Below are 57,671 nucleotides of genomic sequence, written 5' to 3'. Positions count from 1 at the left end.
GTCTTTCGTTTCATACAAATTCCCAACATCATCGACACTGCGGTGTAAGAAGTCAAATTGACCGCCTTGATTGGACCACACGAGGTTACTGAATTCATCGTAACCATAGGTAACTTTTACACCTGTTAACTCGTTGACCATGCTTCGTAATCGATGATTGACGTCCCAATTATAGACGCGTCTTCGTGTATCGCGGTTTTGACTACTTACTCGATGGTGTGTTGGCCTACCGGTCACATCATATTGCCATTTGCTGATGACATCTCCTGGTAAGATTCTCTCAATCTCTTGCCCAAGTTCATTGTATTGCATCGCTGCTGTCCACTGTTCTTGCTCTGAACGAGAAGCTGTGATTTGCGATACATTTCCCATCACATTACGAGCGACATCGATTTTTGCACCTAAGCTACTCGTAATCTGTGAACGATTGCCTAATTCATCATAGCTACTCGCAATCCAATGGTCATTCTGCCATTCCTTGATGACTTGTCCAGCTGGATCTCGCTCCAGCTTTACGGTTACATGTTCATTGGCAGTCTCTATTAACGAACCATTTTTGTCATAGCCAAACGTTTCCCAGGTATCGTCATAATAATCTGAGCGAATGACATTTCCTAAACCATCATGCTGATACGCTGTCCAACGATTATCTGGACGAACAATCCTCTACACTAATCCTGCCTGACTTCGTTCATATGCGAGCCATAAACGCCCTAAAATAAAGGCTTCTAGCAGTTTCGGCTACCCTTGTAAAAAATTGTTTCAGATGAAGATAGAATATAAGTATATAAAAATAATTCCATCTCTTACACAAAAAAACATATGTAAAGTAAGAATTTATAACCTCTTCTTTACATATGTTTTGGTATCATAATATGTCCTTGCTTTTGTTTAATTTGAAAGACGGATTTAACTCTGCCGCTAATTCGTTGACTTTCGCTTTAATATATCCATGTTATAAAGACCAAGCAAAACTTGTTTTGATGGGTTATTGGTATCTACATTACTAGCTAAAGTAATCACTCTCACACCCTGTGTACTCGTCATACAAAAAAGGTGATAAAGTAGTTCCACATTTCGTGTACCAAAAAATCAAAGCCAACAAATACTATGCCTATTCAAGATGCCATTAAACCGCTCTTTTCGCAGGTAATTGTTCGAAATTCGTTTGACTTGAATATTTAACGATACTATTTAGTCGTTCGTGTAAATGTATTTTTCATTTCTTCACATTAAGAATATTGCCAATAGCCTTTTATGGGGTTCTCAATCGAACTTTCTAAAATCTGTGCATATAAATATAGAGCACCGAACGCAAAGGGATAACTTTTTCTTGGCTTTATTAGTGTATCTGGATATCCTTCCTCATCGACCTGGAATATAAAACTATAACCATCATCATGCAACTCCTTATAATAATACTCTTCTTCTTGAATATGCTTTGGTGTTCCCCCAAATTTGATAAGAAAACTTTCTTTAAATGATTTTTTATCACTTACAATATTAGCTTCCGAAATAAAGTGCTTTACTAAATCAGGATTGGTAAAAGTTTCAAATTTGCTCTCTTCTGTTTTAGGATGTTTAAATGTTAATAACGAACAATTTGGATACCTATTTTTAGAAATACGTTCTTCAAAATTTTCAGGAGCGAAAATGGAAATCATTTCATTTTCATCAAAAGGGTTAACTATAGACAAATAAAAATTCAACTTAGTTTCTTTATTTACCATGCCTTCCAATTCATCAAAATATACTGGTGCATTCCCTCCGATCCATCCACTACGGCTATCATTTTCACTCGCTTGAAAAATCATACACTCTTTTCGTTCTTTAAGAATTTTAAAATCTCTCATTGTAATCCCCCTTCTATTTTACATTACATGGTATAAGCCCATGTTTTTGCCCATGCTCGATAGCTGCAGTCCTAAGTTCTTTTACCTTTTCTGTCGCAAATATTTTTGCACTTGCTTTATCCATCCCTCTATTGTTTACCAGTTCATCTATAATGCCACGTCTAGTTAGCGCAGCATTCCTATTAATGTTCTGCAGTGCAGTTTGATTTTGTAATACATTTTTGCTATGCATTCCATATCTATTTTGCAAAGCACTTATTCTTTGATGAAGAGGAACTTCAGTAAGTGCAATAGCTGGATTATGCCTTGACATTGGACCTTTAAGACGTTCTACACCTTTATTATGTTTTAACCAAGCATTCTGCAATAATTCATGTGCTGTAAATCCATCATTCATGTGAAGCTTACTACCATAACGAGCAATCCCAAATTCGTTCAATAACCCTAATGGATCCGTTATTATAAGTGGATTACTTACATACCCATACAAAGTAGGGTTACTACCAGCAAGCCCAATCGGATCCTGTTGTGTATAAATCCCCTCACTTGGTGAATAATACCGAAATCTGTTATAGTAGAGCCCCGTTTCCCCATCCTCATACTGCCCTTGATATCGGAATGGTATGAAATCCTTCTCACCAGTCAATTCTTTTACATGACCATAAATATCTAGTTCACTTGACCAAATCTGCTTACCTTCCGTATCATAAGCTCCAACAGGTGTACCCAAATAATCGCTTATAATACTGTAATTACCTTCACTTGTAATTTTAGCAGAAGGAACAAATGAATCTTCATCAAATACCCAAGTTATAAGACTTCTGTCAATGTTTGCAGCGCCATGTGATGTAGTGTTAGAAGATGCATTCGAAGCACCATCTTCACAAGTATAGCTACCTTCAACCCACTCATGTAGAATTGTATTCCCTTCCCACACAAAATTAGTAGCCCTACCTTCACAACTCTTCTCTATTCGTCTACCTAGTGAGTCATACTTGAAAGTAACTTCTGTCTTGTCTGGTTTGATGACCTTTGACATCGTCCCATTGCCATAATACTCGTAATTCCATGTACCACCATTCTTCTCAATCTTCTGAACAAGATTACCTTCATCATCATAAGAGAATGTTGCCTCTTTCGTTTCAAGCAATCTGCTGCCGGCACCATAGACACGATCTGTCTTTTCTTTCGTTTCATACAAATTCCCGACATCATCAACACTGCGATATAAGAAATCAAATTGACGACTGTCTTGATTGGCCCAGACGAGGTTACTGAATTCATCGTAACCATAGGTAACTCGAACACCTGTTAACTCGTTGACCGTGCTTCGTAATCGATGATTGACATCCCAATTATAGACGCGTCTTCGTGTATCACGCTTTTGACTACTTACTCGATGATTTGTCGGTCTACCGGTCACGTCATATTGCCATTTGCTGATGACATCTCCTGGTAGGATTCTCTCAATCTCTTGACCAAGTTCATTGTATTGCATCGCTGCTGTCCACTGTTCTTGCTCTGAACGAGAAGCTGTGATTTGCGATACATTTCCCATCACATTACGAGCGACATCGATTTTTGCACCTAAGCTACTCGTAATCTGTGAACGATTGCCTAATTCATCATAGCTACTCGCAATCCAATGGTCATTCTGCCATTCCTTGATCACTTGTCCAGATGGATCTCGCTCCAGCTTTACGGTTACATGCTCATTGGCAGTCTCTATTAACGAACCATTTTTGTCATAGCCAAACGTCTCCCAGGTATCGTCAAAATAATCTGAGCGAATGACATTCCCTAGATTGTCATGCTGATACGCTGTCCAACGATTATCTGGACGAACAATCCTCTGCACTAATCCTGCCTGACTTCGCTCATACGTTTTGGTTAGCTCATCAAAGCTGATTTCCTTGATGATATTGCCTTTCGTATCACGTTCAAACTGATACGTTTCGCCTTTTTCATTGATGACAGCGGTTAACTGCTCCTCTGTATCATAGTTGAATTTGACGTTCTTGCCACCTTGTTCTCGAGCCTTCAAACTGCCAAGAATAGTGTAATCAAAGGCTACTTGCGTATGGTTATCTTTCGCAAAAACAATATCGTCATAGGCATTGTACTTTAATTGTACGTCGTTACCGTCTGAAAGATTGGCCCGAACAAGGCGATTCAAGTTATCATAACGGAATTTCTCTGTGGCCCCTAACGGATTGGTCGTTGTTGTGCAATTACCACGATAGTCATACGCCCATGTCGAACTTGTCCCGTCTGGCAATGTCACTTGACATAAGTTTAGATCAGTATCATAAGCTAAGCTTACCACATGACCTTGCGCATTCGTTACCGTTTCAATTAAATGATGCTCATTATAGGAGAATTCCGTTTTCGTGCCATCATCTAAAATATTTGCCTGTAATGTCCCATCTTCATTATAAATCCACTGATTACTTCCACCCTCTGCGCTAACAGCTTGAATCAGCCTATCCTTGTCATCATACTGTGAGGATAAGGTACTGCCATCTGCACGCGTAATCGTCACTGGATTTGCCCACTCATCATAGCTAAATGTCGTCACATGACCATCTTCATCTACTGCTTGGAGTAATTCAAAGTCCTCATTATATTCATAACTGACTTCACTACCATCTGGATGAACGATTTTCGTACAGAGGTTATCTTCGTTAAAATAGTAAGTACTCTTATGGCCTAAGCTATTCGTAATTTCGTTATAGCCTTCATGATACGAAAGCTCACCTGCAAGGACATTGCCATCTCCCCATGTTTTGATTACTCGTGCACCTGTAGTGGACCCATCATAGCGCCAGAAGAAGGTATTTTTATTTCGATCCGTTTTTTGCATCATTAAGTGATTGTTATATTTTATATGCGTACTTTGCCCTAATGCATCTTGGATTTCAACTAAATCTTGTCCATCATTGTAAATATATCGGACCAAAACTTCACGACTCATCTGATTACGTAAGGCGACTTCTGTCATTCTGCCTGCCTCATTGGTCGTAACCTCGAGCACTCTACCAACACTGTCGGTTACTTGGGATAAGAAGCCTTTAAGGTTATACGCAAATTGAATATGATGGTCTTGCTCATTTCTTACTTCTTTTAATCGGTATTTCGTCTCTGTTGTTTGTTCAAATACATAAATCAATCGTGTATCATGCTCAAACAAATGATACTCCTCACCTGTATTTGTCAGGGTCATTCTATCTTTTTTATTAAAATATGACAAATTTATTGGTAAAATCGGAAAGCCAACTGCGCGACCATCTGTCACCACAATCCCAATCAGGTCTTCTTCTTCAAATATCTCTAAGGCTAGATCGTATGTAAAGTGCATACCATGACCTGACAAGCCCACCCGACTACTATCACTGTACCAAGCACGTTCCCATGATAGGGGGATCGGTCCAGGTAGTTCGAAGTCGACACCTTCATATATCATACGCCCTGTGATTAAATCAACGGGTTCAAAACCTTTTTTACAGAATTTATCACTTAACCCTTTTGTACAATTAAATTTCTTTAATACCCCATGATTAAATTTCGTTAGCTCCGTTTTCGCCATAGCTTTCATTCCGTCTACTGCCTTCGAAACAGCTAGCACTTCATCCATCGAGGAGATGACTTTATCTGCTGCAGTCTTCACGCTCTTAGATCCTTTGTTGGCTAGCCCCGTTACTGTATCTAGCGTTTTAGAAACTTTCGTATAAGCTGCTTTCATCCCTTTTACTGCTTTTGATGCATCCACTACCTTATCCGCAGCTTTTGCGGTTGTAATGGCTGCATCTCCGACTTTTGCCGCTTTACTGGCCTTATAGGCTGTTTTTGCTGCATCACCAACTACTGGGACTGCACCTACTATGTTCATAGCTGCCCCCATGTAATCTCCTCTTGCCAAGCTAATTCCTGCATTCGCAATATCTGCAAATGTACCGATGACAGGAATAAACCCAGCGACATCCAGTGCTAAACTTACGCCATCTACTAAACTACTAAACCAGCCTTTCTTCTCTTTCTTCTCTTCTGCCTTTTGCGGGAAAATTAAGTCGACTTTCGACGTAGCTTCGATTGCTTCTTCATTTAACTTCGGTGGTTGACTTTGCTTCTCCGTACCTTCTTGCTCAATGAGCGTACTAATTAACTGTGTGTCAGCTGCAAGAATCACATGACTTTGCTCCTGCGCTGATACAGCAATCCATTCTTCCGCCTCCACAGATAGCTCTTTCATTCCACTAATTTCGAGTGTTTCATCTGCCGCTAGCATGATGGTACTGTTGCTAAGAAATGTTATGCCTTCTCCATCATCCATTTTTAAATCCAATACCCCATCTACTGCACTAAAGGTAATATCTCCAACACCTAATGTCATGTCTTTCCCAGCATTGGTTGCCAATGACTTAACGGTAGAATCCGCCATTTTCTTCGTTGCCTTTTGCCCACCCTCTGGTGTGACTGGATCAACACGCACCGAGCTGATGACGATGGCCTCTTCTTCAACTGCACTCGGAAAATGCAATTGAGCACGTGCACCTATTTGGGGCATTAAATACATAACGCCATTGGCATCTGCTGAATAAGCAAACCAATGTGCTTTTTCTTTACCCTGGTTTTTATCTATATCTAAATGAATTTTGACTGTGTTCTGCGTGACATCAATGATCTTTCCTGTAAATGCTGCACCAATGAGATCTAAATTGCGTACCAATCGCTGACGAATACTTTTCTCTGGTTGGGCAGTATATTGAAACTTCAACACACCCCCATCAAGATGGGTTTCCCTAGCCGTTACGACATAGGATCTTCCCTTGAATTGCACCAACGTGCCCAATTCATGAGCTTCCGTACTTTCAAACTCACAAAAAGTATAATCGGCTTCGCTCACATCCGTACCATCGTTTTCAGTAATCAACCGGTACGCATCGACATCCATACGTAATACAGAAGGTAGATGGTCGATGGTTACGCTTTTCCTACTTTGAGGTGTACCAAGCCAGAATCGAGCACCCTTTCCTTTTAAATCAGGAAAAACAACCGCGTGCAAACGGGAGGCCATTCTTTTAATAAATGCCCAATCTGTTTCTAAGTATTGAATCGAAATACTATCCATGGCTTGACCGTTAGAAGCCTGGTCGATGTAATCCCCATTAGGATAGGCTCTCACGATGTTATTGATTAACTGCACATACGTCATATTGATATCTTGAAAAGAACGTGAGCGCTTTTCAATATCCATATTTGCCGTAAACGATACAGCCTCAACTGAGACATAATGCACGCCTTGTGATGCCTGTAACTCCGCATTTTCAATTCTTCCTGAGAATAATATGTCTTTCGCTCGCCCAAATCTCACTACAACTTCATCTGTATGACTGACCCGCTGAATATATTTTTGCGCTTGCTCTTCAGCAATCATTCCTGTAAAGTACAATTTCGCATGGTCATTGCCCTTATGTTTGATTGTTAGTTTATCTAAATGGATAAGTGGATAAGGCCATTCGAGCACAAGATCTTCATACGTACTAATCATATGTACTTTATTTTCTTCTAGCGATTTCATTACTTGCCTCCTTTCTATGAACCACTTCTTTTTAAAAACCTTGTATCGGTATTTCTAATTCCTCTTGCCCGTCATGAACAATATCGATTTTGCCTCCACCTGCTGAGCATTGAGTATGACAGCGGTTTAATAACGCTTGCTTGCCTTCGACATTGACATTTTCCATCCCTTCCAACCAATCAATGGAACATACTGGCGTACACGGTTTTTTCAACTGTAAGCACACGCCAAAGGTTGGGATATTTTCAGGGTTTCGATCCCCTACATTCATCACGGCCTTCCCTTTGATATATACGCCATGATCTTGCGGTAAGTTTAAATAATTAAGATGGCTACCATGCTCACAGGAAATAATTGCCCCATGTACCACATAACTAAATTGCTCCTGTTCCGTACTTTCTGTCTCCAAATTTTCCACAACTTGAGCCATTAGACATACTTCCTTTCGTATTCGTTTGTGGTTAAATATCGCTTCAACACTGTCCAAAACTACCTGCAACAGTGTTTTGGAATGATTTATTAGAATTATTTATCGTCTTTCTAGTCTTACTCGCTGCAACTGGATCCCGAGAAAGGGTCTTCGCAACATACTTTCTGCCACATCTAAATTGACTATGGTGAAAGATTCCTTTTTGCTATCGACTTGAAAAATACAATCCAGTTCCACTTTCTTAGGGTCGATCACGAGCTCCTTCATTTGTCCGTCTGGATAATAAGTCGTCTCATGGGAAATACAGTTCTTCTTCACAATGTCCATAAGCCAATATACGCGCTGTGTCCCTTTCTTCACATCCGTAAACACTATGGCAGTAAAATCTAAGTTATCCTCGTATTTCGCTAACAACGCTTTCAAATCATCCGACACAATTCTTCGAGGCTTGTCCAAATAATCCAGATATAGCGCATTCTCTTTCTCTACCACTTCCCCGAATACAGATGAACAGACAAAGTTATCATCGAGGTCTGTCTTCAAAGGAATGATTGGATTTGTAATACTTTGATCTTGTCGAACAATAAAATACTCCATCTTTTCCTCCTGTAACCATCATTGCTGTATCTCATAACTTTTGCACATAAGATCAAAGTTAATGAATCCAATGAATGTCTTCTATCTGGTCTGGGCTAAATAGACATTTCTCTTGATCGCGTTTAAAAAAGGTGGCCCCTTTTAAATTGGCACCTGTAAAATTGGCACCTGCGATCTGCGCAAACTCAAACCTTGCATTTTCCAAATTCGCATTACTGAAATCAGTACCTAGGTAACACGCAACTTCATCATCGGAAAGCATCAGCGTTTTTCCCTGTGCATGGGTAAAATCAGCGCCTGCTAAATTGGCATTTCGAAAATCAGCATCTTGAATGACTGCATAAGAAAAATCAACATGCACTAACCTACAATCTACAAAACTAGTACCCATGCAAACACTTCGTTTCAATGAAGCACCTTCTAAATCACTGCCATTGAAATTGGCATAGGAAAAGTCTATTTGATTGAAATGTTTCTGCTGTAATTGAAGGTTTGAGAAATTTTCAAACGTATACGATTTGTCCGTCTCTTCTTTCTCTAACCATGCGAGAAGATTTTTTTCCACCCGTTCCCGTTCATCAATGACCGCAACATCTTCACTAAACCCTTTATATTCACCGACACGAAATCGTAAGCACACTGTTCGTTGAAAATCTATTTCGGGCACGCATTCTTGTTGATAGCGAAAAAGGTAGCGTACCAATTGAATGATATACTGATGAAACAGGGTCACTGTCTGTTGAATGATCCCTCGAATATCAGCTGCTTGGATGGAGAGATATGGCTTTCTTTCTTTTTCAAGCGTTTTTTGTAAATCTATAATCGCCTCACTAAGCCATTCTGCTTCATACTGTGCCGTGCATTCTACCCAATCGTAGTACCATGTTTCTCCATATGCTTCTAGCAAATATGTACACTTGTTTTCTAGTAATGATGTTCGCAATAATGAAAAGTGTATAAAGCCAACTGGCGCTATCTTTTCCTGTTCTTGCTGATCTCTAATATTCGCAAACAGCTGTTCAAGTGCGTCAATGATTGGTTGTAGCAATTTTTCCTTCTCTTGGCGAAACTGTCGATCAACCTTCTCCTGCAACCGGCTGACATGAACTGACACGCATTCATCCATAAAATGCTGTAATGCTTCTTCTCGTTTCATGCATCCACATCCTCACTAATTTGCTCGTACTTCTGTTCCTTTAATCTCCATTTTGTCTTCCATCTTGATTGAATTGTCTTTACAAGTCATCTCAATTTTCTCAGTCGCATTAATCATTATTTGTTTTGCATTGATGACGACTTTCTCTGCTGCTTGTAAGTTAATATTTTTATCACTTATTATTGAAATTCCATTATCATCCATCAGTGAAATCATTAACCCTCCACCAGATATGACAATCCGATCAGGTGCAAGTAGAATTTGTTTACCATGCTTGGTTCTGAGTGTTTTTACATCTGGATCGGCCATCCGCGCTGGATCTTGGCGACCATCCTCCGATGGTGCAGCACTTGATTGACCGCCGGCACCTTGACTGGCTGGATTACTTTTTGCTAACATCGCACCAGATTGTGGAGGCGCTTTTGATACAGAACTAATCGCAATCCCTGCATCCTCACGATTGCTTGGGAAGTAGATTCTAACATTATCAGATAACTCTGGCATAAAATACCATCCCGTATTATCTTCTGATGCATAGATCGTTGAATATGGAAACCAATAGGCCGTATCCTTTTCTTGACCCTCATCGAAATCGACATGAATGCGAATTTTGTCACCTGCAACATCAATTACTTTTCCTTGAATGGAAGCACCAATAATGGCTTGATTATAAGTAGTGTGGACACTGAAACCGTTCTGAGGTGTTAATGTATAGATATGCTTGAATAAACCATCTTTTAGCGTCGAGAAGATTTTATAGACATACAATTTTTTTGATTGGAAAGTAACTTCATTGCCTATTTTGAATAGTTGAATCGATTCTACTTCATAGTACATGTAGTCACTATCGGTAATACTGTCGAGGTGATTTTTACTGGAGACAAGGAAGTTGCCAATCGCTTTTTTGACTCGATAATTAATGGCATCCATTTTCTGCTTGTTCCCAGCTTGAAATGGTACACCGAAGTAAAACTTTGCAGCCGAGTGAACAGTGTCTGGCACCAAGCCTGTATGAAATCGTGATGCCATTCGTTTAAGAAACTCCCAATCTGTCTCTAAATATTGCATCGTGAAGCTACCAAGACTAGCGCCATTTGTGACATAATCCATGAAATCTGCACCTTTTTGATCGGCAATACATACATCTATTAATTCACTATAGGGCATACTCGCATTTTGATAGGTTTGGTTTTTCTTCTTAACATCTAACACATACGTATGCGAAACGGCTTTAACCTCCAAATAATATGTGCCCATAACTAATTTCACTTGCACATCTAACGCTAGCCCATTAAAAATAGGAATAGTTTGTCCATCACTGCCGATTTGCGATACTTCAATAGCCGTTTCTGCATCTGTCATATAAACATAAGAATCTTCGAGCTCATCTGGAATCACACCCGTTAAATGCAATGTAGCATGCTCATTCATTTGTTGAGTAATTTCGATTTGATTGACGCGAATATTATAGGGCATCACAATCATATCTTTATACGTTAAGGCTGTTTCCTTTTTCATCCGATCCATCAAACAACACCTTCTCCATCTAATAATTTGTTTTCAACCGAGATAGATTCCATCATGCCGTAAGCAATGGGTTTCCAAATATTCATCTCTTTCTGCAAACAATTAATCGAGCTCATCGTCACATTCTCGCCTACCCTAAACAAAAACATTAAATTATAAATCTTGTTATCTAGTGCGGGCATGATGAAATCAAAGTAACCAATTTGTACACCGTTAACTTCATTCATGTCGATATCCAACATTTTTGCAGTTGGTTGCGTTTTTTGAAGGATATTCATCATGGTCTGTGTGAAATCTTCCAATTCTTCTGCTTTTATCTGTTGTTCCATGATTTTCATCGTGACGTTGATTGACGTACTTTCACTTGTATAGATATAATCAGGTCTACGACTTGATGGATATTTAATATCCATTAATTCAGGTTCCATCACGTCAAATGTTGCAGGAATGCACATCCGGATTTGATCCTCATAAAAACTAATATCTGTAAACTCAATCGTTTCATCTTCGATCATTAGCTGACCATCTTTAATCGCTTTACCAATATCAGTATGTAATAATTGTTTTTCGATGTTCTCCATTCGTTTCTTTTGCCTTGCATGTTTCGTCATTTCGATAACTTCTTCATCCATGAAATCCATTTGTTCACGCTCCTTTATTTCGATTCATTTCTATCTATTCGCTCTATCTCACAACCTAGTATTTTCTTGCTTCCCTAGCTTTGTCATCGCTCACTCGTCAGCAATTAATTGATGCTTTTTGTCATTATTTTATTTTTGTAATAATATCCCAAATCTGATTACATATATGGTAATCACATCATTAATTGGTTATTTTTATCTGTAAATATGCTAATAAACCATAGATAAAAAGTCAACATCAATCTTTAATATTAATCAGAATAGACAAAAAGTATCCCTGAAGGTCGGAGAAATAAGAATTTTAGTAGTTAGATATACAGTGCGGTAGAAGGATAAAGTGAAACTTTTTCAGTGGGGGGTATATTAATTTTACGGTCAAGTTAATGCAGGATAAGGTGAAACTTTGATCAGTTCCTTGCTTCGTTGAATTTTGGGTAGGAGTCTTACTGCCCATTAATATGGAATAATGTAGAACTTTAGTCAATTAGGGTTTTCTTCATTCCCACTGATTATTAGTCTTCACCAATCGGTCAGTTAATGCGGGATAAAATCAGAGGACGGTAAATAACTAAGCCAATTACAAAAGAAAATGGCACGGAAGATATTTCCGTACCATCAAAAAACCAAAGCAACCGCTTCTTTAAGCTAATATTAAATTCAATAACCATTACAGCTCAAATTATAAGGCCTTCAATACTTTCAGCCTTTTAAACTTAGCTTTGCTACACACTCCACATGTGCAGAGTGTATTTGACAACATATGTGGTGTTGGTGGGTTTAATAATTATACAGGCTCGGTTCCCGCTCAAATGGCATCGAGCCTGTATTTTTTGGACTTCATTCGCACGAAGGAGTAATTTCATGAATATAAAGGCACCATACCTTATACATTAGAATCTTAGTAGTATGTTTTTGTATTAGGAACATGATGGTCTGAGACAACACTCCGCAAAATAATTCTGTTCTTCAGAGTCCATCGAATCCTTCTATTCTGTAATTAAACTGTAGGCAGAAATTTTCTTGATTTTTAAGGATACGAACATTGAGACAATGTAGGCTAAAATAAGAATGCCTACACATAGCATTAGAATAATCGGTAAATGAACGATAAAATCTAAACGTTTCACCCCTGCACTTGAAAGTAATACAGAAAGCATAGGGTTTGTATAAAAATATCCTAGTACACCACCAATGGCCACTCCAGTAATAATCATGGGTATAAAGCTGATGGAAATTTGATGCATCAATTGAATTGTTGAGTAGCCTATTGCTTTCATTACGCCAAACTCTTTCTTACGCTTAATAATCATCGTTTTGATGACCAGATACAGAATCATTACAACAACTAGAACGGTAATTGTCAGAACCATTGTCATAACTGCAAACACTGCAGCTGTATACATACCTGTTTGGCTCTCTATATTTTCAGCTATGTCTAACGTTTCTACTATATAATCTCCGTACTGTTCGTGGACGTTTTCGATAAAGTTTTGGTTTGATATACCATCTAGATATACATAAAGGGTCGTGCCTTTATAATCTGATTGTAATTGCTGAATTCCATCCATCGTTAATGCGGCTATTTGTCCTAAATTACCGATGGATTGGCTGAGGCCAGTTACTAGAAAACGAACTGTTTCAGTCCCATATTCTACTTCAACCGTATCGCCAATGCCTTTATTAATTTGATTTGATACAACCCAGGAGATGGATATTTCATTATCATATTTTGGCTGACGACCTTCGTAGACAACATTATTTTCGAACTGATTATAATTCTCCGTAACATTCGTAAATACAGTTTTATTATCAATTTTTGTTGAAATAAAATCGAAAATATTTACCTTACTTACTTGGTCCATTTGTTTAATGTGACTCAAAAGTTCTGTTGTATCTGCACCTGGTTTAACAGATATCATCACATTTGCTGGTTCTATGCCAAATAAGTTAACGAATGCGGTTTTGTCTGAAGCAATGTTGTAATAAAGTACCACTGAAAAAACAGATGCGAATGTTAATGCGATAATAATTAAAAGTATCATGATGTTTTGTTTTACATTTGACAGCATCGATTTAATAGCAAGTAAAAAATGAAGTCCACCTCCCGTATTCTCCAATGGAAAATAATTTTTTCTAAAACTGTGCGTTTGAATACCTCCACGCAGTGCCGTAATTGGGAGTATTTTCCGAACGCGGAAGGCGGAAATTAATGTAACAAATACAACACTAAAAGCAACAATGAAAATATTGGCTAAATTAATAATCATATCGAATTTCTGATACCATATTAATCCAGATAAAGATGAAATAATACTACCTATGAAAGGCATAAGACAATATGACAAGGCAACCCCTACCACACCTGCACTAAAAGCAATTAAAACAAACTGTAAAATAATTGACGATAGAATTTGCCTACTTGTATAGCCAATTGCTTTAAGTACTCCTATATTCGTCATCCCGTCTTCAATGCTATTTGATACACGATACTTAATGACAATTAGTGAAACAAGCACGATAATGGCTGCAAAAGCTACTAATATCATAGCTATGATGTTAATGGTCAACGTGCTCACATTTTTCACCATTTCAATATCTAACGTCCAAACATCACCTACTGTTGACTGTGGGAACTCCTTAATAAAATCATTTAGTAACTTTGTAGATTGTGTTTCGTCTTCCATCACTGCAGATATGATCAATCCTTCTGTTAGTTTGCCTAGTTCATCTGCTAACGTTTGATAAGAAATTTCTGGTAGCATGAATTTCATGATTCCAATGTTGGTCGTACCCATCATTGTTGTTTCAAAGAATCCAGCAATTCGAAAATCAAAGTCCTTGTTTTGATATGTGATGGTAAAATCTTCACCTAACTCATAACCACCATTTGTTTTAAAAATATAAGGAAGAAAAATATCATTAGCACTTGAAGTGTTTAGTTTTTCAACCAACTTCAACGCACCGATATTACGATGATCATCTGCATTAAAAATAGCGGTACTATTAGCAAATTCACTATCACCAAAATTATATTTGGCAATGTCCATTTTGATAATCTCTTCTGTTTCTGACTCTGTCACCCCAGGATATTTCGTTATAAATTCTCCATAACTTGAATTATAACTTGCATAATCCATCATAATTATTGCGTGAGGATCTTTTAATTGTTCAGCTTTACTATCAAAAAATGTATTGATTTGAGTAATGACCATTAAACCTATATTCAGAAGTAGCGCAGCAACTAAAATAAATGTAAATAAAGAAGCTGTTGCAGATTTACTTCTTCTAATATTAGCTAGGGCTAGATTCATGATTTTCACATTACCACCGCATTTCTGCAAGGAAAGCCCCGAGCTTTTCATGACGGTCAAAGTTTTCTTTCTCACTGTACGCGCCTAATTGCAGGTCACCGCAAATTACCCCATCTCGCAAATATAAAATTCGATTTCCGCGTAATGCTGTTTTCATATCATGAGTGACCATGACGATACTTTGCCCGTTTCGATTTTCACTTGTTAAAATATCTAACACACTCTCACTAGATGCAGAGTTTAATGCTCCGGTTGGTTCATCTGCAAAAAGTATTCTCGGACTGTTAATCAATGCACGAACAATCCCAACTCGTTGTGCCTCACCACCAGATAGTTGTGTTGGAAATTTAGACCATGCGCTTTCATTGATCCCTACTTGTGTTAATAATTCTTTCGCTTTTTGTACGAGTTCACGCTTATTTTTATTTACCAAAAGACCACTTGCCAGTACATTATCGAGTACACTCATATTGTCTAGTAAATATATTTGTTGAAAGACAAAACCACAATTGTTTCTTCTAAATATCGCTAGTTGGTCATTGTTTAATTTAGCTAAATTTTTACCAGCAAAATCGATTTCACCTAACGTTGGTTTATCCATGCCACTCATTGCGTAAAGTAAAGTGGATTTCCCAGATCCTGAACTACCCATTATAATTGTAAAATTCCTTTCAATTAAACTGATATCTAGATTTTTTAAAACATGTTGCTGAATTCCACCGCTAGAAAAAGTCTTACACAACTTTTCCGTTTTAATAATGATCTTTGTCATAATTAAATTTGCCACGCTCCCCTTTATTAATTTTTTTCAACCTAAAGAAAAAAGACCGTAATGAAGATTACAGTCTTAGCATACAAAATGAATTCTTATTAAGTCTTTGTGCATTTATTAACTAATTCTTAATTATCATGCAAGTTTGATTTTCAAGACTACTGTAAAACCATCTTCTCGGATAAAACAGCTAATTTGGCCATGCATATTTTCCATGAAGTACTTGGATATATATAGACCAAGGCCTGAGCCATTCTTGCCATCGACATTTTTCCCTCGATAATATTTATTGAACAGTAGAGGTAATTCTTCTTCACTAATGCCGGATCCGAAGTCTATAATGTGGAGTTCAAGATAATCTTGATTAATTTGAGACTTAATTGTGACCTTTGTTCCTGCATATTTATAAGAATTACTAATAATATTGTCTATTACCTGCTGCATACGTACGGGATCAGTTAAAATAATACATTGTGGAATTGAATCATAGACGATTTGATGGTCATAATTGACATTTTCAATCATATCAACAAGTACTTCGCTCGATTTTTCGGTTACCGTTAACTTTAACTGTTGCAGTTCTTCTAAAGTTGCGTGAAACATATCTGTAACAAGTAAATCAATTTGCTCTGCTTTCGAATAAATTGTATTTACTTGCTTAATGACCTTTTCATCCTTTGCTTGCACAAGCACCAATTCACTAACCGCTTTGATAGAAGCGACAGGCGTTTTAATATCATGACTTAATGTGGCCACAAGCTCTTTCTTACTACGGTTGGATTCATACTCTCTTTGACGTGCAGCATCAAGTTCTTCACGTAATAAATCAAAACTTTCCGTGAACGCACCAAAGTAATTGTTCTTGTCCATATTTAAAGGTATATCTAGATTGCCTCTAGCCACATTTGCTGCAAAAATCCGAAGCTGCTGAAACGGTTTCAATAACGTTCTATAAATATAGGTGATATATAGAATACTAATAATCATTAATAGACCAAAAATCAAACTTATGGATGTGACCAGTTCATTTTTCATTTGTTCCACTATTTCTTGTTCGTTATTGGAAATAATTACTTTCCCTACAATTTCGTTATTTTGTTTCAGATCTATGAATGTATCTCTATTTTTTATGGCATCGTATATATTGTTAAAGTGATTGCCTGGTGTTTGGTAAATCACGTTTCCCAATTGATCTATAATAGAAAATTGTTGTTTTATATCGCTACTGTGAAAAATTTCTTCACTAACTTGTCCCCAATTTTTTTCGACAATTTTAACCACATCATTTATGGCTACAAGATCCACTTCTGAAATATTTTTATTGTTAATAATGGTTATTGAGAAAGTAATTCCTACAGCAAAAACAACCAAAATCACAACAATTATCAGGTTTATTCTCATTGGTTGGTATCCTCTAACACATATCCTGTTCCCCATATCGTTTTTATAAATTGCGGGTCCTTTGGATTCTCTTCAATTTTCTCGCGTAAATGCCGAATATGTACATTTAGGGTCCCATCCCCTACAAAGGAATCTCCCCATACATTTTGAAATAATTCATCTTTTGTGATGATACGATTTTTATTTTTTGCCAAATACGAGAGAAGTTTATATTCCATCGTTTTTAGTTGAATATCCTTACCTTTTACTCGAACACGATGAAGTTTCATATCAATTTGGATCTGTCCAAACTCTAAAAATTCTTGCTGGTTGCTAGAACTACTGCCATACCTTTTGAGTACTGCTTTTACTTTTGCTAGTAACACACTTAATGTATATGGCTTTTGTATGTAATCGTCACCTCCTATGTTAAGCGCAATTAGCACGTCGTCATCACTAGAACGAGCACTTATAAATAGAATCGGAACCTGCGTTGTTTTACGCAATTTTTTACATAAATCAAACCCCGATTCATTACCAAGGTTGATGTCTAGAAGAATCAATAATGGTTCATGTTCTTCCAAAAAACGCTTACACTCCTCTGCACTCACCACAAATGCCGTTTTAACTTCGAACATATTAAAATACTCACAAGTTGTTTCAGCTAAAGCAATCTCATCATCAACAATTAAACAATCAAATTTCATCGTATATCTCCTAGAAAAATACTTTCCTACTTGTTTACAGGATAATTAAAGTATACATTAAATTCGAAAACGAAGTGTAAATTACTGGATTTATATAAAGAAGCAGATTTACAAAATTTTGTCCATTGAATATTGCACATCCACCTAAATTTGATATTCTTACCCATACCAGAAACTGCATTCACCAGAAAAAAAACAAAATATCCATAACTCTAAAACACACCAAAAATTTCACTTATATTTCAATTCACAACTTAAAAACAACCCTTGAAATTGCCTTCAATAAGTCATTTTCAAGGGTTTGATTATTATATAAGCTCTAACTTTTTTTGCGGTTACATTATTCTACCGTCCATCGTCAATCAACATTGTTTGGTACAAAGTCATCAAGCAATGCACGCACTTCATCTGTTGATTTTGTGTTCATCAATTGATTTCTTAATTCACCAGCTCCACGGTATCCTTTAACATAAATTTTGAAAAAGCGATGAAGCCCTGTGATTGAACGTGGTAGTGCTTCCGCATATTGATCTTGAAGATCAAGCTGCAGTCTTAAAAGATCAAGATACTCTTTACTGCTATGCTCTTTTGGCTCTTTTTCAAAAGCAAAAGGATTTTTAAAAATTCCTCGCCCGATCATAACGCCATCAATACCATATTGTTCAGCAAGCTGCAGCCCAGTTTGACGGTCAGGAATGTCTCCATTGATTGTTAGTAGCGTATTTGGTGCTATTTCATCACGTAATTTTTTAATGTCCGGGATTAGCTCCCAATGCGCATCTACCTGACTCATTTCCTTTCTTGTACGTAAATGAATAGTAAGGTTCGCAATATCCTGTTTTAAAATATGTGTTAGCCACTCTTTCCACTCGTCGACGTCCTTATAGCCAAGTCGAGTTTTTACACTGACAGGTAGCCCTCCCGCTTTAGCTGCTTGAATAAGCTCTGCCGCAACGTCTGGACGCAGAATAAGGCCACTACCCTTCCCTCTTGATGCCACATTCGGTACAGGGCAGCCCATATTAATATCGATGCCTTTAAATCCCATATCCGCCATACCAATACTCATTTGACGGAAAAATTCGGGATTATCCCCCCAAATATGTGCCACCATTGGCTGTTCATCTTCTGTAAAAATCAAACGGCCACGCACACTTTTCATGCCCTCTGGATGACAATAGCTATCCGAGTTTGTAAACTCTGTGAAAAATACATCCGGTCGACCGGCTTCACTTACTACGTGACGAAAAACTACATCTGTCACATCTTCCATTGGTGCAAGTACAAAAAATGGTCGTGGTAAATCACGCCAAAAATTATCTATCATTTCAAACTCAAATCCTCTCACTATGGATACAACTTCAAACTTTCGGTCAAAAGACATAAAGCCAAATGTTCCACTTCTTTTACACTTATATCATGCTTAATAACTTATTATCAAACACAAATACATTTGGACATTTATGAAAAAACTATTGTGAAAATCGGTACTGTTTATTTTAACGAAAATCGGTCCTGAATGGTATTTTTATAAACAAAAAAGCAGATGGTATAGATTTTTTCTATATCAACTGCTTTTCTATTAGTCCAACTCCAACCATGCGACAGCTTCACAATGTGCGGAGTGTATGTGGCAACACATGGGTGTTGGTGAAAGAACGAATTCCTTTAATAAGAATTCGTTCTTGATAAATGATTATATTAACTCCACACGTTTATTAGCAAACAGAGCCAGGCACTGTTCAGCATTAGTGATAGATAGGAAAATATGTCAGTCCGCTGTCATTCTTAATGACCTTTGGGCTAACGTCTAAATACGCATTAATGCGCCATTAGGCTTTGCTAAATCTTGAACTGTTATCTGGTTCATTTTACAAAAATGTTTAAAAAATTGTTGTGCCAGCTCTCGTTCCTCTGGGTTACTTCTCAACGAAACTATATCAAGTAAAATTTGAGCCATCCATAAATTATTAAAATAACGGTATTTACCTGTATTCCATGTCATTTTGTCGGGGGATTTTTCATTTACATAATATTGCCATAAAAGTAGCTGATCCGATTCCTGTTCTGTAAGTTGGAGTCTGTATTTTGAATGAGCAGGGATAATTCCATCTTCACAAAGCTTACCGATAAAATCTTCATTCACCATATAGACACCTAAGATACGTCTGTCTTTTTCAGGCATGCCGGAATCTATTGCTGTTAACAGGACAGCGCTATTTTGGTGCAAGCGGGTTGGTTTGTTTGGCCTCCCCTTGTTATTACCACTTTTTATTGTGCCTGAAAAAACCTTCCACTCTGAAAAAGAACTATTCTGTTCTTCTGTATCACACCTAAAAACCATTTGTGATTCTGGATGAAGTTTATGATGTTTCATAAGTTTTTCGTGTTCTAAGCGAAGTTCCTGGTTTTTTCGTTGTAGTTTTTTTTCCTCTTCCTTCTTCCATTCTTCCTCCTTTCGTTTTATTTCTTTTTTTTGTATTATTTTTTCAAGTGAATTAGCATCACTTTTATCATGTAGTGTTAGGTGCTTTCCAAATACATCAGGGAAAACAAACATTTTATTTTCCGATGCGAAATGTATTTCAATACTAGAATCATTATGTTTAACTATACTACCCATGCCAAAACGCTTGTGTGTAACTTTCTTATTGATTAGATTCATTATTCTAGTCCTCCTTATGGAATAAAAACTTGGTTACTATTAGATAGTAAATTAATAATTTTATTCAACTAACTTCCTTTAAAGCTCACATAACTGTTTTAATTTTTTTCTTCGGCTTAAATAAAAAAACGTACCCAAATTCTATCTGCAAAAAAGGACAGCGGAATTCGAAATACGATTTCAAAAAAACAATTGTAAGACTATTATAACATTTTTTAAATAAATTCACAAATTTATTATTGACAACTTATTTTATCATGAGGTAAAATGAAGATTTATTCTCTGGCACCCCTTGAAATAGCTATGAAATAAAGGCCTCCAAAAAGTCACGAAACTTCTGGAAAGCCCCTATAAATAACCACTTGATTACCGGTGATAAGCATAGGAGGGCTTCATGATATAAAATCAATACAAGCAATTCCTTTTCTAGAAAAGAAACGGATGGATTAATCCGTGTACTAATCATATATGCTGAACATGAGACATTTTCCAATTAAGTTCCATATAAAAGACCCCAATTTCGCAAAGGTTATTTGCAAGAAAATCAGGGGCGGGATTGAAATTGTCTATTTTTTCAAGTTATAGTATAGCTTTTAAATTCTCGGAATCGTTTGCGAATTACGTGTGTACTAGGTACATTATGAAAACTCCAAACACGCAACTACTTCACAATGTGTTGAGTACTGAGGATGGTGTATATGAAATAAAGCTGTAATAGACTCACCTTATATAAAATAAATCTATGCTAGTTTTATCTATTAAAGTTTACTCATTTGATAATGCAAATTTTATATGAGCTAAGTGATGCTCTTCGTGCCAAGCTAATTTTGCAACTTTTGTTGAAACTGTTATTTTACCGTTTGTTTGGTGAGTAAAAGCTCGATCTAATTGCTCTTCAGTTAAACTTTGTCCTAAAGATACGATACGCTCATTTATGCCTTCTAACATTTTAATAGAACTTTCTACAGGAAGCTCTGTATCCGGTTGAACAGCCCATTTTTCTTCTTCAAAAGCTGGAACTGTTGGATTGTCATCTGTTAAAGCCAGCTTCAAACGTTGATACATATTCAACTGAGAATCTGCAATGTGATGTACAAGTTGACAAACTGTCCATGCACCTTCACGATAAGTTTTGCTTAATTCCTCATCACTTAAAGAATCAACAGTTTCTCTTAGTCGAATTGTGTATGTTTCGATTTGCTTTAACCATTCTTGAACATTTTCAAATGCTACTTTTTCAGGAACTTGTAATTTTCCAATTGGGTATCTTACATCCATTTTCAAACCCCTTTTCCCTATGCTTTATTTACCATTTTTAGGTATTAACACTTAATATAGCAATCGGCTCAGTTGTTGTAAACATTCAACATAAAAACTACAAATGTTGAATTAGTTTTTACTGGTTTTGTAATATTTCCTCCAAATTTATTCACAAATAAAAACAGGATTTTTGTTGGGGACCCTTCCTTTAAAGAAATTCAAACTTGTAATTCTTTATAAATTTCAACCAAAAAGAGCGAATCCCTTTATTTGGAATTCACTCCTGTTTATTTCTACACTAAAGCCAACCAAGCAACCGCTTCACAATGCGTCGAATGCGGGAACATATCAACGGGTTGAACTTCCTGTGTTTTATAGCCCCCATCTTCTAAAATACGGAGGTCACGTGCTAATGTAGCTGGGTTACAGGACACATAAACAACACGCTGCGGACGTTGTTCTAAAATCGTCTTAAGTAGGGCCTCATCACAACCTTTACGTGGTGGGTCAACAACTAGTACATCGGCTTCTTTACCTTCCTTATACCAGCGAGGGATAACTTCCTCTGCTGGCCCAGCCTCGAAATACGTATTGGTAAAGCCATTTAATGCTGCGTTGCGTTTTGCATCTTCAATAGCTTGCGGTACAATTTCAACACCCATAACGGCTTTTGCTTTTTGTGCAAGGAATAAGGAGATGGTGCCTATTCCACAGTAAGCATCAATTACTCGTTCATCACCCTGTAAGTCAGCGTAGTCTAATGCTTGTTTGTATAGAACTTCAGTTTGCTCAGGGTTTACTTGATAAAATGAACGCGCTGAAATTTCAAAGCGAACACCGCCAATTGTATCAATAATAACGTCCTTGCCCCATAGGTTTACGGTTTCATCACCGAAAATGACGTTCGTTTTGTCACTGTTAATGTTTTGCATAATCGATGTGACATTCGGAACAAGCTTCTTTATTGCCGCAACTGCAGTTTCTTTTTGCGGGAATTTTTTCTTTTTAGTAACGAGAACAACCATGACTTCATCAGTTGCTCGTGCTTTACGAATGACTACATGGCGCAGCATTCCTTCATGTGTTAGCTCATTGTATGGTCGAATATCGACTGCAGCTAATTCCTGTTTCAAGCCTGCAAGTATAGCATCCGCTTCGCCTGTCTGAATCAAGCAACGCTCCATATCCACTATGCTATGTGTTTTCGTTTTGTAGAAACCTGCTATGGCTTGTCCTGCTTCATTTATCGAAAAAGGAATTTGCGCCTTGTTGCGATAATGCCAAGGTTCTTCCATACCCTTTACAGGTAGGACTGGTACATCAATTTTGCCAATGCGCTGCATGACATTTCGCACCATGTTTTCTTTCCACTTTAACTGCCCCTCATAGGACAGGTGCTGTAATTGGCAGCCGCCACATTGGACGAAATAATCACAAGGTGCCTCTACACGCTCTGATGAAGGCTTTATGATATCTATGACTTTGGCAAAGCCGTAGTTTTTTAATGTTTTTAGCACATGCACCTCTGTTGTTTCGTGAGGGAGTGCACCTTGAATAAATAACGGATAGCCATCGACTTTAGCTACGCCATTACCGTCATGCGTTAAGTCTTCTATATAAACTGTGAGTCGATCATTCTTTTTTACGGGTGCTGACATTCGAACATCCTCCATTTCAATCTCCTTATTGTAGCATGCAGTGGCAGATGAAAAAAGAACAAGGCTTGAATTTCTCAGGTATTGCTGGAAAGTAAAAGTTGCGAGCGGAGTGTTGACTTGGCTGATAGGAGCGATGCGTGCTCGAGCTGAGCGGTTACCCGGCTTTCAGGGGCGGTGTGGAACTCGAACTGAATGATAACTCGGCTTTCAGGGGAGGTGCCAAACTCTAGCTGAATGGTAACTCGGCTTTCAGGGGCGGTGCCAAACTCTAGCTGAATGGTAACTCGGCTTTCAGGGGCGGTGTGGAACTCGAACTGAATGGTAACTCGGCTGAACCGAGTAGTGTGGAACTTGAGCTGAGTGGTGTGGAACAGAGCTGAGCGGTAATACGCCTTACCCGAGCGGTACCAACCTCTACCTGAGCGGTAATATGCCTTACCTGAGCGTTCCCCAGCTCGACCTGAGCGATAATACGACTTACCTGAGCGTTCCTAACCTTCACCCGAGCTGTGGACTTCATTCACATAACTAGAGCTAAAAAAGAGCCGCTATTCGCGACTCTTTCCTTCGTTTTTGGTTGCATGGTGATCTTTTGGTGCCCACCAAAATGCAATGATAATCCCAATAATGACGACTATAAATGGTGCATAAAAAATGATAAAACTAGTCATTACTAAACCTCCTATGCGTGATTGTCTTCTTTTCCTGTTACATAATTTTTGTTGAACAAGAATAGTTTCAACAATAAATACAAGGATGGAATGAGCAGACATAATCCTAAAACAAACGCGATGATTAATGCGATCGCCATCTGAGTACTTGTAAAGCCATCGTATATCGTTAGATACGGATACAGTAAATATGGATATTGTGCAATACCATAAGCGAAGAATGCTACTGCAAATTGTGCGATTAAAAGACCTACTGCAAGTCCGTAGTTTTTACGCATCCATAATAGCAACACCGTGATGATAAATAGTACCGCTGAAATAGCAAACATCCACCATAAGTTCACCATATGACTATAACTTTCTGGGTTGATGGATTTCATTTCATACATAATCCCCAGTGCACTAATTATCAAAGGTAGTGCCCAAATAAGGGCGTATTTGCGCATTAAATTTGTTGCTTCTTTATCATTTGCTTTATGTGCGTACCACGTCAAAAACACGGCTGATATATACAATACTGCAGCAATGCTCAAGACAACAATACTCCAAGCAAATGTACTTGTGTACAATGTAAAATAATTCAGCACTGGTTGCCCGTTTACAATATCCACATAGCCACCACCTGCAATCGCAAAAACGACAGAGAGCGATGCCGGAATGAGTAAACCTGCCACACCGTAGGTTAGCGTGTAACCGATATGTCCACGTGAACCGTATGCCTCAAACGCATAGTACGAGCCTCGAATCGCCAGCAATACGACCGAAATGCTGACTGGTATAAGTAAGATGGTCCCATAGTAAAAGGCTGTTTGCGGGAAAAAACCTACAATCCCTACAAAGAAAAATACTAAAAAGACGTTTGTAACTTCCCACACTGGCGATAAATAGCGTTTAATAATATTTGTTAAAATATGATTTTTCCCGATCAGTAAACTATATGCATTAAAAAAACCTGCGCCAAAATCTATTGATGCTACAATCACATAGCCAAATAGGAAAATCCACAACACCGAAATTCCTAGAATCTCTAATGTCATAAGATATCACCGCCTTTTTCAGAATGGCGATCTTCAATTTCACGTTCGATTGGGTTCTTTTTAAACATACGAATTAATACCACAATACTTCCAATTCCTAATACTGCATAAACGCCCGAAAATAACATCAGCATTAAATCCACATGATCGCTTGTAGTAGCGCCCTCTGGTGTACGCATTAATCCATATAAAATCCACGGCTGACGCCCTACCTCAGCGAGCCACCACCCTGCTTCAATTGCAATAATTGTCAGTGGACCGCCTGCAACAATAATCCAGCGATACCAGCGAGCATGTATGAATTGCCAACCACGTGCTTTCCCAAACACATAAAGTAACGATACTAACATCATGAACATGCCAATAAAGACCATGATATTGAATAAATAGTGAATATAAAGTGGAGGACGATCCTCTTCTGCAAATTGATCTAAACCGATTACTTCTGCCATTGGATTATTATGCGCTAAAATACTTAATGCATAAGGTACTTTAATGGCATATTTAACTTCGCCATCTTGCATTATTCCTAGTAAAATAAGTGATGCTTTATCTTCCGTTTCAAAATGCCACTCAGCTGCCGCTAATTTTTCTGGTTGATATTCTGCTAAATACTTTCCAGAGAAGTCACCAATAATGGCTGCTGCAATGGAGAAGACTAAACCAACCTTCATAAGTAATAATAATGCTTTTTTATGATATACATGATTCGACCCTTTTAACATACGGAAACCTGCAATGGCTGCTAATACAAATGCGGCTGTCATATATGCTGTAACGAGTACATGGGCTACCTTTGTCGGCATCGCTGGGTTCAACATCGCTATTAAAGGTTTTATATTAACAAGCTGCCCATCAACAATGTCAAAGCCCTGGGGTGCATTCATAAACGCATTGACAATCGTTATAAATACTGCGGACATAGAAGCACCCACCGCTACTGGTATTAGTAATAGCATATGTTTTTTCTGACTGTCAAAGCGATCCCAAGTGTATAAGTATATGCCTAAGAAAATAGCTTCAAAGAAAAATGCAAACGTTTCCAAAAATAATGGTAATGCAATTGTTTGACCTGCTAGTTGCATAAAATTCGGCCAGAGTAGTGATAATTGCAAGCCAATCGCAGTTCCTGTTACGACTCCTACTGCAACCGTAATTACGAAGCCACGCGCCCACCGTCTCGCCAATAAAATGTAGTGCTCATCATTCTTTTTATATCCAGTCCATTGTGCAATCATAATCATCAGCGGTACACCTACACCTATCGTCGCGTAAATAATATGGAAAGATAGGGTCAGTTCCGTTAATGCTCTACTCCAAAAGACTGCTGATTCATTCACCATTTCTTTGCCCTCCTAACTTCCGAATACTTTCCCAAGTATGGAAAGTAGCATGATAATCGCAACACCAAAACTTAACCACATAAGCTTTTTTTCTTGTGACTTATACAAAGGCAACACTTCCTTTCCCATACCCTCATTTTCCACTATTGCAACGAAAAAAACCTTTATAATGGACCGAAATTTCAGCCTATTATAAAGGTTTCAAATTTTGTTCAAGTAATATACGCACATTCGCCAAACATTTTTCTTATTTCGTTCACAATCCCCAATTTATAGGAAATTAATGATACCTTGCTGTACCTACTCTATAAATAAAAACTAAAATCAGTATTCATCTCACGATAAGGAGAGATGAATACTGATTAAATTAAATACGGTCTTCCTCGCGAATATCCTCTATTGGTACAAATATTTCAATATGGCGCTTTAAATTTTCAAACGTTGCAGGCGCATCTCCACCATATTCCCCATCTAGGTTTAAATGGACTTCATTTTCTGTAGTCACCTTCACGACACTTGCTTTTTTGTAAATCACGCGATCATCATTTAAATGTTCGCCTCTTAACGCCATTGCAGCAAGCTGTATAAACTCGGGAAGGCTCACTTTTTTCAATACAAGTAATGTGAAGTAGCCATCATTAATGCTTGCATCAGGTGCTAATTTTTCAAAGCCACCAACAGAATTGGTTAAACCGCATAAAAACATCATTGCATCTCCATCAAATACCTCACCATCATATTCAATGCGCATATGAGATGCTTTAATAGATGGAATCATTTCGACGGCTTTTACATAATAAGCTAATTGCCCTAGCATTGTTTTCATTTTGCTTGGTACTTCATACGTTAGCTCCGTAATACGCCCTCCAGCAGCAATATTGATGAAATAGCGTTCTCCATTTAATAATCCAACATCGACTGGTAACGTATCGCCTTTAATAATGATTTCTACGGCTTCATCAATATTTCTTGGAATATGCACAGCACGCGCAAAATCATTAGTTGTACCCATTGGAATAAGACCCACTTTCGGGCGCTTTTCAAATGTACTCACACCTGAAACAACTTCATTTAGCGTACCATCTCCACCAACTGCTATGATAATATCAAAGCCGCGCTCTACTGCGTTTTTTGCTGCATATGTTGCATCACCTTCGCATGTTGTTGCGTGACATGATGTTTCATAGCCAGCTACCTCAAGTTTTTCTAATACTTCTGGTAGATGCTTTTTAAACACTTCACGTCCAGATGTAGGATTATAAATGATTCTTGCTCGTTTCATAACATACCTTCCTGCTTCATAAGATTCTATTTTCTCTCAACGAATTAGCTGTTGAAATGTTGCATTGCTTCTACTTACATTATTGGTTACGGAAACACTTACAGCCAATAGCGTAAGCTTCATTTAAAGTTACCTCTTATTGCAATAACGCTGTAACCTGTTTCTTGAAATCTTCGTAAACAAATGTCCAAAACGCCTTGTTCGTCATATTTTCTTCGCGAATTTCAGCATATAGCGCTTTTTGAGCTTCCTCAAATGTAGGGTCTTCTTTGTCTGGTAAGCTCGCGCGTTTGTTGACAACATACTCCTGTAATTCTGGAGCACGTGGTCCCCATTTGCCAATAACTTGGCCAGCATCGTTTAATAATACATACATTGGAATCGCACGTCCACCATTTGTTAAATAGCGGTCAATTAAATCTGTATCTGCATCACGTAATACCGCACGCATGTCTAATCCTGCTGCCTCAGCTATACGGCGAATAATTGGATTATTTAACATAGCGTCACCGCACCAATCTTCCGTGATTGTTAAAATTTTTGGTTGCTTGTCCTTCAATAGTTCGATAAATCCATCATTAGTTGGCACTTCAAAACCATCATAAATACGGAAGCTATCCTCTTTTAGTGTCTCCATCTTATCCATATATTGTTGTATTGTTAATGCTTCATTGAAATATTGTTGTTCAGTTTTCATGAGTTAATTCCCCCTAATAATTGTAATGTTTCTATTCTATATTTTGCTATGAATACTCTTTTTAGACAACTATTAAGTGCTAATTTTATTAGTATGTACATTTTTTACATATAAAAAGCCAAGAAAGCTATGACACTCTCTTGGCTTATTTTAACAATACGCAATTAACGTTTTGCGATTTCTTGTTGTAATAATTTATTTACCATTGGTGGGTTCGCTTGACCTTTAGTTGCTTTCATTATTTGACCAACTAAGAAACCAATCGCACGATCTTTACCATTTTTAAAGTCTTCGATTGATTGTGCATTGTTATCTAACACTTCTGACACGATAGCTAGTAACGCACCTTCATCAGAAATTTGCACTAAACCTTTTGCTTTAACTATTTCTTGTGCAGAGCCACCGTTTTCTACTAATTCAGCAAAGACTTTTTTACCGATTTTAGAAGAAATCGTGCCATCTGAGATTAATTTCACCATACCTGCAAGGTTTTCTGGTGTTAGAGCTGTATCTTTCAGCTCCTTTTGCTCTGCGTTTAAATAAGCAGAAACATCACCCATTAACCAGTTTGCAGAAAGCTTGGCATCTGCCCCATCCACTATCATTGCTTCAAAGAAGTCTGAGATTTCTTTTGAAATAACAAGAACACCAGCATCATAAGCGGTTAAGCCAAGTTCTGATTCATAGCGTGCTTTCCGAGCATCAGGAAGCTCAGGAATTTCTGATTTTACGCGCTCTAACCATTCATCGTCGATTGACAGACGTACTAAGTCTGGTTCTGGGAAGTAACGGTAATCATCTGTTCCTTCTTTAACACGCATAAGAATTGTTTTACCTGTTTTCTCATCAAAGCGGCGAGTTTCTTGCTCAATAACTCCACCTGAAAGAAGTACATCTGCTTGGCGTAATTCTTCGTGCTCTAAACCACGACGAACAAAGTTAAAGGAATTCAGGTTTTTAAGCTCTGTTTTTGTACCGAACGCTTTTTGGCCGTATGGACGAATAGAAATGTTGGCATCACAACGAAGTGATCCTTCCTCCATACGTACGTCAGAAACGCCTGTATATTGAATGATTGACTTTACTTTTTCAAGATACGCATAGGCTTCGTTTGGTGTACGAATGTCTGGTTCAGAAACGATTTCTACAAGTGGTGTACCTTGACGGTTGAAGTCAACTAATGAATGATCACCTGCGTGAGAAAGCTTACCAGCATCTTCTTCCATATGAAGTCGTGTAATACCGATACGTTTTGTATAACCGTCTACTTCAATATCAACCCAACCATTTTTACCGATTGGCTTATCAAACTGTGAAATTTGGTAAGCTTTCGGATTATCTGGATAGAAGTAGTTTTTACGGTCGAACTTCGTTTCTTGTTCGATTTCCATGTTTAACGCTAGTGCAGCGCGCATTGCATAGTCAACAACATTTTTATTTAACACCGGTAATACGCCAGGGTAACCAAGGTCGATTACAGATGTGTTTGTATTTGGCTCAGCACCAAAATGGTTTGGCGAAGCAGAGAAAATTTTCGATTCAGTTTTCAACTCAACGTGAATTTCTAAACCTATTACTGTTTCAAAGTTCATGTTATTTTCCCTCCCAAATTTGAGGAACTTGTTTATGGAACTCTGTTGCTTGTTCAAAAGCATGAGCTGTACGGTAAATAGTTGCTTCATCGAAGTGTTTACCGATAATTTGTAAGCCTAGAGGTAGACCATTTTCAGAGCCACAAGGGATTGAAATCGCTGGTACACCTGCTAAGTTAATAGGAATTGTTAAAATATCGTTCGCGTACATTGTCATTGGATCATCTACATTTTCACCAATTTTAAATGCTGGTGTAGGTGAAGTTGGTCCAATAATTACGTCAAAATCTTCGAAAACTTTGTCGTAGTCTGCTTTGATCAGTGTACGTGCTTGCTGTGCTTTTTTGTAATAAGCATCGTAAGTACCTGCACTTAGAGAGTAAGTACCAAGCATAATACGACGTTTTACTTCATCACCAAAGCCTTGTGCACGAGTTTCTTTGTAAAGGTCCATTAAGTTTTCAACATTTTCAGCACGGAAGCCGTAACGGATACCGTCAAAACGTGAAAGGTTAGAAGACGCTTCAGAAGAAGATAAGATATAGTAAGCAGCAAGTGCATATTTTGAGTGAGGAAGAGAAACTTCTTCTACTGTTGCACCTAAGCCTTTTAGTACTTCTAATGCATCCAGAACAGATTGACGTGCTGCCTCACCAACACCTTCACCAAGGAATTCCTTCGGCACAGCGATACGTAAGCCTTTTACATCGCCTGTAAGCGCTGCTGCAAAGTTTGGTACTTCGACGTTTGCTGAAGTTGAATCGTTTGCATCTAAACCTGAGATTGCTTCAAGTAAAAGTGCATTGTCTTCAACGTTACGAGTAATTGGCCCAATTTGGTCTAAAGAAGATGCAAATGCCACAAGACCAAAACGAGATACTCGGCCATATGTAGGTTTCATTCCTACAACGCCACAATAAGCAGCTGGTTGACGGATTGAACCACCTGTGTCTGAACCAAGGGAGAATGGCACTTCGCCTGCTGCTACTGCTGCGGCAGATGCACCTGAAGAACCACCTGGTACATGATTTAAGTTCCATGGATTTTTTGTTGTTTTATAAGCTGAGTTTTCGTTTGAAGAACCCATAGCGAATTCGTCCATGTTTAATTTACCGATTGTAATCATACCGGCTTCACGTAATTTTTTAACGACTGTTGCATCATAAATTGGCATGAAACCTTCAAGAATTTTAGAAGCACATGTAGTTTCTAAACCTTCTGTTACGATGTTATCTTTAACACCAATCGGAAGACCAAAAAGTGGTCCACGCTCTTCAAATGGAACCTTGTCCATTTCAGCTGCTTGTGCAGTTGCTTTTTCTTCGTTTGAAGCTAGGAATGCTTGTACATCGCCATCCAGCTTTGCAACACGTTCATATGCTTCTTTTGTTAAGTCAGCGATTGTTAAGTTACCCGCTTTTATGTCAGCTTGTAGCTCCTTTGCTGAACGTTCAAATAACGTCATGAGGAATCCTCCTATGTTTTAGTATTACATGATAGCTGGTACTTTGACTTGACCATCTTCTTGTTCTTTTACGTTTAACATCATCACTTCACGGTCTAAACCTTTTGTTGCCACGTCTTCACGCATTACATTAACTAGTGGTAATACATGTGTTGTTGGTTCAACATTTGTTGTGTCTAGCTCGTTTAATTGCTCTGCGAAGTCTGTGATTTTACCAAGTTGCTCAGCAAATTTTTCTGCCTCTTCTTCAGTTATTGCAAGACGTGCTAAATTTGCAACGTGCTTAACCTCTTCTTTTGTTAATTTCGCCATTTTTTACACCTCCGAATAGTAATCAGATTCATTGTTTTTATTGATAACAATAGGGCTGAATAAAGTTAACCATGCAAATTATCATAACATTTTTCGTATTAAAAATCACAACTTTCACCAAAAATATAGAAACTTTCACTACCGTGACAAAGTGTCGTCTATAGATGTCACAGTCTGTTGGAACTGAAGAAAAAAGTCCCTGTGAAAACAAAACTTTAGCCCCATCAGGCAACGATTAACTAGATTTGAACATTACCAGATGTAGTTTGGTCGATTCTGTTGTGAAGCTGAGCGTTGGTTGTCTGGAGCCGAGCATTGCTTGACTCTACCTGAGCGTTGCTGGACTCTACCTGAGCGTTACTGAACTCTACCCGAGCGTTACTGAACTCTACCTGAGCGTTGCTGAACTCTACCCGAGCGTTGCTGAACTCTACCCGAGCGTTGCTGAACTCTACCTGAGCTTTACTTCCCTCTACCCGAGCGTTGCCCAACTTTACCTGAGCGTTACTTCCCTCTACCCGAGCATTGCCAACTTTACCTGAGCGTTACTTCCCTCTACCCGAGCGTTGCCCAACTTTACCTGAGCGATACTCTCCTGAACCCGAGCTTTGCTTGTCTGGACCCGAAAACATGCTTGCTCATAAAAATATAGCCAGCACAAGGCTGACTATATTTTAGTCATAAATATGGACAAATGGGTCTTTTTCATTAGCTTCTTTCATAATTAACGCCTCTGGGCCATTTATCGATGTAATACTCACTTCTACGTTTATATTACCGAATTGATTGATCAGTACGCCCGTCAAATATTGTGTAAATCCTCTAATTTCAGCTGTGCCAAAAAATTGGATAGGAATTTCTATTTTTAGTTTTTGTATTTTCTTATTTTGATAGAAGCCTGTTCCAATAACACTTGTGTAATTGGCGAAATATTTATCAACGTCTTGCTTAAAATTTTTGAAGTTATTGCTAACATCCCGATAAACATCAAGTGATTCATCTGTTGGGAACATTACATATTCTTCATCAATGGCTTGCCAATCACCTAAATCACTTTGGCCTTCTTTTGCTACACCGTAAGTGAAATAGGCTCCTGGAATAATTTCATTGCGGGCCTGTTGTTTAAACAACCCAACAACAATTGGCACATCCTTTAGCTCATCACGTGAACGCATACGAGAAACAATTTCTGCAGCCATCTTTTTCCCTTGCTCAATAAGTGCTGCTTCTGGAATTGGTTCTTCATAATATTCACCATATTTTTCTTTTTGGTAATAATAAATAGAATTCAGTGCAAGGCCTATGGAAATACCGCCTAGCTTAACTTTATTATCATCGGTTTTAGTTAAATAATTTTGCTCAACAATATGGGCTAAATAAACAGGTGCCTTCGTTGCACGTTCCTCAGCTGTCATTGTATCGGTTGTTGGCGGATTTAAACCGTCTTCTTTTTGTGAACTACGCGCAAGCCAATCTTTTACTGTGCTTTCTGCTAAATATTGACCTTCTTGGAAGTAGTAATTTTCAGTATCAAACTCATTTTGAGAAAGACGCATTAATCCTGTCTCTACTTCCTTCATATCATATTTCGTATAAATATTTGAAATGACTAACCCGCGACTTGCACTTTCTTTATAGGGAATTAGTGTTTTATAAAAAGATTCATCAATTTGTAAGCTTGGAATAATCGTTGTTTCCGCTTTTTCCTGTTGCGTCTCCTGTGTAAGCTCTGTCTCCTTCTTATTAGAAGGCACACAGCCGACTAGCATTGCAGCAGCTACTATTGCTGGAATGAGTCGAAATGACTTCATTATTTTAGTACTCCTTTACTAATTGGCAGATTTTTTGTTCAGTTCCTAATTGTTTGGGGAAATAGAAATTTTTTTATTACTGAATAAAGCTAAGTTGTTCTACTAGGCGGTCTTCATTCCAAACGTCAATGCCTAATTGTTCGGCTTTTGTCAGTTTAGAACCTGCATCTGTCCCAGCAATGACAAGGTCAGTTTTTTTGCTGACACTTCCTGTGACAATACCACCTAACTCTTCTATTTTCGCCTTTGCTTCATTCCGTGTCAATTGCTCAAGTTTACCAGTTAAGACAATCGTTTTTCCCGCAAATGGATTGTCCCCTATTGCGACTTCTACCTTTTTACCTTTATATGTCATATTTACACCAACTTCAGCTAGGCGAGCAATGACTGCACGTGCATCTTCGTTGGCAAAATACTCTACGAGTGATGACGCCATTTTATCGCCAATTTCATGAATTGCCACGAGTTGTTCCTCTGTAGCTGCCATAACCGCTTCCATCGTTTCGAATTCCTCTGAGACAATTTTTGCCGCTTTTTCACCAACGTGTCGTATACCTAAACCGATTAGTAGGCGCTCCATTGAATTATCCTTAGATGTTTGAATGGCATTTACTAAATTCGTTGCTGATTTTTCACCCATACGTTCCAGCTCAACAAGTTGCTCTATTGTTAAGTGATATAAATCGGATACGTCATGGATTAAATCTGCGCGCAGTAATTGCTCAACAACCTTCTCACCAAGACCGTCAATATTCATGGCGTTACGTGAGACAAAATATTTAATGCTCTCGGCAATTTGTGCAAAACAGGCTGGGTTCACACAGCGCAGGGCTACTTCGCCCTCTATTCGAATCAGTTCACTATCGCACACAGGACAATTTGCAGGCATTTCATAAGGGACAGAACTCTCTGGTCGTTGCTCCATTAATACACCGACAACTTGTGGAATAATATCACCAGCTTTTCGGATTACGACTGTATCCCCAATGCGAATATCCTTGTCACGAATTAAATCTTCATTGTGTAAAGAAGCGCGTTGCACTGTCGTACCAGCCACCTGTACAGGCGTTAAAATAGCAGTGGGTGTGACAACGCCTGTTCGCCCTACAGTTAAATCGATATCTAGTAAAGTTGTGATGACTTCTTCCGCAGGGAATTTATAGGCAATCGCCCAACGTGGACTTTTAGCGGTATAGCCAAGTTCATCCTGCTGTGCATACCGATCCACCTTAATGACGATACCGTCAATTTCGTAAGCTAAATTCGGACGGTTCTCAGTCCATTTTTCGATAAAGGCTAATACTTGATCGATTGATGTACAGTGTTGACGCTCTTTATTTGATGGCAAACCAAGCCCCTCTAAATAATCAAGCATCTCTCCGTGTCCATCAATACCATACGCTTCACCGTCTCCACCAATTGAGTAGATAAAGGTGGATAATTGACGGCTCGCTGCTATTTTAGGGTCCAGTTGACGTAAAGAGCCAGCAGCGGCATTACGCGGGTTTGCAAATAATTCTTCTCCATTCTCAGCTCTTTGGGAATTGAGCTTTTCGAATGATTTTTTCGGCATATACGCCTCACCGCGTACTTCAATGGTAAGTGGCTCTTTTAATCGAAGTGGCACCGCACGAATCGTTCTTAGATTTGCTGTTATATCCTCACCAATAATACCGTCACCACGTGTCGCTCCCTGAACAAAAACACCATTGTCATATTTTAAGGAAATGGCAAGACCATCAATTTTCAGCTCGCATACATATGAAAATTTGTCACCAATTGCTTGACTGATTTTACGGTCAAACTCACGTATGTCTGCTTCATTAAAAGCGTTTGATAGGCTTAACATCGGATAATCGTGTGTTACTTTTTTAAACCCCTCTACGACAACACCACCAACTCGCTGTGTCGGCGAATCGGGATAGATAAGTGATGGATTCGCTTCTTCTAATGCAATGAGTTCGTGTAATAGTTGATCATATACGCTATCTGCAATGATAGGATTATCCAGTACGTAATACGCATACCCATATTCATGCAATAACTTGTTTAACTCCGCGATGCGCTGTTCAATTTCGTTCATTTAAGTTCCTCCGCTTACGCTTTTTCAATAGGTGCAAATTGTGCAAGTAATCGCTTAATACCAATTGGTTGTGGGAATGCGATATCAAGCTCTGTACTATCACCCTCGCCTTTTACACTTACAACCATACCTGTTCCCCATTTTTTGTGAACAGCCTTATCTCCAGCTTTCCATCCAAACTGGTCACCGCCAGTTGATTGTAAACGGGCAGTAGCTGGTTGTGTTTGCTGTACGCTGCCTAGTGTACGTTTTTGATAGCCGCCAGAAGAACGATTACCAGTTGCAAAAGGTACCTCAGGTTTGGTACCAGCTTTAGATATGGATTCCGTAATATTCTCTGAAATTTCACGTAAGAAACGAGAAGCATTATTGAAACTCGAACGTCCAAAAATCGTACGAGATTGCGCACAAGTTAAATACAAACGTTCCTCCGCACGTGTAATACCTACGTAAGCAAGACGTCGTTCCTCTTCCATTTCATCCTGATCGTCAAGTGAACGAGAGTGTGGGAAGATATTTTCCTCCATCCCAATAATGAAGACGACAGGGAATTCTAAACCTTTTGCAGCATGCATCGTCATTAAAATAATGCTGCCCTTCGATGTATCTTCTTTATCGAGTGCATCAATGTCCGCGATGAGTGCTAAATCCGTTAGGAAGGCGATTAAGCTCTTATCATCACTACGTTCCTCAAACGCTTTTGTTACAGATAAAAATTCTTCAATATTTTCTAAACGGCTTTCTGCTTCAATGGTCTTTTCGTTTTGTAGCATTGCACGATAACCAGATTTCTCTATGACCTGCTCAACAATCTCCGTTACAGATAAAAATTCTTGCATATCTGTAAAGCCTTTAATTAGTGCATAAAAGTGCTCTGCTGAAGCTGCAGCTTTACCCGTTAACCCCATAAATATAAGATCATTCATTGCATCAAAAACCGAACGATCTTGATCTATCGCATAGCGTGCCATCTTTTCAAATGAAGTAGCGCCAATACTACGCTTTGGTTCATTAATAATTCGTGCGAGCGATAAATCGTCATCATTGTTGGCAATTAGCCGTAAATACGCCAGTAAATCCTTAATCTCTTTTCGATCATAGAATTTTGTGCCACCTACGATTTGATAGGTCATATTAGATTTAACAAGCACTTCCTCCATTACACGAGATTGTGCATTTGTTCGATATAAAATGGCGAAATCATCAAATGAGCGATTTTCTTTTTTCATAAGCTCTTGGATCGTTTGGATGACGAACTGTGCTTCTTCTTGTTCGTTATAGGCTTTGTACAGAGCGATTTTTTCACCCTCTACGTTTTCTGTGCGTAGTTCTTTTGGATAACGCGTCGTATTATTTTGAATGACGTCATTAGCCGCTTTCAGGATGCGTTGCGTGGAGCGATAATTTTGCTCTAGCATAATTGCCTTAGCATTTGGATAATCTTTTTCAAATGAAAGGATATTTCCGATATCTGCACCACGCCAACGATAAATCGATTGGTCAGAATCCCCTACGACACAGATATTTTGAAATTTCTTTGCGAGTAGCTGTACGAGTAAATATTGTGATTTATTTGTATCTTGATATTCATCGACATGAATATATTGAAATTTATTTTGATAGTATTCAAGCACTTCTGGTACACGCTTAAACAATGTAATGGTTGTCATGATTAAATCATCAAAATCGAGTGATTGGTTTCGACGTAGACGTTTTTCATAGCCTTTGTATACTTGCGCAACCGTTTTTTCATACGGGTTATTTTCATTCATATTGGTTGTATATTCATCGGCTGTGATACACTCATTTTTGGCCGAGCTGATCGCATTTAAAATAGCACGCGGCTCAAATCGTTTAGGATCAATGTTCTCATCCTTCATGACATTTTTCACGACCGATAACTGATCCGTAGAATCTAAAATTGAGAAGTTACGTGACATACCAAGCTGATCGATGTTACGACGCAAAATGCGTACACACATTGAGTGGAACGTCGATACCCACATGCTGTCGCCAGTGCCATTCCCGAGGATACCATCAATACGTTCTCGCATTTCACGTGCAGCTTTATTTGTGAAAGTGATTGCTAAAATTTTTGATGGATATACTTCCTTTTCGATCACCAAATACGCAATACGATGCGTCAATACTCTTGTTTTCCCAGAGCCTGCACCTGCCATAATTAGCAGTGGGCCTTCTGTTGTTTTCACTGCTTTTTCTTGCTCAGGATTCATTCCTGCTAATAAGTTTTTCGTTAACTGCTCCATATTGCACCTCCAATCAAATTCCCCATGGCGAGCTTTTCGCAAAATCTTGTATAATGCAAAGTCGTACAACAAAGCCTTACAACGTAGCGTCTTTAACGATGCAGTGTTGTTAGCCTTATCGTTAAAACGAAGTTTGTAGGGTAAGCTTTTACAAAGTGTACATGACTCTATAAATTTTCACGAGTAAATCTAAGGCACTCGCCGGAGATTGTAATTTCATTAAGATAGTGTTTCAATGTCCACTGAATAAAATTACTCAAACGTTTGTTCTTAATTATATCGTATTTTTAACAGCCTTAACAGTCGCAAGTGCGGCTTTTAAATCTTCGTAGATTATATTGCCAACAACAACCGTATCCGCATATTTTGCCATGTCCGCCGCCTGCTTCGTAGAAGTAATGCCACCGCCGTAAAATAGCTTTGTATTTTGCAATTCACTTTTTACAGCACGTACAAGTTCAATATCACCATACATCCCGCTATATTCTATATAAAATACAGGTAGTTTAAAGAAGTTTTCGGCCATTCGTGCATAAGCAACAACATCATCTATTGATAAATCTGTTTTCGCCCCTGTTACTTCAGCTACTTTACAATCTGGATTTAAAATACAATATCCTTCAGCGACGAGTTCATCCCAAACCATAATATCGCCGTATTCTTTAATGGCCTCATGATGTATATTTTTAATCCATTTTGGATCATCACTATTTAACACCGTCGGAATGAAATAATAGTCATAACCCGGTGTCACCGATTCTATCGTTGAAATTTCAAGTGCTATAGGTACTTCAAAGCGACGAACACGTACAAGCAAGTCTAATACACCATCTAAAGTTACGCCATCTGTGCCGCCAACTAAAATTACGTCTGTTCCTGATTCGCAAATTTTTTCGAGTGCCTCATCCGATATTTCTTTAGCCGGATCTAGCTTGAACACATGTCTCCACTCTAAATAATCCATTTATTTTACCACCTATCATTTTCTATCTATTCGTTTACAAGTATAGCTTATGATTCTCGACAAAAAAATGAAAAAGACTGAGCAGAAACACTACTCAGCCTCTTACTTATTATTCTTTTGGTGCTTGGAATGGCTTTTCGTCTGGATACAAACGACCTAACATTTCATCATATGTATCATTCCCATAATCAAAGCAACGACGTACACGTGAAATGGTTGCTGTACTTGCACCCGTTTCCTTTTTAATGGATTCGTAGGTTTTCTTTAAACGTAATAAATGTGCAACCTCAAAACGTTGTGCTAGCGATTGAATTTCACTAATCGTACATAAGTCGTCAAAAAATTTATAGCATTCTTCGATGTCGTTTAGCTCTAACACTGCTTTAAATAACTGATCTGTTTGATGCCCTCGAATCTTTTCGATTTGCATGCAATTTCCTCCTTTTAAGGCTGCGTTTTCACCATTGCTTGTAACCCTGGTGAAGATGGTACGAAATGAACCCAAGACTTTCCTGGTACTAACTTCACTAACTCGCCAGACTCTTCAACAGCCATTGGTAGTCCATCCCTATTAGCCCATTTGACTTCTCTCATATAGCCATTTTGAAATACATACGCATTTCCACCAGATGTTAAATCAATATCTTGGCGACCTACATTATCAATTGTTTGATGCTTCATCTCAAAGAATAAAACATTCGCAACTGTTAGTGCTTCGCCTGTCAACATATCCTTTGTGTTAACGCCAGCCGATTGTCGTCCATAACGATTGTTTTGATGATCATACACATACGAATTGTGGAAATACTCATTATTTCCATAGTAAATGTCAACTTGACTTGTTTCAACGCCTATTTTACCACGTTCATCAGGTTCATAAAAAGCCTGACGTACTTTTTCACTGTAATTCATTGAAGCGCCTACTTTTTCGGCACCCTTTAAAATGTTTTCTGAAGTAATATATGAGTTATGTGGCGCCACACGCTCATTTGAACGTTTGAAAAGTGTTCCATCATAATTCATACCATTAATATTGTCTACTACATTATTACTAAGCATTGATTTTGCCTCTGGACTATAGCCATGTGCTACATAAAATGCACCAAAGGCCTTCGCCATATCGACAAAGTAAGAACGTGCACTACGAACTGGTCCAACATTTTGTGGTAACTCACTTTGATAGATTGCTAATAAACGAGTAACATTACCTTCTGCTAACATTTCATAAATCATATCGGCTGCTGCGATACCAGATTGCGGGCGAGCAGCAGGATGATTATTAATCGTCACAATAATTGGACGTTGTGTTACTTCTTCAGCGACAGCTTCTCCTGTTAATGGCGCAACTTCAACTTCTTCAACAGGCTCTTCAATAACTGATTCCTTTTCAGTTGTCGCAACATCTTCTTCCACTTCTGATGCATCTTTTGAACATCCTCCGATGAACAAAGCGCTAAATGCTAATGCCATAAATAATTTCTTCGATTTAAACACAATCATTCCCCTTCCGCGATTAACGCATCACTGCTGGTAATAATAATTTATTCTTCATCACATCAAAAATACCTTTTGGCGTAATGCGAATATAAGGTAAGTGGGTGGATTGTAAAAATAATAGAGAATAAATAGCATCACCTAGGTGATAGCCTCGATCCATAAGTGCTTGTTTTAAAACAAGCTCCTGGTCCATTAATTCCTCAAAGTTACTTTCTGACAATAAACCGTTAATGGCCAACGGAATTGAAGCAATAACCTCATCCTTGTCAACTAAGACAATTCCACCTTTCATCTTTTTGAATTCAACAAAAGCTTTTTTCATAGAATGTAAATTTTTACCAATAAAAATAAAATCCCCTGTATTAGAATAGGAAGAAATTAATCCGTCAATATTTGTCGCAAATCCCTTAATAAAAGTATTGACTCGCCATTTACCGTTGCGGTCCACAAGCATTAAAAAACATTCATCTAAATCTCCAATAATTTGCCCGTCCACTACTTGGGCAGTCACATTATAGGGCTTCGTAATTACATCATTTTCAAGTTTTATGCCTAATGGTGTAGAGAATTGAAAATCTTTTTCTTCCACATCAAAGCTCACTTCAAAGTTCTTCTCTTCCTGCCAATCGACTGCATCGAAGGTATAACTCTTTATCCCATCACGCTTCAGCCAAACTCCTTTAGATAACACACTTTCTGGCGTTGGCGTAAATTCATCTTTCAAAATATTGAACGTCGCCACTCGGCCTGTCGCAATGATTCCTTGGTAATGAGTTAAATCATAGTAACGAGCAATGTTATAGGAAGCCATTTGGTATGCATCGATTGGTGATACCCCTGCATCCAAAGCAAGCTGAATACATTGGTCCATAACGCCCTTACGATAAAAACTCGGCGTTGAGCCATCAGTGGTCATCATTAAGTGATCAAAAATAGCAAGCTGTTTATCTATCACATCTTTTAATATGCTCTCTAAATCCTGCCTAATAGAAGAATGACGCAACGTGACTACATATCCATGTAAGATTCGTTTTTCCACATCTTCAAAAGTCATCGCCTCGTGATCACCGTCTGCACCAATCAGCTTCATCTTCGCCAATGTATTAGAAGACGCACCTGGGAAATGGCCTTCTATCTTTTTATTTATGTGCTTTGCTTGTAAAATCCAATGGAGCATTTGATTATCACCTTGTAGCAAACGGGGCCATCCCGTTAGTTCCCCACCTAATAATACGTCAGATCTATCCAGCCATTGCTGAACAGAAGATGTTGTGAAAATTTCTTCTTCATTATAAATTTCTGTTTGTGCATCAAAGCGAGCCCACCAATAAAATATGAACGGTAGTGTATTTAGTTTCTCAATTAGTGAAAACGCTTTCTTTTCTTTTAACATTAATAAAAGTGTTAAATTATCTGAAATAAAAGTAGTGGTGCCTCCTTGGGCTGCATAGTCAGCAAAAGATTGCGGATTATATAGTTGTGTTGGATGCACATGGGGTTCGATATATCCCGGGACTATTACTTTATTCTCTACATCAATTATTTCTGTCCCAACCACATTTTTTGGCATCTCTTGCCCTGTATAAACAATTCTATCTCCACTTACCCAAATATTACCTTTAACCCACTGTTTAAGCATACTATGTAAATAGCGAGCATTTTGAAAAACAATATCTGGATTATTTTCGCCATTAATAATATTAATATGATTTCTCACGTCTTTTATTTTCCAATGGTAATCCATTTTTCTATACTCCTCTCCTATAGAGTTTTGTATCTATATCGTAACATTTCACTTTGCCAAAGCAAGTTTTTTCTATTTAATAATTTACTATATTTTAACAAGATAATACACCCCTTTTAACTAAGAGTTTGTATTTATCAATATTTTTCTATAGCACACCGCGTACTAAACAAGCTATGCTTCACAGATTGGACATGGATTATACCAAATTTCTATTGTAGCTCTTGCAAACTCCGAACACTGACTGTTAAAACGAAGCCATATTACCTTGCTGTTTTGAACAGGATTTTATTGCCATACGGAGCATTTATATTCAGGTTTAGTTATTCATCTCGTACACATACTACTATTGCATAAACGCATACAAGCATGCTTTGTGTATCATCTTGTTTCAATTTGTAGCACCCCGTTTTTTTTCCACTATGACTAAAGGAGGAAATTTACATGATGCAGCAAGCTAATTTGAGTGATAAAAATGCCTTTTCACGCTTTGTTCTTGGTACAAGTATGACGGCGTTTGGCATTGCCAAAGTGTCTAGAAATCCTGACTGTACAAAAGGTCGATTGATGATTGCATTAGGTGCCATGAAAATGGCTGAGGGGATCTTTAAATATTGTCCGACTAAAGCTTTGCTAAGCTCCAATATGCAAAGTGCCATGAGCACCTCTATGCAAAGTATGCTCAATGGACAAGGTTCTATGTCCTCTGACCAAATCAATAAGCTTATGAAGGATTTCTCTTCGGCTATTTCTGGTAATGCGTCAGATACAAATTCGGCTGCTAAGTCCACTGACAACAGTGCTTCTCAAAAATCAAATTCCTCAGGCAGTACTAGCGCCACAAATAAAGCTCAAAATCCTTCTTAGTCAAAAAAACCGTCTCAACTAACTGTTGAGACGGTTTTTCCTATCGAGCGACCAAGCTTAGCCACAGTTTTAATTTTCAAGGTTGGCATGGCATGTTTCCACTATACAATAGGGATTAGTGAACGCCATTAATACACTTATTTCAAAGTACGCCAACCGATATCTTTACGGTAAATAAAATTATGCCATTCCTCTGTTGTGATTCCTGCATATACTTTTTCTTGTGCTTCTTTTAAAGTAGGAGCCTTTGCACTAACAAGTAATACACGTCCACCATTACCAACAAATTTTCCATCAACTAGCTTCGTGCCAGCGTGGTATATCGCGTGCGAGTCAGCTAATGACTCTAAGTCCGGTAACGCATTTCCTTTTTCTACATCACCAGGATAGCCCTCAGCTGCAATTACAACGCCTAACATGGCATCATTTGACCATTGTAAATCAAAAGGTCTTTCATCCATTAACGCAGTCATGAACGCACCAAAATCGGAAGTCATTCGTGGTAGCACGACCTGTGTTTCTGGGTCACCAAAGCGCGCATTAAATTCGATCACTTTTGGCCCGTTTTGCGTTAAAATAAGACCCGCATATAAAATCCCTGTGAACGATACGCCATCTGCATCCATTCCTTTAACAGTTGGTTCAACAACTGTTTTGTACGCTACGTCCACTACTTCTTGTGAGATTTGTGGTACTGGTGAATAGGCACCCATCCCACCTGTGTTCGGCCCTTTATCACCATCATAAGCACGTTTATGATCCTGAGCAATAACCATTGGATATATTTGTCCCTTATGGACAAATGACATAAAGGAAAATTCTTCCCCATCAAGGAATTCTTCGATAACAACGCGAGATGATGACTCACCAAAGCGCTGATTGCCAATCATGTCCTGAACTGCTTCAATTGCCTCTTCTTCAGTCATGGCTACAACGACACCTTTACCAGCAGCTAAACCGTCCGCCTTAATAACGATTGGTGCACCTTGCTCTTTAATGTATGCAATAGCCTTTTCTGCTGCTGTAAATGTTTCATGTGCAGCCGTTGGGATATTATATTTATTCATTATATCCTTCGCGTATGATTTACTACTTTCAATTTGTGCTGCAGCCTTTGTCGGGCCAAATACCCGTAAGCCACGCTCAGTAAAGAAATCTACGATCCCTACAGCGAGTGGCTGCTCAGGACCTACAAATGTTAAATCTACTGCATTTTCTTTTGCAAATTGTGCAAGACCCGCGAAATCCATTGTGTCAATTGCAACGACTTCGGCATCACCACGCATCCCGTCATTACCTGGAGCTACAAAAACTTTATTTACAGATGGAGAAATACTAAACTGCTTGGCAATCGCATGTTCACGACCACCGCTTCCGATTACTAATACATTCATTATTAGAGAATCCTCCTTTTTGTGAGTAAGACCGAGATGAACCAACATCTCGGTCTTAATGTCTGTATATTCTTTTCTAAGGCATTTAAGGCCTTCGACATTTCTTGTTAATTAATGCTTGAAATGACGTACTCCCGTAAATACCATTGTTATGCCAAACTCATTCGCTTTATCAATGGAATCCTGATCTTTAATGGAGCCACCTGGTTGAATAATCGCTGTAATACCTGCCGCTGCCGCTGCTTCTACTGTATCGCTCATTGGGAAGAACGCATCGGATGCTAATGCTGCACCTTGCGCTTTTTCACCTGCTTGCTCAAAAGCAATTTTTGCTGCGCCAACGCGATTCATTTGCCCTGCTCCGACACCTAATGTCATTTGTGCATCCGTGACAACGATTGCATTGGATTTTACATGTTTCACGACCGCCCAACCCAGTTGTAAAGCTTCCCATTCCTGATTAGTTGGTTCACGATCTGTGACAACTTTGATATTTGCGTTGGCAAAGCCATAACGATCTGGCTCTTGTACAAGTAGGCCACCTTCAACAGATACAACATTCAATTTATCTTGCTTCCTTTGCTCGAATGGAATCGTTAATAATCGGATATTTTTCTTTTGCGTTAAAATAGCAAGCGCTTCTTGCGAAAATGATGGTGCAATAATAATCTCTAAGAAAATATGACTTAATTTTTCAGCAGTCGGTGCATCTACTTCCCTGTTTAAAGCAATAATGCCACCGAAAATAGATGTTGAATCTGCTTCGTATGCTTTATCAAAAGCTTCTTCTAAAGTCACACCAGTTCCTACACCACAAGGATTCATATGCTTGACTGCTACTGCCGCAGGCATTTTGAATTCTTTGACAATTTGAAGCGCTGCATTGCCATCCTGAATATTATTGTATGATAATTCCTTACCATGTAATTGTGTGGCATAAGCTAAAGAAAAGTCAGAACCAAGACGCTTTTGATAGAATGCTGCTTTTTGATGAGGATTTTCACCATAGCGTAAATTTTGTTTTAACTCATATGTCATCGTTAAGCTTTCTGGGAATTCTTCTTCTGTTAGATGATTCGAGATATATGAATCATAAGCAGCAGTGTGTCGGAATACTTTTGCAGCTAGCTTACGACGTGTTTCAATAGTTGTTGCGCTATTTGCTTGTAGTTCCTCTAATACGGTTGCATAGTCATTGCTGTCCACAATTACTGTAACATATTGATGGTTTTTCGCTGCAGAACGAAGCATTGTTGGACCACCGATATCAATATTTTCGATGGCATCATCCCATGTTACATTAGGCATTGAAATTGTTTCAACGAACGGGTAAAGATTGACACATACAATGTCAATAGGTTCTATGCCATGCTCATTCATTTGTGCTTGGTGAGAAGCATCGTCAAATTTCCCTAATAAACCTCCGTGAATCATTGGGTTTAAAGTTTTCACACGACCATCTAATATTTCTGGGAATTTTGTTACTTCATCTACTGCTGTTACAGCAACATTATTGTCTTGTAACATTTTTTTCGTACCACCAGTTGATAAAATTTCATAACCTAATGCCACTAATTCTTTAGCAAATTCTAAAATACCATCTTTATTGGAAACACTGATTAATGCACGTTTTGTCACAACGAAATCCTCCTAGTTTTATCTCGTGTTAGCCACGAAAATGTCTCGCTTATCTTGATTGAGCACTAAATCTATATTGAACAACACCATTTCAGGTGGAATCTCTCCATTTTCAGTAAAGCTTGCGGAGAATCGAGCATTTCTCCGCATCTACCTGCGCGAATTATATCAATCGGTTTTATGACATAAATAATTGTTGTAATGCCTTTGTATATAACAAGTGCTCTTCTTTATGAATTGCGGTTTCTGTTGCCTGACGGTCACCATCGACCACTGACACAGCCGCTTGTGCAATTATAGGCCCTGTATCCATGCCTTCATCTACGAAATGCACAGTAACACCAGTTATTTTGACACCATGCGCGATGGCTTGCCCAATTGCATCCTTTCCAGGGAAAGAAGGCAATAATGATGGGTGAATATTGACGATACGCTGCGAGTATGCCGTCAGAAGCACTTCACTGATTAAACGCATATAGCCTGCCAGCACAATCCAATCGACACCGCATTCGTGTAAAGCTTCAATAATCGCAGTCTCGTAATCTGCCTTCGATGCAAACTCTTTCGGATTTAATGCTAGAACCGGAATACCAAAGTTTTTAGCACGTGTTACAACAAATGCGGTGGGCTTGTCTGTGACAACAAGCTCGACCTTGGCATTTAGTGCACCATGTTCAATAGCTTCTTGAATGGCTTGAAAATTACTACCGCTACCTGAAGCAAACACGGCAATTTTAGTAGGTGCAGCCATTACACTAAACTCCCATCATGCGTGCCGTTAAATACAACACCCTCGCCTTTCACAATGCGACCAATTTTGTATGCTTTTTCACCATTTGCTTGTGCTGTAGCCATTACTTTCTCTGCCTCTTCTGCTGGTACTGCTAAAACGAAACCAATGCCCATGTTGAAGACATTATATAGATCTTTGTCTTCTAGCTGGCCTTTTTCTTTTAAGAATTCAAAAATACGAAGAACTGGCCAAGAGCCTAGGTCAATTTCAGTTGCTAAACCTTCTGGCATCATACGTGGTAAATTTTCATAGAAGCCACCACCTGTTACATGCGCACAACCATGTACATCGGCTGCCTTTAGAGCAGCAAGTACTGGTTTTGCATATAATTTTGTTGGCAATAGTAGCGCCTCACCGATTGGGCCAAGGTCTTCGTAGCCTTCTACAACTTCATTAACTGCAAAACCTTTGTCAGCAAAGACAATTTTACGAACTAATGAATAACCATTTGAATGCACACCACTTGATGCAAGACCTACAAGTACGTCACCTTCTACAATTTTTTCACCTGTGATAATGCCTGATTTTTCGCAAGCGCCTACTGCAAATCCTGCTAAATCATACTCGTCCGCCTCGTATAGGCCTGGCATCTCAGCAGTCTCACCACCGATTAATGCAGCACCAGATTGCACACAGCCATCTGCTACGCCTTTAACAATTTGTTCGATTTTCGCTGGCTCTGCCTTACCAAGTGCCACATAATCTAAAAAATACAGTGGTTCAGCACCTTGCGCTACAATATCGTTTACGCACATTGCGACACAGTCCACACCAATTGTATCGTGCTTGTCTACCATAAATGCTAATTTTAATTTTGTTCCTACACCATCAGTACCTGAAATAAGAACAGGTTCTTTTAGCTTTAGTTCTGACAAGTCAAACATTCCACCAAAACCACCGAACGTACCCATCACACCTAGACGGTTTGTACGCTCAACGTGAGACTTCATTCGTTTAACAGCTTCATAGCCCGCTTCAATATTTACACCTGCTTGTTCATACGCTTTTGACATGCAGAGATCCTCCTTTTAATCAATTACGCCTTTGCTCAGCAATCGTACCTAGTTGCATCACTTTCCTGCAAAAGTCAACTGTGACATCTGCCAAAGGCTCGTTAAGATTGCCTGTACACATAACCTTAATGTAGTAGTTCTTTTTCATGTGGTAAGATTGTATCAGGGAAAATTTCAGTTGGATATTTGCTTGTAAAGCATGCTAAGCAAAGGCCTCGGTTTTCATCATCGTATGGTCGTGCGATATTCTCCACCATACCTTCAACAGAAAGGAATGTAAGAGAATCTGCACCAATCGCTTCACGAATTTCATCGACATTATGACTGGATGCGATTAATTCCTCATGTGTCGAAGTGTCAATACCGTAGTAACAAGGATCCGTCATTGGTGGCGAAGAAATCACAACATGCACCTCAGCAGCACCTGCATCCTTTAACATTTTTACAATACGACGCGACGTTGTGCCTCGAACGATAGAATCATCAACCATTACTACTCGTTTGCCTTTCACGACTTGCACAACAGGTGAAAGTTTCATTTTCACACCACGCTCACGTAATTCCTGAGTTGGCTGAATAAATGTACGACCTACATAGCGGTTTTTAATTAAACCTAACTCATATGGAATTCCACTTTCTTCAGCAAAACCAATTGCCGCAGAAATACTAGAATCCGGCACACCTGTCACTACATCAGCCTCGATATGTGCACATTCACGTGCGAGCTGTTTTCCCATACGTTTACGTGCCATATGCACATTAATGCCATCGATATCCGAATCAGGACGTGCTAAGTACACATATTCCATTGCACACATTGCACGGTTTTCCATATCAGCGAAACGATCAGACTTCACGCCCTCATCGTTAATAATCAACAATTCACCAGGTTCAATAGAACGAACAAACTCTGCGCCGATTAAATCGAATGCGCAAGTTTCAGAAGCAACAACCCATCCATCTCCAAGCTTTCCTAGAGAAAGAGGACGTAAACCATGTGGATCACGTGCAACAAGCATTTCATCTTTAGTCATTATTAGGAATGAGTACGCGCCCTTTAATAATGACAGGGCATTTTTCACCTTTGCACGGAATGGCGAATGCGAGCTTTTCTTAATAAGATGCGCCAGCACTTCTGTATCAGAGCTGGAATGAAAAATACTGCCTTGACGCTCTAAATATTGTTTTAAGTGAGTCGCATTGACTAAATTTCCGTTATGAGCAATTGAAAGGCTACCAGTTGATGAATGGAATAGTAATGGCTGAACATTTTCGATACCGCCACCACCGGCAGTTGTGTAACGGACATGGGCAATTGCCGCTTTCCCGTTGACTGCCTTTAATTTATCTTCATTGAATACATCATTAACTAGTCCTTCGCCTTTCACCGCGCGAAGGTGCTGACCATCAGACACGACGATACCAGCTCCTTCTTGTCCACGGTGTTGAAGAGCGTGTAGCCCGTAATAACTAAGGTGTGCTGGATTTGGGTTCCCCCAAATACCAAACACCCCACATTCTTCGTTTAAGCCTCTGAGTTCAGCAAGCATGGGATTGCTCCTTTCCAATTAGAACGGAATTCCTCCACTGTACCTTCTACAAGCACACCGTTGTCACCGTTGATTTTAACAAGCGCATCGTTTGTTACGACACCGATTTTTTGTGCATCTTTTACAGTCTCAACAAATACAGCAGCATTTTCTTCTTTAACAGTTACTACAAAACGAGATTGTGTTTCACTGAATAATACCGTTGTTGCAGAACCAGTTAGTGTCACATCAACACCTAAACCATTAGCGGCAAATGTTGTTTCAGCAATTGCTACTGCAAGACCGCCTTCTGCTACATCATGTGCAGATTGTACAAGCCCAGTTTTAATTGCTTTTAGTAATGCTTGTTGACGGGCTGCTTCAACTGCTAAGTCGATAGTTGGTGCTTTACCTGAAATAACACCGTTATTTAATAATTTTTGAAGCTCTGATCCACCGAATTCCGTTTTTGTATCACCGATCACAAATACAATATCGCCAGCAGCTTTCACTTCTTGTGTAGTCACATGTGCTAAGTCTTCAATTAGACCAACCATACCGATTGTAGGTGTTGGATAAACAGCTACACCAGAACGCTCGTTATAAAGAGATACGTTACCACCAATTACTGGAGCATTCAGTGCTGTACATGCTGCTGAGATACCATCAGCTGATTTTTCAATTTGCCAGAAGATTTCTGGTTTCTCTGGATTGCCGAAGTTTAAGCAATCTGTAATGGCAAGTGGTGTTCCACCAGTTGCTACGATATTACGAGCCGCTTCTGCTACTGCAATTGCACCACCCACTTCTGGGTCAAGGTAAATGTAACGAGAATTACAATCAGTTGTCATTGCAAGACCTTTGTTTGTTCCTCGTACACGTATAACTGCAGCATCTGAACCTGGTGCCACAACTGTTGACGTACGTACTTGATAATCATATTGCTCGTAAACCCATTCTTTAGAAGCAACAGTGGGTGCTTTTAACAATGCATTTAACGTTTCTTTGTAATCACTTACCACTGGTTCAGCGTTGTCAATTGCTTGGAACGCTGCATAGTAAGCAGGCTCAGCAGATGGTTTATGGTAAACTGGTGCATCTTCTGCAAGGGCATCAGCTGGCACATTCGCTACTATTTCACCGTTGTGAAGTAGACGAAGCATTTTGTCATCTGTAACGACACCAATAGCTACTGCATCTAAATCATATTTATCGAAAATCGCTTTAATTTCATCTTCGCGACCTTTTTTCACAACTAATAACATACGTTCTTGAGACTCGGATAACATCATTTCGTAAGCTGTCATGCCTGTTTCGCGTTGAGGCACTAAGTCTAAATTCATTTCTACACCTGAGCCAGCCTTCGAAGCCATTTCAGCCGATGATGAAGTAAGACCAGCCGCACCCATATCTTGAATACCCACTAGTGCATCAGATTTCACAACTTCTAAACATGCTTCAAGTAAAAGCTTCTCCATAAATGGATCCCCTACTTGAACTGCTGGGCGTTTATCTTCTGAGTCTTCCGTCAATTCCTCGGATGCAAATGTCGCTCCATGGATACCATCACGACCCGTTTTCGCACCAACGTACATGACTGTATTACCGACCCCAGCAGCAATACCACGCTGAATATCTTTATGGTCGATTAAACCAACACACATCGCGTTAACAAGTGGATTTCCTTCATAGCAAGGATCAAATTGAATTTCGCCACCTACAGTTGGAATGCCGATACAGTTACCGTATCCAGCGATACCAGCTACGACTTCTTCAAATAAATATTTACCACGTGCTGACTTCAACTCACCAAAACGTAAAGAGTTCAACATCGCAATCGGGCGAGCCCCCATTGAGAATACGTCACGGATAATACCACCAACACCAGTTGCTGCACCTTGATAAGGCTCGATTGCAGATGGATGGTTATGAGATTCCATTTTAAATACAACTGCTTGTTCATCACCAATGTCTACGATTCCCGCACCTTCACCAGGCCCTTGTAATACTTGAGGACCTTTCGTAGGGAATTTACGTAATACTGGTTTTGAATTTTTGTATGAGCAGTGCTCAGACCACATTACTGAGAAAAGACCTGTCTCTGTCCAGTTTGGCAGACGACCTAAAATACCTTCTACCATTGCAAATTCTTCGTCTGACATCCCCATACCAGCGTATAGCTTTTCATCTTTAATTTGCTGTGCTGTTGGCTCAAACTTAGTTGTTGACATGATTTTCCCTCCACTGCTTCACAATTGATTTAAATACTGCTAGACCGTCTGCTCCGCCCACAAGTGCAGCAACAGCTCGTTCTGGGTGAGGCATCATACCTAATACATTGCCGCGCTCGTTAATAATCCCTGCGATATCTGCTAAAGAACCGTTTGGATTTTCTCCTGAGTATGTGAACACGATTTGATTGTTATCTTGTAGTTTTTGTAATGTTTCCTCGTCACAGTAATAGTTACCTTCACCGTGAGCGATTGGAATATTGATTACTTGACCTTGCTCATATTGATTTGTGAATAATGTATTGTTGTTTTCAACTTTAAGCTGTATCGTACGGCACATAAATTTTAAGTTTTTGTTACGTAGTAATGCACCAGGCAATAAGCCAGCCTCCGTTAGAATCTGGAATCCATTACATACACCTAACACAGGTTTACCAGCATCTGCTGCCTTTTTAACCTCTGCCATAATGTTAGATTGGTTTGCCATTGCACCACAACGTAAATAGTCACCATAAGAGAAGCCTCCTGGTACTAAAATGCCGTCAAAGCTACTTAAATCCGTTTCTGTATGCCATACATATTCTACTTCTTCACCTAGTTCATCTTTAATCGCATGATACATATCGATGTCACAGTTTGACCCAGGGAATACGAGTACTGCGAATTTCATGATTAGTTAGCCTCCTCGACTTCGTAACGGTAATCTTCAATTACTACATTCGTTAAAACTTTTTCACACATTTCTTTTACTAGAGTGTCGATATCGCGCGCTGAATCACTGATTGTAAGCTCTAGATATTTACCAATACGTAATTCCTCTACTTCGCCGTAACCCATTTTTGCTAAAGAACCTTGTACTGCTGAGCCTTGTGGATCTAGAATACTCTCACGTAATGTTACGAAAATTTTAACTTTTTTCATTGTTATTTGCCTCCGAGTCTAGAAAGAATAATAGTATATACTTCAGTTAAATCACCAAGGTCTCGACGAAAGACGTCTTTGTCCAACTTTTGTTTAGTTTCTGTATCCCACAATCTGCACGTATCTGGTGAAATTTCATCTGCCAGTAGCACATCGCCATTTGTATCACGTCCAAATTCTAATTTAAAATCAATTAAAGTAACGTTCACATCTGCGAATATTGGTTGCAGTACTTTGTTAACAGCTAATGCGCCATCATACATTGCTGTCACTTCTTTTGGTGTTGCAAGTTCTAGTACATCAATATGCTCCGTTGATATTAACGGATCGCCTAGATCATCGTCTTTATAATAAAATTCAACGATTGGACGTTTTAATGGTGTGCCTTCCTCAAAGCCAAGGCGTTTAGCTAAGCTGCCAGCCGCAATGTTGCGTACTACGACTTCGATTGGAATAATTTCGACCCTTTTCACAAGTTGCTCTGTATCAGACAATTGTTTTACGAAATGTGACGCAATTCCGTTTGCTTGTAATTTTTCGAAAATTAATGAAGTAATGCGATTGTTTAATACACCTTTTCCTTCGATTTCTTCTTTTTTCTCACCATTAAATGCTGTTGCACTATCCTTGTATTCTACTAGGAGTACATTAGACTCCTCAGTTGCATACAATTTTTTTGCTTTACCTTCATACAAAAGTTGATCTTTATTCATTTCGTCATTCCCCCAGATTATTATGAAATACGCTTAGACGCATTGATGTTCGGATTTTGAATTGTACTTAAGCAATTCAAAATCCGTAACATCTGTCAACGGCACTAACTTTATTTAGTCGAATGATTGAATAAAAGTTAGTTTAGTCCAAGACGCTCAAAAATCATGTCTACATGCTGTAAATGATAGTTATAGTCAAAGCACTCATCCAATTCTTCCTTTGTTAAATACGATGTAACTTTTTCACTTGCATCGACTAACGTACGGAATTGAACTTGCTCGTCCCACGCCTGCATTGCTAATGGCTGTACTGTATCATAGGCTTCCTCGCGCACTAAGCCTTTATCGATTAGTGCTAATAAAATGCGTTGAGAGTAAATCAGCCCATATGTGCGGCCCATATTACGTTTCATGTTTTCAGGGAATACTGTTAAATTTTTTACGATGTTACCAAAGCGATTTAACATATAGTTCAATGTAATTGTTGCATCCGGTAAAATCACACGCTCTGCCGATGAATGTGAAATATCACGTTCATGCCATAACGCTACATTCTCATAAGCTGTTACCATATAACCACGCATTAAACGTGACATACCAACCATGTTTTCAGAACCGATTGGATTGCGTTTATGCGGCATTGCTGATGAGCCCTTTTGTCCTTTTGCAAAAGCTTCTTCTACTTCTCGTGTTTCGGATTTTTGTAAGCCGCGAATCTCAGTTGCGAATTTTTCAATTGATGTTGCAACTAATGCTAATGCACCTAAATATTGTGCATGACGATCACGCTGTAGTGTTTGTGTTGAAATCGGTGATGCAGCCAAGCCTAATTTGTCACATACATATTGTTCAACACGTGGATCGATATTGGCATATGTGCCAACTGCTCCAGACATTTTGCCAGTTTCAATCACTTGCGTTGCTGCGTCAAAACGTTCTAGGTTACGTTTCATTTCTTCATACCATAAGCCTAGCTTTAAGCCAAAAGTTGTTGGTTCTGCATGAACACCATGTGTGCGTCCCATCATAACCGTATGCTTATGCTCTTTTGCTTTTACGGCAATAATATCGATAAATTTCACAATATCTTGTCGTAAAATATCATTCGCTTGTTTAATAATATAAGAAAGTGCTGTGTCAACTACGTCTGTCGAAGTTAAGCCATAGTGCACCCATTTACGTTCCTCACCTAGCGTTTCGGAAACTGCACGCGTAAAGGCTACAACATCATGGCGTGTTTCTTTCTCAATGTCTAAAATACGATTTACATCAAAGGAAGCATTGTCACGAATTTTTGCTACATCTTCCTTAGGAATATCGCCAATTTCTGCCCAAGCCTCACATGCTAGAATTTCAACCTCTAACCAAGCCTGGTATTTATTTTGTTCTGTCCAAATTGCACCCATCTCGGGTCTTGTGTAACGTTCAATCATTGCGTATCTCCTTCTATTCTGACCAAATGCCAGAATGCTCGATTTCTTTTAAAGTATGGTCCAAATCTTTTGTCATAATCGTTACGTGGCCCATCTTTCGGTTCACCTTAGCTTCAGCTTTCCCATAAAGATGCAATGACCAATCAGGATATTTTGCAATTGAGTTACTTAGTGGCATTACATGTTGCCCTAAAACATTCACCATAATTGTTGGTGCCCATAGTTGTGGTTTGCGCAGTGGCCAACCACAAACAGCACGAATATGCTGATGGAATTGTGATACATTACATGCTTCTATTGAAAAGTGACCTGAATTATGAGGTCTTGGTGCTAATTCATTAATAATAATGCCACCATCTGCTAAAACGAACATTTCTACCGCCAGTGTGCCTACTAAATTTAGATAATCTGCAATTTTCAAAGCTTCACTTTCAGCTGCTAACGCTGTTTCATCTTTGATACGTGCCGGTACAATTGTTTCATGTAAAATATGATGCACATGAATATTTTCACCAACTGGCTGACAATATGATTGCCCATCACCATTCCGTTGTACAATAACAGATACCTCTTTCACGAACGGGACAAATCCCTCAGCTATGCATTGTGAGTGAGCGAAAAGCCCTTCCGCTAATGGGAGGTCTACTGCTGACTTTAGAAGTTGCTGTCCTTTGCCGTCGTAACCACCTCGTGCTGTTTTCACAATACACGGATATCCAATGGTATCAATGTTGTCTACTAGCTCTTCATATGTTCCAGCCACTACATAGGGCGCTACTGGACAACCTGCGTTCACTATCGCTGCCTTTTCGGTTACACGGTTTTGTGTAATGCGAACTAATTCTGCTCCTTGAGGTACGTAAGCCATTTGAGTTAAACGCTTTAAGCCGTCATAATCAATATTTTCGAACTCATACGTTATTACATCACTTACTTCTGCAAGTTCCTCTAATGCTGACTCATCATCGTATGGTGCCACAATACGAATATCTGCCACCTGTCCACAAGGGGAATCCATTGAAGGTTCTAAAACGGCAATTTTATAGCCCGCTTCCTTTGCAGCAAGTGCCATCATACGACCAAGTTGTCCCCCACCGATTATACCTATCGTTTGTCCGGGATAAATAATCTTTGTCACACTAAGTCACCTGTGCTTTCCAATACCTGTTGCTTTGTCGCCTCGCGTCTAGCATCTAGTTTGTTAGCAAGCTCTGCATCAGTTGTCGACAAAATTTGCGCTGCCAGCAAGCCTGCGTTCGTCGCTCCAGCTTTACCAATCGCAACAGTTGCTACAGGAACACCACCTGGCATTTGGACAATAGATAAAAGCGAATCAAGCCCATTAAGTGCACGAGACTGTACAGGTACACCAATAACTGGTAACGTCGTTTTTGCTGCCACCATTCCAGGTAAATGTGCCGCACCGCCAGCACCTGCAATAATTACTTGAATACCTCGCTCACGTGCTACTTCTGCGTATTCAAACATTAAATCAGGGGTACGATGTGCGGATACTACCTTTTTCTCGTACGGTACTTGTAATTCATCTAAAATATCACATGCATGCTTCATTGTTTCCCAGTCACTTGAACTACCCATAATGACACCGATTTTCGGATTCATGAATTGTCGCTCCTTTTAAACGATAGAAAAATGATCGATTATTGTGCTAGCCTCTATTATTCAATAGCCACTGCATTTCTTTACTTTTATCTACATAGAAAATCCCCAAATAAACTACTCTCTACAATACACGTGAAAGCAGCTTACTTGAGGACTTATTATGAAAAGAATATGCAGATTTACACATCTGTACACACACCTTCCCGTAACATGCCAAAAGTTGCTTTCCCGCATAGTCCAGCATTTACGGTGCTGGGTAGAGACACTAGAGCCAATCCTCTAGCATATATGAGGGATTTAATTGTTTTTCCTTATCACATTTTAACAATTGAAAACACTATCGTCAATGCAAAAATGCGAACGATTTATTTTCGACAATTAGCATTGTTCGGTTTTAAGTCAAATTTATTCAAATTCTTGACACAACATCGCTTTAAATTGTATTTTTTGACGTAAATACGTTGGTTCTCCATCTACTATATGAAAAATCGGTTCCTCTTTCCGCCCTACCGCTAGATAACCGTCGTGACGCATTCTCGTCAAGCATTCGTCAATCGTCTCATTTTCTTCTACTTCATACCAAATTTGCTTTTTCCCCAAAGTACTCTTCCTTCCAATTTCTTGTCTTTTAATATTCTTCCTTTCTTGACATTCATTATACCCTGATATGATATTTCAAGAATACACGATTTTGTAACAATTATTAATTACGCAATAAATTTATGGAGGAGGTGAAAACATGAAGATTTCTATTGATACAGAAGCGCTCAGTTTTTAAAAAAAATTATAGCAGGCGTATAATATTAATCAGAGTCAACCGCACTGAATTCATGCTAGTGTTTTTTCAGAACAACTAATACATGTCCTTTATTTATCGGGTACATATCTAAAAAGCAACAATATCATGTGCATAAATAATAAAAGCTTTCTCTACCTTTGAAAGAATCTCACAAAATGGACATGTTACCATTGATTCACTCTCAATAAAATGAGATTTATTCATACTTTAGATTTTTATGATTAGAATGGTAAAAGCAGTAAGAGAACTTTATAATGATTCGACATATTGTAGCGTCTATTTCAAGTAAAATATAATTTTTATAATTTATAAAACAAAAAAAGTCGAGGAATAAATCCTCGACTTTTACATTTTGCCTAGCGACGTCCTACTCTCACAGGGGGAAGCCCCCAACTACCATCGGCGCTAAAGAGCTTA

Annotated in this window: 45 protein-coding genes and 1 riboswitch (1 of these 46 running past the window's edge); of the genes, 1 reads left to right on the top strand and 44 read right to left on the bottom strand. The window is 38.8% G+C overall.

Features of this window, described 5'->3' with window-relative positions; all coding sequences use genetic code 11:
- From ACOMCU_RS18500 to ACOMCU_RS18350, 31 genes are all read right to left on the bottom strand, one after another.
- A protein-coding gene (locus ACOMCU_RS18500; RefSeq protein ID WP_421051019.1) for an RHS repeat-associated core domain-containing protein crosses the window boundary here: on the bottom strand, positions 1–372 show its beginning. The gene continues 1,188 nt to the left of window position 1, outside the view; only the first 372 of its 1,560 coding nucleotides appear in the window; its start codon is at positions 370–372; the stop codon falls past the left edge of the window.
- A gap of 860 nt (positions 373–1,232) precedes the next feature.
- A complete protein-coding gene (locus ACOMCU_RS18495) occupies positions 1,233–1,853 on the bottom strand; it encodes a hypothetical protein (RefSeq protein WP_010861493.1) in 621 nt (206 codons plus the stop codon).
- A gap of 13 nt (positions 1,854–1,866) precedes the next feature.
- The gene (locus ACOMCU_RS18490) at positions 1,867–7,431 is read right to left on the bottom strand and encodes a DUF6531 domain-containing protein (protein ID WP_421050988.1); all 5,565 of its coding nucleotides are present in this window, start codon (positions 7,429–7,431) and stop codon (positions 1,867–1,869) included.
- Between the two features lie 31 nt (positions 7,432–7,462).
- The gene (locus ACOMCU_RS18485) at positions 7,463–7,861 is read right to left on the bottom strand and encodes a DUF4280 domain-containing protein (protein ID WP_010857170.1); all 399 of its coding nucleotides are present in this window, start codon (positions 7,859–7,861) and stop codon (positions 7,463–7,465) included.
- Positions 7,862–7,960: 99 nt separating this feature from the next.
- The gene (locus tag ACOMCU_RS18480) at positions 7,961–8,458 is read right to left on the bottom strand and encodes a hypothetical protein (protein ID WP_010857169.1); all 498 of its coding nucleotides are present in this window, start codon (positions 8,456–8,458) and stop codon (positions 7,961–7,963) included.
- A gap of 58 nt (positions 8,459–8,516) precedes the next feature.
- Complete coding sequence (locus ACOMCU_RS18475) at positions 8,517–9,614, bottom strand: pentapeptide repeat-containing protein (protein ID WP_010857168.1); 1,098 nt, start codon at positions 9,612–9,614, stop codon at positions 8,517–8,519.
- Between the two features lie 15 nt (positions 9,615–9,629).
- A complete protein-coding gene (locus tag ACOMCU_RS18470; RefSeq protein WP_010857167.1) occupies positions 9,630–11,141 on the bottom strand; it encodes a phage baseplate assembly protein V in 1,512 nt (503 codons plus the stop codon).
- Positions 11,141–11,782, bottom strand: a complete 642-nt coding sequence (locus ACOMCU_RS18465; protein ID WP_010857166.1) for a hypothetical protein — start codon at positions 11,780–11,782, stop codon at positions 11,141–11,143. The genes ACOMCU_RS18470 and ACOMCU_RS18465 overlap by 1 nt, the downstream gene beginning before the upstream one ends.
- A 986-nt stretch (positions 11,783–12,768) precedes the next feature.
- Entirely contained in the window at positions 12,769–15,123 is a 2,355-nt protein-coding gene (locus ACOMCU_RS18460; protein WP_421050986.1) for an ABC transporter permease, read from the bottom strand.
- A complete protein-coding gene (locus tag ACOMCU_RS18455; protein WP_421050985.1) occupies positions 15,104–15,880 on the bottom strand; it encodes an ABC transporter ATP-binding protein in 777 nt (258 codons plus the stop codon). The genes ACOMCU_RS18460 and ACOMCU_RS18455 overlap by 20 nt, the downstream gene beginning before the upstream one ends.
- 120 nt (positions 15,881–16,000) lie before the next feature.
- Positions 16,001–17,266, bottom strand: coding sequence for a HAMP domain-containing sensor histidine kinase (locus ACOMCU_RS18450; protein ID WP_421050984.1), 1,266 nt, complete (start codon positions 17,264–17,266; stop codon positions 16,001–16,003).
- Positions 17,263–17,952 (bottom strand): response regulator transcription factor, encoded by a 690-nt coding sequence (locus ACOMCU_RS18445; protein ID WP_421050983.1) that lies wholly within the window; start codon positions 17,950–17,952, stop codon positions 17,263–17,265. Before ACOMCU_RS18445 ends, ACOMCU_RS18450 begins: the two co-directional genes overlap by 4 nt.
- Positions 17,953–18,310: 358 nt before the next feature.
- Entirely contained in the window at positions 18,311–19,279 is a 969-nt protein-coding gene (locus ACOMCU_RS18440; protein WP_421050982.1) for a tRNA dihydrouridine synthase, read from the bottom strand.
- 483 nt (positions 19,280–19,762) lie between these two features.
- Positions 19,763–20,617, bottom strand: coding sequence for a malate synthase (locus ACOMCU_RS18435; protein ID WP_421050981.1), 855 nt, complete (start codon positions 20,615–20,617; stop codon positions 19,763–19,765).
- A 765-nt stretch (positions 20,618–21,382) separates the two neighbouring features.
- On the bottom strand, positions 21,383–21,895 hold the full coding sequence (locus ACOMCU_RS18430; protein ID WP_421050980.1) for a YfiT family bacillithiol transferase: 513 nt from the start codon (positions 21,893–21,895) through the stop codon (positions 21,383–21,385).
- 275 nt (positions 21,896–22,170) lie between these two features.
- Positions 22,171–23,535 carry a 23S rRNA (uracil(1939)-C(5))-methyltransferase RlmD gene (rlmD, locus tag ACOMCU_RS18425; protein ID WP_421050979.1) on the bottom strand — a complete coding sequence of 455 codons (1,365 nt, stop codon included), beginning with the start codon at positions 23,533–23,535 and terminating at the stop codon, positions 22,171–22,173.
- A 548-nt stretch (positions 23,536–24,083) separates the two neighbouring features.
- Positions 24,084–24,206: a cytochrome bd oxidase small subunit CydS gene (cydS, locus tag ACOMCU_RS18420; protein WP_010857161.1), complete on the bottom strand. Its 123-nt coding sequence runs from the start codon at positions 24,204–24,206 to the stop codon at positions 24,084–24,086.
- An 11-nt stretch (positions 24,207–24,217) separates the two neighbouring features.
- Positions 24,218–25,243: a cytochrome d ubiquinol oxidase subunit II gene (locus ACOMCU_RS18415; protein ID WP_010857160.1), complete on the bottom strand. Its 1,026-nt coding sequence runs from the start codon at positions 25,241–25,243 to the stop codon at positions 24,218–24,220.
- A complete protein-coding gene (locus ACOMCU_RS18410) occupies positions 25,240–26,586 on the bottom strand; it encodes a cytochrome ubiquinol oxidase subunit I (protein ID WP_421050978.1) in 1,347 nt (448 codons plus the stop codon). Before ACOMCU_RS18410 ends, ACOMCU_RS18415 begins: the two co-directional genes overlap by 4 nt.
- A gap of 367 nt (positions 26,587–26,953) precedes the next feature.
- Positions 26,954–27,868 (bottom strand): diacylglycerol kinase, encoded by a 915-nt coding sequence (locus ACOMCU_RS18405; protein WP_010857157.1) that lies wholly within the window; start codon positions 27,866–27,868, stop codon positions 26,954–26,956.
- A 136-nt stretch (positions 27,869–28,004) separates the two neighbouring features.
- Positions 28,005–28,565, bottom strand: a complete 561-nt coding sequence (locus ACOMCU_RS18400; RefSeq protein ID WP_010857156.1) for a thioredoxin family protein — start codon at positions 28,563–28,565, stop codon at positions 28,005–28,007.
- A 164-nt stretch (positions 28,566–28,729) separates the two neighbouring features.
- Entirely contained in the window at positions 28,730–30,157 is a 1,428-nt protein-coding gene (gene gatB / locus ACOMCU_RS18395; protein ID WP_421050977.1) for an Asp-tRNA(Asn)/Glu-tRNA(Gln) amidotransferase subunit GatB, read from the bottom strand.
- A 1-nt stretch (position 30,158) separates the two neighbouring features.
- Positions 30,159–31,622, bottom strand: coding sequence for an Asp-tRNA(Asn)/Glu-tRNA(Gln) amidotransferase subunit GatA (gatA, locus tag ACOMCU_RS18390; RefSeq protein ID WP_010857154.1), 1,464 nt, complete (start codon positions 31,620–31,622; stop codon positions 30,159–30,161).
- 24 nt (positions 31,623–31,646) lie between these two features.
- Positions 31,647–31,934: an Asp-tRNA(Asn)/Glu-tRNA(Gln) amidotransferase subunit GatC gene (gene gatC, locus ACOMCU_RS18385; RefSeq protein ID WP_010857153.1), complete on the bottom strand. Its 288-nt coding sequence runs from the start codon at positions 31,932–31,934 to the stop codon at positions 31,647–31,649.
- 674 nt (positions 31,935–32,608) lie between these two features.
- Positions 32,609–33,745, bottom strand: a complete 1,137-nt coding sequence (locus tag ACOMCU_RS18380; protein WP_010857151.1) for a CamS family sex pheromone protein — start codon at positions 33,743–33,745, stop codon at positions 32,609–32,611.
- Positions 33,746–33,821: 76 nt separating this feature from the next.
- On the bottom strand, positions 33,822–35,828 hold the full coding sequence (gene ligA, locus ACOMCU_RS18375; RefSeq protein ID WP_421050975.1) for an NAD-dependent DNA ligase LigA: 2,007 nt from the start codon (positions 35,826–35,828) through the stop codon (positions 33,822–33,824).
- Positions 35,829–35,842: 14 nt separating this feature from the next.
- Positions 35,843–38,095: a DNA helicase PcrA gene (pcrA, locus tag ACOMCU_RS18370; RefSeq protein WP_421050973.1), complete on the bottom strand. Its 2,253-nt coding sequence runs from the start codon at positions 38,093–38,095 to the stop codon at positions 35,843–35,845.
- Positions 38,096–38,369: 274 nt separating this feature from the next.
- Positions 38,370–39,059 (bottom strand): heptaprenylglyceryl phosphate synthase, encoded by a 690-nt coding sequence (locus ACOMCU_RS18365; protein WP_010857148.1) that lies wholly within the window; start codon positions 39,057–39,059, stop codon positions 38,370–38,372.
- A gap of 109 nt (positions 39,060–39,168) precedes the next feature.
- On the bottom strand, positions 39,169–39,489 hold the full coding sequence (locus tag ACOMCU_RS18360) for a YerC/YecD family TrpR-related protein (RefSeq protein WP_010857147.1): 321 nt from the start codon (positions 39,487–39,489) through the stop codon (positions 39,169–39,171).
- 14 nt (positions 39,490–39,503) lie between these two features.
- Positions 39,504–40,559, bottom strand: a complete 1,056-nt coding sequence (locus tag ACOMCU_RS18355; protein ID WP_421050972.1) for a DUF3048 domain-containing protein — start codon at positions 40,557–40,559, stop codon at positions 39,504–39,506.
- A 13-nt stretch (positions 40,560–40,572) separates the two neighbouring features.
- Positions 40,573–42,300, bottom strand: a complete 1,728-nt coding sequence (locus ACOMCU_RS18350; protein ID WP_421050970.1) for an adenine deaminase C-terminal domain-containing protein — start codon at positions 42,298–42,300, stop codon at positions 40,573–40,575.
- Positions 42,301–42,744: 444 nt separating this feature from the next.
- Between ACOMCU_RS18350 and ACOMCU_RS18345 the strand changes: the two genes are divergently transcribed.
- Complete coding sequence (locus tag ACOMCU_RS18345; RefSeq protein WP_219364656.1) at positions 42,745–43,167, top strand: hypothetical protein; 423 nt, start codon at positions 42,745–42,747, stop codon at positions 43,165–43,167.
- 137 nt (positions 43,168–43,304) lie between these two features.
- Here the strand turns inward: ACOMCU_RS18345 and purD are convergent, their stop codons facing one another.
- The 13 genes from purD to ACOMCU_RS18280 form a co-directional block, all read right to left on the bottom strand.
- The gene (purD, locus tag ACOMCU_RS18340; RefSeq protein ID WP_010857143.1) at positions 43,305–44,561 is read right to left on the bottom strand and encodes a phosphoribosylamine--glycine ligase; all 1,257 of its coding nucleotides are present in this window, start codon (positions 44,559–44,561) and stop codon (positions 43,305–43,307) included.
- Between the two features lie 111 nt (positions 44,562–44,672).
- Positions 44,673–46,199: a bifunctional phosphoribosylaminoimidazolecarboxamide formyltransferase/IMP cyclohydrolase gene (gene purH / locus ACOMCU_RS18335; protein ID WP_421050968.1), complete on the bottom strand. Its 1,527-nt coding sequence runs from the start codon at positions 46,197–46,199 to the stop codon at positions 44,673–44,675.
- 178 nt (positions 46,200–46,377) lie between these two features.
- Positions 46,378–46,950 carry a phosphoribosylglycinamide formyltransferase gene (purN, locus tag ACOMCU_RS18330; RefSeq protein ID WP_421050967.1) on the bottom strand — a complete coding sequence of 191 codons (573 nt, stop codon included), beginning with the start codon at positions 46,948–46,950 and terminating at the stop codon, positions 46,378–46,380.
- Positions 46,950–48,005 (bottom strand): phosphoribosylformylglycinamidine cyclo-ligase, encoded by a 1,056-nt coding sequence (gene purM / locus ACOMCU_RS18325; RefSeq protein ID WP_421050966.1) that lies wholly within the window; start codon positions 48,003–48,005, stop codon positions 46,950–46,952. Before purM ends, purN begins: the two co-directional genes overlap by 1 nt.
- A gap of 125 nt (positions 48,006–48,130) precedes the next feature.
- Positions 48,131–49,555, bottom strand: a complete 1,425-nt coding sequence (purF, locus tag ACOMCU_RS18320) for an amidophosphoribosyltransferase (RefSeq protein ID WP_010857139.1) — start codon at positions 49,553–49,555, stop codon at positions 48,131–48,133.
- Complete coding sequence (gene purL / locus ACOMCU_RS18315; RefSeq protein ID WP_010857138.1) at positions 49,531–51,765, bottom strand: phosphoribosylformylglycinamidine synthase subunit PurL; 2,235 nt, start codon at positions 51,763–51,765, stop codon at positions 49,531–49,533. Before purL ends, purF begins: the two co-directional genes overlap by 25 nt.
- Entirely contained in the window at positions 51,752–52,435 is a 684-nt protein-coding gene (gene purQ, locus ACOMCU_RS18310) for a phosphoribosylformylglycinamidine synthase subunit PurQ (RefSeq protein WP_010857137.1), read from the bottom strand. Before purQ ends, purL begins: the two co-directional genes overlap by 14 nt.
- Before the next feature lie 2 nt (positions 52,436–52,437).
- Positions 52,438–52,686, bottom strand: a complete 249-nt coding sequence (purS, locus tag ACOMCU_RS18305) for a phosphoribosylformylglycinamidine synthase subunit PurS (RefSeq protein WP_010857136.1) — start codon at positions 52,684–52,686, stop codon at positions 52,438–52,440.
- Positions 52,687–52,688: 2 nt separating this feature from the next.
- Positions 52,689–53,399 (bottom strand): phosphoribosylaminoimidazolesuccinocarboxamide synthase, encoded by a 711-nt coding sequence (purC, locus tag ACOMCU_RS18300; protein WP_421050965.1) that lies wholly within the window; start codon positions 53,397–53,399, stop codon positions 52,689–52,691.
- A gap of 137 nt (positions 53,400–53,536) precedes the next feature.
- Positions 53,537–54,832 carry an adenylosuccinate lyase gene (purB, locus tag ACOMCU_RS18295; RefSeq protein WP_010857134.1) on the bottom strand — a complete coding sequence of 432 codons (1,296 nt, stop codon included), beginning with the start codon at positions 54,830–54,832 and terminating at the stop codon, positions 53,537–53,539.
- 13 nt (positions 54,833–54,845) lie between these two features.
- Positions 54,846–55,970 (bottom strand): 5-(carboxyamino)imidazole ribonucleotide synthase, encoded by a 1,125-nt coding sequence (gene purK / locus ACOMCU_RS18290; protein WP_421050964.1) that lies wholly within the window; start codon positions 55,968–55,970, stop codon positions 54,846–54,848.
- Entirely contained in the window at positions 55,967–56,455 is a 489-nt protein-coding gene (gene purE / locus ACOMCU_RS18285; protein ID WP_421050962.1) for a 5-(carboxyamino)imidazole ribonucleotide mutase, read from the bottom strand. Before purE ends, purK begins: the two co-directional genes overlap by 4 nt.
- A gap of 213 nt (positions 56,456–56,668) precedes the next feature.
- A riboswitch (purine riboswitch) is annotated at positions 56,669–56,767 on the bottom strand.
- Positions 56,768–56,860: 93 nt separating this feature from the next.
- A complete protein-coding gene (locus ACOMCU_RS18280) occupies positions 56,861–57,055 on the bottom strand; it encodes an NETI motif-containing protein (RefSeq protein ID WP_010857131.1) in 195 nt (64 codons plus the stop codon).
- Between the last annotated feature and the right edge of the window lie 616 nt (positions 57,056–57,671).

Origin of the sequence: Lysinibacillus sp. UGB7, assembly GCF_049058285.1 — a bacterium.
In the GTDB taxonomy this organism is placed as follows: domain Bacteria; phylum Bacillota; class Bacilli; order Bacillales_A; family Planococcaceae; genus Lysinibacillus; species Lysinibacillus sphaericus_B.
This window is presented reverse-complemented; position numbering and strand designations above follow the sequence as displayed.

What these genes read in the sequence shown, in the direction of transcription:
- ACOMCU_RS18495 (WP_010861493.1), bottom strand. Translation starts at nt 1,853, where the DNA reads ATGAGAGATTTTAAAATTCTTAAAGAACGAAAAGAGTGTATGATTTTT.
- ACOMCU_RS18410 (WP_421050978.1), bottom strand. Translation starts at nt 26,586, where the DNA reads ATGGTGAATGAATCAGCAGTCTTTTGGAGTAGAGCATTAACGGAACTG.
- cydS (WP_010857161.1), bottom strand. Translation starts at nt 24,206, where the DNA reads ATGACTAGTTTTATCATTTTTTATGCACCATTTATAGTCGTCATTATT.
- ACOMCU_RS18405 (WP_010857157.1), bottom strand. Translation starts at nt 27,868, where the DNA reads ATGAAACGAGCAAGAATCATTTATAATCCTACATCTGGACGTGAAGTG.
- ACOMCU_RS18465 (WP_010857166.1), bottom strand. Translation starts at nt 11,782, where the DNA reads ATGGATTTCATGGATGAAGAAGTTATCGAAATGACGAAACATGCAAGG.
- ACOMCU_RS18445 (WP_421050983.1), bottom strand. Translation starts at nt 17,952, where the DNA reads ATGAAATTTGATTGTTTAATTGTTGATGATGAGATTGCTTTAGCTGAA.
- ACOMCU_RS18440 (WP_421050982.1), bottom strand. Translation starts at nt 19,279, where the DNA reads ATGATAGATAATTTTTGGCGTGATTTACCACGACCATTTTTTGTACTT.
- purN (WP_421050967.1), bottom strand. Translation starts at nt 46,950, where the DNA reads ATGGCTGCACCTACTAAAATTGCCGTGTTTGCTTCAGGTAGCGGTAGT.
- purD (WP_010857143.1), bottom strand. Translation starts at nt 44,561, where the DNA reads ATGAATGTATTAGTAATCGGAAGCGGTGGTCGTGAACATGCGATTGCC.
- ACOMCU_RS18490 (WP_421050988.1), bottom strand. Translation starts at nt 7,431, where the DNA reads ATGAAATCGCTAGAAGAAAATAAAGTACATATGATTAGTACGTATGAA.
- purS (WP_010857136.1), bottom strand. Translation starts at nt 52,686, where the DNA reads ATGAAAAAAGTTAAAATTTTCGTAACATTACGTGAGAGTATTCTAGAT.
- ACOMCU_RS18400 (WP_010857156.1), bottom strand. Translation starts at nt 28,565, where the DNA reads ATGAAAACTGAACAACAATATTTCAATGAAGCATTAACAATACAACAA.
- gatB (WP_421050977.1), bottom strand. Translation starts at nt 30,157, where the DNA reads ATGAACTTTGAAACAGTAATAGGTTTAGAAATTCACGTTGAGTTGAAA.
- ACOMCU_RS18450 (WP_421050984.1), bottom strand. Translation starts at nt 17,266, where the DNA reads ATGAGAATAAACCTGATAATTGTTGTGATTTTGGTTGTTTTTGCTGTA.
- gatC (WP_010857153.1), bottom strand. Translation starts at nt 31,934, where the DNA reads ATGGCGAAATTAACAAAAGAAGAGGTTAAGCACGTTGCAAATTTAGCA.
- ACOMCU_RS18430 (WP_421050980.1), bottom strand. Translation starts at nt 21,895, where the DNA reads ATGGATGTAAGATACCCAATTGGAAAATTACAAGTTCCTGAAAAAGTA.
- purF (WP_010857139.1), bottom strand. Translation starts at nt 49,555, where the DNA reads ATGCTTGCTGAACTCAGAGGCTTAAACGAAGAATGTGGGGTGTTTGGT.
- ACOMCU_RS18480 (WP_010857169.1), bottom strand. Translation starts at nt 8,458, where the DNA reads ATGGAGTATTTTATTGTTCGACAAGATCAAAGTATTACAAATCCAATC.
- purB (WP_010857134.1), bottom strand. Translation starts at nt 54,832, where the DNA reads ATGATTGAACGTTACACAAGACCCGAGATGGGTGCAATTTGGACAGAA.
- ACOMCU_RS18350 (WP_421050970.1), bottom strand. Translation starts at nt 42,300, where the DNA reads ATGGATTACCATTGGAAAATAAAAGACGTGAGAAATCATATTAATATT.
- purL (WP_010857138.1), bottom strand. Translation starts at nt 51,765, where the DNA reads ATGTCAACAACTAAGTTTGAGCCAACAGCACAGCAAATTAAAGATGAA.
- ACOMCU_RS18360 (WP_010857147.1), bottom strand. Translation starts at nt 39,489, where the DNA reads ATGCAAATCGAAAAGATTCGAGGGCATCAAACAGATCAGTTATTTAAA.
- purM (WP_421050966.1), bottom strand. Translation starts at nt 48,005, where the DNA reads ATGTCAAAAGCGTATGAACAAGCAGGTGTAAATATTGAAGCGGGCTAT.
- pcrA (WP_421050973.1), bottom strand. Translation starts at nt 38,095, where the DNA reads ATGGAGCAGTTAACGAAAAACTTATTAGCAGGAATGAATCCTGAGCAA.
- ACOMCU_RS18345 (WP_219364656.1), top strand. Translation starts at nt 42,745, where the DNA reads ATGATGCAGCAAGCTAATTTGAGTGATAAAAATGCCTTTTCACGCTTT.
- ACOMCU_RS18470 (WP_010857167.1), bottom strand. Translation starts at nt 11,141, where the DNA reads ATGGATCGGATGAAAAAGGAAACAGCCTTAACGTATAAAGATATGATT.
- purE (WP_421050962.1), bottom strand. Translation starts at nt 56,455, where the DNA reads ATGAATCCGAAAATCGGTGTCATTATGGGTAGTTCAAGTGACTGGGAA.
- ACOMCU_RS18485 (WP_010857170.1), bottom strand. Translation starts at nt 7,861, where the DNA reads ATGGCTCAAGTTGTGGAAAATTTGGAGACAGAAAGTACGGAACAGGAG.
- ACOMCU_RS18380 (WP_010857151.1), bottom strand. Translation starts at nt 33,745, where the DNA reads ATGAAGTCATTTCGACTCATTCCAGCAATAGTAGCTGCTGCAATGCTA.
- ACOMCU_RS18475 (WP_010857168.1), bottom strand. Translation starts at nt 9,614, where the DNA reads ATGAAACGAGAAGAAGCATTACAGCATTTTATGGATGAATGCGTGTCA.
- ACOMCU_RS18415 (WP_010857160.1), bottom strand. Translation starts at nt 25,243, where the DNA reads ATGACATTAGAGATTCTAGGAATTTCGGTGTTGTGGATTTTCCTATTT.
- purQ (WP_010857137.1), bottom strand. Translation starts at nt 52,435, where the DNA reads ATGAAATTCGCAGTACTCGTATTCCCTGGGTCAAACTGTGACATCGAT.
- rlmD (WP_421050979.1), bottom strand. Translation starts at nt 23,535, where the DNA reads ATGTCAGCACCCGTAAAAAAGAATGATCGACTCACAGTTTATATAGAA.
- ligA (WP_421050975.1), bottom strand. Translation starts at nt 35,828, where the DNA reads ATGAACGAAATTGAACAGCGCATCGCGGAGTTAAACAAGTTATTGCAT.
- gatA (WP_010857154.1), bottom strand. Translation starts at nt 31,622, where the DNA reads ATGACGTTATTTGAACGTTCAGCAAAGGAGCTACAAGCTGACATAAAA.
- purC (WP_421050965.1), bottom strand. Translation starts at nt 53,399, where the DNA reads ATGAATAAAGATCAACTTTTGTATGAAGGTAAAGCAAAAAAATTGTAT.
- ACOMCU_RS18355 (WP_421050972.1), bottom strand. Translation starts at nt 40,559, where the DNA reads ATGATTGTGTTTAAATCGAAGAAATTATTTATGGCATTAGCATTTAGC.
- ACOMCU_RS18435 (WP_421050981.1), bottom strand. Translation starts at nt 20,617, where the DNA reads ATGAATCTAATCAATAAGAAAGTTACACACAAGCGTTTTGGCATGGGT.
- ACOMCU_RS18365 (WP_010857148.1), bottom strand. Translation starts at nt 39,059, where the DNA reads ATGGATTATTTAGAGTGGAGACATGTGTTCAAGCTAGATCCGGCTAAA.